The 55,650-nt window shown below is 66.5% G+C and carries 56 protein-coding genes and 2 tRNA genes (1 of these 58 only partly in view); 22 read left to right on the top strand and 36 right to left on the bottom strand.

What is annotated here, in order from left to right:
• Positions 1–787: the 5' portion of a dicarboxylate/amino acid:cation symporter gene (locus tag ACJ8FR_RS01630; RefSeq protein ID WP_407826860.1), read on the bottom strand. The gene continues 497 nt to the left of window position 1, outside the view; only the first 787 of its 1,284 coding nucleotides appear in the window; it begins with the start codon at positions 785–787; the stop codon falls past the left edge of the window.
• The gene (locus tag ACJ8FR_RS01625) at positions 784–1,548 is read right to left on the bottom strand and encodes a class I SAM-dependent methyltransferase (protein ID WP_407826859.1); all 765 of its coding nucleotides are present in this window, start codon (positions 1,546–1,548) and stop codon (positions 784–786) included. Before ACJ8FR_RS01625 ends, ACJ8FR_RS01630 begins: the two co-directional genes overlap by 4 nt.
• A gap of 230 nt (positions 1,549–1,778) precedes the next feature.
• Between ACJ8FR_RS01625 and ACJ8FR_RS01620 the strand changes: the two genes are divergently transcribed.
• Positions 1,779–2,243, top strand: coding sequence for a ferritin-like domain-containing protein (locus tag ACJ8FR_RS01620; protein ID WP_407826858.1), 465 nt, complete (start codon positions 1,779–1,781; stop codon positions 2,241–2,243).
• A gap of 82 nt (positions 2,244–2,325) precedes the next feature.
• Here ACJ8FR_RS01620 and folE read toward each other — a convergent pair whose 3' ends face one another.
• From folE to ACJ8FR_RS01580, 8 genes are all read right to left on the bottom strand, one after another.
• Positions 2,326–2,943 (bottom strand): GTP cyclohydrolase I FolE, encoded by a 618-nt coding sequence (gene folE, locus ACJ8FR_RS01615; protein ID WP_407826857.1) that lies wholly within the window; start codon positions 2,941–2,943, stop codon positions 2,326–2,328.
• Complete coding sequence (locus tag ACJ8FR_RS01610; protein ID WP_407826950.1) at positions 2,940–4,226, bottom strand: FAD/NAD(P)-binding protein; 1,287 nt, start codon at positions 4,224–4,226, stop codon at positions 2,940–2,942. The genes folE and ACJ8FR_RS01610 overlap by 4 nt, the downstream gene beginning before the upstream one ends.
• A 19-nt stretch (positions 4,227–4,245) precedes the next feature.
• A complete protein-coding gene (locus ACJ8FR_RS01605) occupies positions 4,246–4,527 on the bottom strand; it encodes a DUF6356 family protein (RefSeq protein ID WP_407826856.1) in 282 nt (93 codons plus the stop codon).
• 24 nt (positions 4,528–4,551) lie between these two features.
• A tRNA-Arg gene (locus ACJ8FR_RS01600) sits at positions 4,552–4,628 on the bottom strand.
• Positions 4,629–4,661: 33 nt separating this feature from the next.
• Complete coding sequence (locus ACJ8FR_RS01595) at positions 4,662–5,063, bottom strand: DUF1178 family protein (RefSeq protein WP_407826855.1); 402 nt, start codon at positions 5,061–5,063, stop codon at positions 4,662–4,664.
• A complete protein-coding gene (locus tag ACJ8FR_RS01590) occupies positions 5,060–5,887 on the bottom strand; it encodes a carbon-nitrogen hydrolase family protein (protein WP_407826854.1) in 828 nt (275 codons plus the stop codon). Before ACJ8FR_RS01590 ends, ACJ8FR_RS01595 begins: the two co-directional genes overlap by 4 nt.
• The gene (gene grxC, locus ACJ8FR_RS01585; RefSeq protein ID WP_407826853.1) at positions 5,884–6,138 is read right to left on the bottom strand and encodes a glutaredoxin 3; all 255 of its coding nucleotides are present in this window, start codon (positions 6,136–6,138) and stop codon (positions 5,884–5,886) included. The genes ACJ8FR_RS01590 and grxC overlap by 4 nt, the downstream gene beginning before the upstream one ends.
• Before the next feature lie 36 nt (positions 6,139–6,174).
• Complete coding sequence (locus ACJ8FR_RS01580) at positions 6,175–6,909, bottom strand: ComF family protein (RefSeq protein WP_407826852.1); 735 nt, start codon at positions 6,907–6,909, stop codon at positions 6,175–6,177.
• 42 nt (positions 6,910–6,951) lie between these two features.
• Between ACJ8FR_RS01580 and ACJ8FR_RS01575 the strand changes: the two genes are divergently transcribed.
• Positions 6,952–7,728 (top strand): SAM-dependent methyltransferase, encoded by a 777-nt coding sequence (locus tag ACJ8FR_RS01575; protein WP_407826851.1) that lies wholly within the window; start codon positions 6,952–6,954, stop codon positions 7,726–7,728.
• A gap of 87 nt (positions 7,729–7,815) precedes the next feature.
• On the top strand, positions 7,816–8,004 hold the full coding sequence (locus tag ACJ8FR_RS01570) for a Flp family type IVb pilin (protein WP_407826850.1): 189 nt from the start codon (positions 7,816–7,818) through the stop codon (positions 8,002–8,004).
• Positions 8,005–8,015: 11 nt separating this feature from the next.
• Here ACJ8FR_RS01570 and ACJ8FR_RS01565 read toward each other — a convergent pair whose 3' ends face one another.
• The 5 genes from ACJ8FR_RS01565 to ACJ8FR_RS01545 form a co-directional block, all read right to left on the bottom strand.
• Positions 8,016–9,464 (bottom strand): M48 family metalloprotease, encoded by a 1,449-nt coding sequence (locus ACJ8FR_RS01565; RefSeq protein ID WP_407826849.1) that lies wholly within the window; start codon positions 9,462–9,464, stop codon positions 8,016–8,018.
• A 91-nt stretch (positions 9,465–9,555) separates the two neighbouring features.
• Entirely contained in the window at positions 9,556–10,497 is a 942-nt protein-coding gene (locus ACJ8FR_RS01560) for an acetyl-CoA carboxylase carboxyltransferase subunit alpha (protein WP_407826848.1), read from the bottom strand.
• Positions 10,498–10,531: 34 nt separating this feature from the next.
• Complete coding sequence (locus ACJ8FR_RS01555) at positions 10,532–11,416, bottom strand: tyrosine recombinase (RefSeq protein ID WP_407826847.1); 885 nt, start codon at positions 11,414–11,416, stop codon at positions 10,532–10,534.
• Positions 11,413–13,161, bottom strand: a complete 1,749-nt coding sequence (locus ACJ8FR_RS01550; RefSeq protein ID WP_407826846.1) for a hypothetical protein — start codon at positions 13,159–13,161, stop codon at positions 11,413–11,415. Before ACJ8FR_RS01550 ends, ACJ8FR_RS01555 begins: the two co-directional genes overlap by 4 nt.
• Positions 13,151–13,288 carry a hypothetical protein gene (locus tag ACJ8FR_RS01545; protein WP_407826845.1) on the bottom strand — a complete coding sequence of 46 codons (138 nt, stop codon included), beginning with the start codon at positions 13,286–13,288 and terminating at the stop codon, positions 13,151–13,153. Before ACJ8FR_RS01545 ends, ACJ8FR_RS01550 begins: the two co-directional genes overlap by 11 nt.
• Before the next feature lie 46 nt (positions 13,289–13,334).
• Here ACJ8FR_RS01545 and ACJ8FR_RS01540 point away from each other — a divergent pair, with 46 nt between their 5' ends.
• A complete protein-coding gene (locus ACJ8FR_RS01540) occupies positions 13,335–13,883 on the top strand; it encodes a shikimate kinase (RefSeq protein WP_407826844.1) in 549 nt (182 codons plus the stop codon).
• On the opposite strand, the gene ACJ8FR_RS01535 is transcribed toward ACJ8FR_RS01540, so the two are convergent.
• Genes ACJ8FR_RS01535 through radA form a run of 5 tightly spaced genes read right to left on the bottom strand, consistent with a single transcriptional unit; the run spans position 13,880 to position 19,373 of the window.
• Positions 13,880–15,622: a monovalent cation:proton antiporter-2 (CPA2) family protein gene (locus ACJ8FR_RS01535; protein ID WP_407826949.1), complete on the bottom strand. Its 1,743-nt coding sequence runs from the start codon at positions 15,620–15,622 to the stop codon at positions 13,880–13,882. The genes ACJ8FR_RS01540 and ACJ8FR_RS01535 overlap by 4 nt on opposite strands.
• A gap of 46 nt (positions 15,623–15,668) precedes the next feature.
• Entirely contained in the window at positions 15,669–16,088 is a 420-nt protein-coding gene (locus ACJ8FR_RS01530; protein ID WP_407826843.1) for an iron-sulfur cluster assembly scaffold protein, read from the bottom strand.
• Positions 16,085–17,455 carry a cysteine--tRNA ligase gene (cysS, locus tag ACJ8FR_RS01525; RefSeq protein WP_407826842.1) on the bottom strand — a complete coding sequence of 457 codons (1,371 nt, stop codon included), beginning with the start codon at positions 17,453–17,455 and terminating at the stop codon, positions 16,085–16,087. The genes ACJ8FR_RS01530 and cysS overlap by 4 nt, the downstream gene beginning before the upstream one ends.
• Positions 17,452–17,967, bottom strand: a complete 516-nt coding sequence (locus ACJ8FR_RS01520) for a CvpA family protein (RefSeq protein WP_407826841.1) — start codon at positions 17,965–17,967, stop codon at positions 17,452–17,454. Before ACJ8FR_RS01520 ends, cysS begins: the two co-directional genes overlap by 4 nt.
• Positions 17,968–18,005: 38 nt before the next feature.
• Positions 18,006–19,373, bottom strand: a complete 1,368-nt coding sequence (gene radA, locus ACJ8FR_RS01515; protein ID WP_407826840.1) for a DNA repair protein RadA — start codon at positions 19,371–19,373, stop codon at positions 18,006–18,008.
• 59 nt (positions 19,374–19,432) lie between these two features.
• Here radA and ACJ8FR_RS01510 point away from each other — a divergent pair, with 59 nt between their 5' ends.
• The 4 genes from ACJ8FR_RS01510 (at position 19,433) to ACJ8FR_RS01495 (ending at position 25,649) form a co-directional block, all read left to right on the top strand.
• Positions 19,433–20,656, top strand: a complete 1,224-nt coding sequence (locus ACJ8FR_RS01510) for a cation:proton antiporter (RefSeq protein ID WP_407826839.1) — start codon at positions 19,433–19,435, stop codon at positions 20,654–20,656.
• A gap of 10 nt (positions 20,657–20,666) precedes the next feature.
• Complete coding sequence (locus ACJ8FR_RS01505; protein WP_407826838.1) at positions 20,667–21,941, top strand: MFS transporter; 1,275 nt, start codon at positions 20,667–20,669, stop codon at positions 21,939–21,941.
• Complete coding sequence (cysK, locus tag ACJ8FR_RS01500) at positions 21,938–22,864, top strand: cysteine synthase A (RefSeq protein WP_407826837.1); 927 nt, start codon at positions 21,938–21,940, stop codon at positions 22,862–22,864. Before ACJ8FR_RS01505 ends, cysK begins: the two co-directional genes overlap by 4 nt.
• A gap of 100 nt (positions 22,865–22,964) precedes the next feature.
• Positions 22,965–25,649, top strand: a complete 2,685-nt coding sequence (locus tag ACJ8FR_RS01495) for a putative bifunctional diguanylate cyclase/phosphodiesterase (RefSeq protein ID WP_407826836.1) — start codon at positions 22,965–22,967, stop codon at positions 25,647–25,649.
• Here ACJ8FR_RS01495 and ACJ8FR_RS01490 read toward each other — a convergent pair.
• From ACJ8FR_RS01490 to ACJ8FR_RS01475, 4 genes are all read right to left on the bottom strand, one after another.
• Positions 25,646–26,965 (bottom strand): L,D-transpeptidase family protein, encoded by a 1,320-nt coding sequence (locus ACJ8FR_RS01490; RefSeq protein WP_407826835.1) that lies wholly within the window; start codon positions 26,963–26,965, stop codon positions 25,646–25,648. The genes ACJ8FR_RS01495 and ACJ8FR_RS01490 overlap by 4 nt on opposite strands.
• Before the next feature lie 129 nt (positions 26,966–27,094).
• Positions 27,095–27,607, bottom strand: a complete 513-nt coding sequence (locus tag ACJ8FR_RS01485) for a hypothetical protein (RefSeq protein ID WP_407826834.1) — start codon at positions 27,605–27,607, stop codon at positions 27,095–27,097.
• 190 nt (positions 27,608–27,797) lie between these two features.
• A complete protein-coding gene (locus tag ACJ8FR_RS01480) occupies positions 27,798–28,268 on the bottom strand; it encodes a DUF4402 domain-containing protein (RefSeq protein WP_407826833.1) in 471 nt (156 codons plus the stop codon).
• A 200-nt stretch (positions 28,269–28,468) separates the two neighbouring features.
• Entirely contained in the window at positions 28,469–28,660 is a 192-nt protein-coding gene (locus ACJ8FR_RS01475) for a hypothetical protein (RefSeq protein WP_407826832.1), read from the bottom strand.
• A gap of 190 nt (positions 28,661–28,850) precedes the next feature.
• Between ACJ8FR_RS01475 and ACJ8FR_RS01470 the strand changes: the two genes are divergently transcribed.
• Positions 28,851–30,371 (top strand): 2OG-Fe(II) oxygenase family protein, encoded by a 1,521-nt coding sequence (locus ACJ8FR_RS01470; protein ID WP_407826831.1) that lies wholly within the window; start codon positions 28,851–28,853, stop codon positions 30,369–30,371.
• On the opposite strand, the gene ACJ8FR_RS01465 is transcribed toward ACJ8FR_RS01470, so the two are convergent.
• Positions 30,368–32,164 (bottom strand): acyl-CoA dehydrogenase C-terminal domain-containing protein, encoded by a 1,797-nt coding sequence (locus ACJ8FR_RS01465; RefSeq protein ID WP_407826830.1) that lies wholly within the window; start codon positions 32,162–32,164, stop codon positions 30,368–30,370. The genes ACJ8FR_RS01470 and ACJ8FR_RS01465 overlap by 4 nt on opposite strands.
• A gap of 106 nt (positions 32,165–32,270) precedes the next feature.
• Between ACJ8FR_RS01465 and msrA the strand changes: the two genes are divergently transcribed.
• From msrA to ACJ8FR_RS01450, 3 genes are all read left to right on the top strand, one after another.
• Positions 32,271–32,867 carry a peptide-methionine (S)-S-oxide reductase MsrA gene (gene msrA, locus ACJ8FR_RS01460; RefSeq protein WP_407826829.1) on the top strand — a complete coding sequence of 199 codons (597 nt, stop codon included), beginning with the start codon at positions 32,271–32,273 and terminating at the stop codon, positions 32,865–32,867.
• Positions 32,868–32,976: 109 nt separating this feature from the next.
• Complete coding sequence (gene purF, locus ACJ8FR_RS01455; RefSeq protein ID WP_407826828.1) at positions 32,977–34,440, top strand: amidophosphoribosyltransferase; 1,464 nt, start codon at positions 32,977–32,979, stop codon at positions 34,438–34,440.
• Between the two features lie 17 nt (positions 34,441–34,457).
• Positions 34,458–35,174, top strand: a complete 717-nt coding sequence (locus ACJ8FR_RS01450) for an SDR family NAD(P)-dependent oxidoreductase (protein WP_407826827.1) — start codon at positions 34,458–34,460, stop codon at positions 35,172–35,174.
• 265 nt (positions 35,175–35,439) lie between these two features.
• On the opposite strand, the gene ACJ8FR_RS01445 is transcribed toward ACJ8FR_RS01450, so the two are convergent.
• From ACJ8FR_RS01445 to ACJ8FR_RS01425, 5 genes are read right to left on the bottom strand one after another with little or no spacing between them, the layout of a single operon-like run.
• The gene (locus tag ACJ8FR_RS01445) at positions 35,440–36,687 is read right to left on the bottom strand and encodes a class I SAM-dependent methyltransferase (protein ID WP_407826826.1); all 1,248 of its coding nucleotides are present in this window, start codon (positions 36,685–36,687) and stop codon (positions 35,440–35,442) included.
• Positions 36,688–36,735: 48 nt separating this feature from the next.
• Positions 36,736–37,686: a metal-dependent hydrolase gene (locus ACJ8FR_RS01440; protein WP_407826825.1), complete on the bottom strand. Its 951-nt coding sequence runs from the start codon at positions 37,684–37,686 to the stop codon at positions 36,736–36,738.
• 14 nt (positions 37,687–37,700) lie between these two features.
• Positions 37,701–38,711, bottom strand: coding sequence for a 2-oxoacid:ferredoxin oxidoreductase subunit beta (locus ACJ8FR_RS01435; protein WP_407826824.1), 1,011 nt, complete (start codon positions 38,709–38,711; stop codon positions 37,701–37,703).
• Positions 38,708–38,833: a hypothetical protein gene (locus ACJ8FR_RS01430; protein ID WP_407826823.1), complete on the bottom strand. Its 126-nt coding sequence runs from the start codon at positions 38,831–38,833 to the stop codon at positions 38,708–38,710. Before ACJ8FR_RS01430 ends, ACJ8FR_RS01435 begins: the two co-directional genes overlap by 4 nt.
• Positions 38,823–40,730 (bottom strand): 2-oxoacid:acceptor oxidoreductase subunit alpha, encoded by a 1,908-nt coding sequence (locus ACJ8FR_RS01425; RefSeq protein ID WP_407826822.1) that lies wholly within the window; start codon positions 40,728–40,730, stop codon positions 38,823–38,825. Before ACJ8FR_RS01425 ends, ACJ8FR_RS01430 begins: the two co-directional genes overlap by 11 nt.
• Positions 40,731–40,854: 124 nt before the next feature.
• On the opposite strand from ACJ8FR_RS01425, the gene ACJ8FR_RS01420 reads away from it, so the two are divergent.
• Both ACJ8FR_RS01420 and ACJ8FR_RS01415 read left to right on the top strand, forming a co-directional pair.
• Positions 40,855–41,784: an alpha/beta hydrolase gene (locus ACJ8FR_RS01420; protein ID WP_407826821.1), complete on the top strand. Its 930-nt coding sequence runs from the start codon at positions 40,855–40,857 to the stop codon at positions 41,782–41,784.
• Positions 41,781–42,254 carry an RNA pyrophosphohydrolase gene (locus ACJ8FR_RS01415; protein ID WP_407826820.1) on the top strand — a complete coding sequence of 158 codons (474 nt, stop codon included), beginning with the start codon at positions 41,781–41,783 and terminating at the stop codon, positions 42,252–42,254. Before ACJ8FR_RS01420 ends, ACJ8FR_RS01415 begins: the two co-directional genes overlap by 4 nt.
• Positions 42,255–42,270: 16 nt before the next feature.
• On the opposite strand, the gene ACJ8FR_RS01410 is transcribed toward ACJ8FR_RS01415, so the two are convergent.
• Positions 42,271–42,633: a hypothetical protein gene (locus tag ACJ8FR_RS01410; protein WP_407826819.1), complete on the bottom strand. Its 363-nt coding sequence runs from the start codon at positions 42,631–42,633 to the stop codon at positions 42,271–42,273.
• A gap of 94 nt (positions 42,634–42,727) precedes the next feature.
• On the opposite strand from ACJ8FR_RS01410, the gene ACJ8FR_RS01405 reads away from it, so the two are divergent.
• From ACJ8FR_RS01405 to ACJ8FR_RS01385, 5 genes are read left to right on the top strand one after another with little or no spacing between them, the layout of a single operon-like run.
• The gene (locus ACJ8FR_RS01405; RefSeq protein WP_407826818.1) at positions 42,728–44,935 is read left to right on the top strand and encodes an RNA degradosome polyphosphate kinase; all 2,208 of its coding nucleotides are present in this window, start codon (positions 42,728–42,730) and stop codon (positions 44,933–44,935) included.
• A 50-nt stretch (positions 44,936–44,985) separates the two neighbouring features.
• Positions 44,986–46,386 carry a Ppx/GppA family phosphatase gene (locus ACJ8FR_RS01400; protein WP_407826817.1) on the top strand — a complete coding sequence of 467 codons (1,401 nt, stop codon included), beginning with the start codon at positions 44,986–44,988 and terminating at the stop codon, positions 46,384–46,386.
• A 42-nt stretch (positions 46,387–46,428) separates the two neighbouring features.
• On the top strand, positions 46,429–47,634 hold the full coding sequence (locus ACJ8FR_RS01395; RefSeq protein ID WP_407826816.1) for a hydrolase: 1,206 nt from the start codon (positions 46,429–46,431) through the stop codon (positions 47,632–47,634).
• Positions 47,631–48,647, top strand: coding sequence for an arginine N-succinyltransferase (locus ACJ8FR_RS01390; protein ID WP_407826815.1), 1,017 nt, complete (start codon positions 47,631–47,633; stop codon positions 48,645–48,647). The genes ACJ8FR_RS01395 and ACJ8FR_RS01390 overlap by 4 nt, the downstream gene beginning before the upstream one ends.
• On the top strand, positions 48,644–49,894 hold the full coding sequence (locus ACJ8FR_RS01385) for an N-succinylarginine dihydrolase (RefSeq protein ID WP_407826814.1): 1,251 nt from the start codon (positions 48,644–48,646) through the stop codon (positions 49,892–49,894). The genes ACJ8FR_RS01390 and ACJ8FR_RS01385 overlap by 4 nt, the downstream gene beginning before the upstream one ends.
• A gap of 365 nt (positions 49,895–50,259) precedes the next feature.
• Here the strand turns inward: ACJ8FR_RS01385 and ACJ8FR_RS01380 are convergent, their stop codons facing one another.
• Complete coding sequence (locus ACJ8FR_RS01380) at positions 50,260–50,601, bottom strand: hypothetical protein (RefSeq protein ID WP_407826813.1); 342 nt, start codon at positions 50,599–50,601, stop codon at positions 50,260–50,262.
• A 55-nt stretch (positions 50,602–50,656) separates the two neighbouring features.
• Entirely contained in the window at positions 50,657–50,911 is a 255-nt protein-coding gene (locus ACJ8FR_RS01375) for a hypothetical protein (protein ID WP_407826812.1), read from the bottom strand.
• A gap of 237 nt (positions 50,912–51,148) precedes the next feature.
• Between ACJ8FR_RS01375 and ACJ8FR_RS01370 the strand changes: the two genes are divergently transcribed.
• From ACJ8FR_RS01370 to ACJ8FR_RS01360, 3 genes are all read left to right on the top strand, one after another.
• A complete protein-coding gene (locus ACJ8FR_RS01370) occupies positions 51,149–51,322 on the top strand; it encodes a hypothetical protein (protein WP_407826811.1) in 174 nt (57 codons plus the stop codon).
• 91 nt (positions 51,323–51,413) lie between these two features.
• A tRNA-Arg gene (locus ACJ8FR_RS01365) sits at positions 51,414–51,490 on the top strand.
• A 23-nt stretch (positions 51,491–51,513) separates the two neighbouring features.
• Positions 51,514–52,011, top strand: a complete 498-nt coding sequence (locus tag ACJ8FR_RS01360) for a hypothetical protein (protein ID WP_407826810.1) — start codon at positions 51,514–51,516, stop codon at positions 52,009–52,011.
• Here the strand turns inward: ACJ8FR_RS01360 and hemB are convergent.
• From hemB to ACJ8FR_RS01345, 3 genes are all read right to left on the bottom strand, one after another.
• Positions 52,008–53,000 (bottom strand): porphobilinogen synthase, encoded by a 993-nt coding sequence (gene hemB / locus ACJ8FR_RS01355; RefSeq protein ID WP_407826809.1) that lies wholly within the window; start codon positions 52,998–53,000, stop codon positions 52,008–52,010. The genes ACJ8FR_RS01360 and hemB overlap by 4 nt on opposite strands.
• 9 nt (positions 53,001–53,009) lie before the next feature.
• Positions 53,010–54,482, bottom strand: a complete 1,473-nt coding sequence (locus tag ACJ8FR_RS01350) for an MATE family efflux transporter (protein ID WP_407826808.1) — start codon at positions 54,480–54,482, stop codon at positions 53,010–53,012.
• Between the two features lie 9 nt (positions 54,483–54,491).
• The coding region (locus ACJ8FR_RS01345) for a class I tRNA ligase family protein (RefSeq protein ID WP_407826807.1) at positions 54,492–55,650 on the bottom strand (1,159 nt) is incomplete at its 5' end.

The raw sequence follows: 55,650 nt of genomic DNA, 5'->3' as shown, positions 1-55,650 counted from the left end.
TCACGGCGAGCGGATAAGCGGCGAGCGTCACGAGCACGCCGATAACCGAGATGACCACGACATAATGGCCGAGCCCGGCGAACGCCGCGCCGCCGGCCGCGGCGCCGACCGTGAACGCGAGCGCGAAGACGCCGAGCGGCGCAACGACCAGCACCCAGTCGATGATGACCACGAACCCATCGCCGATCGCCTCGAACAGCCCGACGACCGAACGCCGTCCCGGCGCCGCCAGCCGCGTCAGCGCAAGCCCGAACAATAGCGCGAAGACGGTCAGCGGAAGGACGTCGCCATTGTTCGCCGCGGCGAAGATGTTCGGGGGGATGACACCCTTGAAGAACTCCGCCGGCCCGGGAAGCGTCCCCGCCGCCGTCTTGTCGACATTGCCGAGCGCGGTCTGGAGAAGTGCCGCCGTCTCTCGCGGCAGTGGGAAAGCGTCCGTGAGAACGACAGTCGCGATCGCTCCGAACACCGCGGAGGCGGTGCAGATGATGACGATCCACAACATCGCGCGGCCAGCGACGCGGCCGGTCTGCGCCGCTTCGGCGCTCTTGGCGATGCCGACTACGAGCAGCGCGACGACCAGCGGGATGACGGTCATCTTGAGCGCGTTAAGCCACAACGTGCCGACAAAGGATGCCACGCCGAGCGCGTCGTCGCGCGGCGCCTGGCCGATCCGGTTCGCCAGCATCCCCGCGACGAGCCCGGCAACGAGCGCTGCGAGCACGTAATAAGCGCGGAAGTTGCGGGCGCCTCCCGCCGCCGTCGCTTTGCCCGCCGGCTCGGTCAACTCGGCTTCTTGAACTTGAAGATCACGCGGTCGGTGTGGCCGGCAATCTTCGGATCGGACACTTCGAGGCTGTGGTCGTCGGCCGGGTTGCGCAGCAGGTCGCTGCTCCCGACCAGCACGAAGCCGGCGCGCTTGAAGTCCGCCTTGATCACGTTCGGGTCGATCCGGTGATACTTGTCGACCGTCGCGCGAGTGTCGTTGTTCGGAGCTGCGACATGATCGATGACACCGATCACCGCACCCGGCTTCATCGCGGCGTAGACCGCCTTCAGGAACGCGTTGGGGTCCATCTTCGGGATCTTGAACCGGTCCGAGACCCAGTAATTATCGTGGTAGTTGTTGTTGAGGATGACGAAGTCGGCGTAGTCTTTCGGCAGGTTCGGCGCTTCGAACGGCGAAGTGACCAGCGTGACGTTCGGGTGCTTGGCCATGAAGCCGGCGAAATAGGCCTTGCCCTTGTCGCCGAAGAACTGGGTCGGCTGCCACACGGTGTCATGACCCTTCGGACCGATCGCCGGGACCATGATCTCGGCCCAATAGCCATTGGCCCCAAACAGATCGAGCACCTTCATGCCGGGGCGGAGCCCGAGAAACTGCAGGACTTGGGCGGGCTTGCGGCCCTCGTCCAGTTTGACATTGTCGGGCCGCCGATCGGGTGAGGTCAGGGCCGCCGCCAGGCTCGAGGATTGCGGCGCCGCCGTCGCGGCAACAGGCAAGGCGGCGAGAAAGAGCGAAACTGCGGCAAGCGAGCGATAGCGCATGGAACATCCCCCGGGGCTGCGATTGGTGCCTTCTATTGTCGCTTGGCGCTTCGTACCAGCCGTCACGCGATGATCGTCGACCGGTGCGGATTTTTCGATCAATGGCGCCATCCGCGCCGGCTGACGGCAATTCACGCCCACCGGCCATAAAAAATCATGGAGCCGTCCGCATCGCCACGGCGGTTCAAGCGTTCTCCATCCGAACCAATCCCACCAAGCGGAGTAGAACCATGGCCGAAAATTCCGAGGCGATCAGCACGCTCAACACGCTCATCGCGACCACCATCGACAGCATCACGGGCTATGAGGACAGCGCCCAGAACATCGATAATGAGCGCTTCCGCGAGATCTTCCGGCAGCGCGCCAACGAGCGGCAGGAGATCGTCGAACAGCTGCGCGCCGAAGTCCGCCGGCTCGGCGGCGATCCCGAAGACGGCGGATCCTTCCTAGGCAAGGCACATCAAAGGTTCGAGGACCTGAAAGCCGCGATCACCGGTCGCGACGAGAAGTCGATCATCAACGAGGTCGAGCGCGGCGAGGATTATCTGAAGGGCAAATGGCAGGCCGCGCTGCAAAGCGGCGATGTCCACGGCGAGACCCAAGACCTCCTCCAGCGGCTTTATCAGTCGGTGAAGTCCGGCCACGACCAGATGAGCCAGTTGAAGCACGGCATGGAGACGCCGTCGAACGCCTGAGCCCGAACGGGACCTACCACCTCGCTGATCGGGGTGGGGCGCGGGGCGGCTCTCAGGCCAGCGGAGCTGCCCCGCCTGCTACTCAATAACCCATCAGCGCGAGCACTTCGCGGCGGCTGCGCTCGTCCTCGCGGAACGTCCCCATCATCCGGCTGGTGGTCATCATCACGCCCGGCGTCGAGACGCCGCGCGCGGTCATGCACGCATGAGTCGCTTCGATGATCACCGCCACGCCCTTGGGCTGGAGGTGCTTCCAGATCGCGTCGGCGACCTGCGCGGTCAGCCGCTCCTGCACCTGCAGCCGACGCGAATAGCCGTGGAGCACGCGCGCGAGCTTGCTGATGCCGACCACCTTGTCCTTGGGAAGATAGGCGATGGACGCCTTGCCGATGATTGGCGCCAGGTGATGCTCGCAATGCGACTGGAACGGAATGTCCTTCAGGAGCACGATTTCGTCATAGCCGCCGACCTCCTCGAAGGTGCGGCTCAGGTGGACGGCGGGGTCTTCCCGATAGCCCTTGGCATATTCGCGCCACGCGCGAGCAACGCGGCGCGGCGTATCGAGCAGGCCTTCGCGGTCGGGATCGTCGCCCGCCCAGCGGATCAGCGTCCGGACGGCGTCGGCCACGTCGGCAGGAACGTCGCAGGCCGGCGCCGGTTCGACCAGGTCGCCGTCTTCGGGATCTCCGTGATCAGTCATTCGCCAAGCTCCCGCGCGATATCGTCGGCAACAGCCGCCGCCTGCTCGCGGATATCAGGCACGGCGATGATCTCCCAATAGCGCCCTTTGGTCAGCGGTCCCAAAGCCCAGAGCCGCTTTCCGGCGCGGCAATCGTCGCTCACGTCGAGGCCGATGCCGAGATGGTCCGGCTGTACCTGGCCTGCGTCGAGCAGGCTCCGGAGCAGCGGGTCCTTCGAGCGCGCAATCGAATGGAGCGGGCCGGTGCAATTGAACGCATAAGCGAAGGTCTCGCTCCGGCTTCGGTCGGTGCCGCGACGGCGATATTCGACCTCGATGCCGCCGGACGTGTCGCGCGCGGCCTGGACGCGGCCGGCGACGATCTCCAGCTGTCCGTCAGCGATCATCCGCGCGACGATCGCCGCAACCTCCGGGGCAATGCGGTGGCGATGGACGTCCCACCACGGTCGAGCGTGGCGGAGAAAGCGCCGCTGCTCCCCGGCATCGAGACTCTGCCACAACGGATGGCTGTGCGGCCGCAAGCTGTCGACCGCGGCGCGCCAGCCGACGGCCGCGCTTCGCCGCCTTAGCCAGCGGAACATTCCGCGAAGCCCGCGCGGAAGCTCGCCGGCCTCGACCGGCGCCGGGTCGAATTCGGCGTGAGCGCGCGGGATGAGCCCGCGGCGCGATAGAGCCACGATCCTGCCTTGATGGCCGGCAGCATCGAGCGAGAGCACGAGATCGACCATGGTCAAACCGGTTCCAACCAGCAGCGCCGCGCCGCCGCTTCGGGCGAGATCGTCGACCGCCTCGCGCGCTTCTCCGCCCCATGGATTGCGGACAAAGCGCCGGCCCACATCCGCAAAGGCGCCAAGTCCCTCGGGCTCCTGGTTGCCGATGGCGAGGACGAGCGCCTTCGCCTCCCCCGAAATGCCGTCGTCGAAAGTGATTCGCCAGCCGTCTCCGTCGCGATTTGCGCCGATGGCGGTCGCTTCGGCCACCGCCACATTACCGCTGTTCACGGCCTGATCGAGGATTTCGCCAAGGTACCGGCCGAACAGCCGGCGTTGGGCAAAGCCGCGCGAGTCGCCGCCCTCGGCCTCGAAACGCTTCGCAAAATGGCCGGGCTCGCCGGCCCACGCGCTCATCCCTTCGGCGCGGACGTTAAGCAGGTGAGCCGGTTCGGTGGTCGAATAAGCCACGCCTCGGCCCATCCTGCCGCTGCCGTCGATCAGGAGGGAGCGGATGCCATGTCGGGCGAGTTGCGCCGCAAGGATGGTTCCCGACGCACCGCCGCCGACAATCGCGACCGCGACGTGGCGGTCAGATTTCGTAGTCAGGCCAGTTCTCCGGATTGGCCGCGCCCGCCTTGCGCCGCATCATGTGCTCGTACATGCCGGTGATGGTCTTGCCCGCGGTCTGCGTGAATACGGCCGGCACCACGGCGTGAACGAGGCACGCGAAGCCCGCGCCGACCAGCCGGGCGCCGATCTTGACGGCGCCGAGGCCATGCCCGCCCCAGCTCATCCCGAGCGAGCGCGGATGCTCAAGGAACAGCCGGTCGGCCATCCCGCCGCGCTGCTCTGGCCCTTCCTGCATCATCATTGCCGTTCAGCCCCCTCGCCGATGTGGTGACCCCGACAGGATTCGAACCTGTGGCCCTCAGATTAGGAATCTGATGCTCTATCCTGCTGAGCTACGGGGTCCTGCGGCTGGAATAGGGGCTCTCGCCCGACCGATCAATTGAGCTGGTTCGGCGGTGTCACTGGCAACGGTAGCGGCGCGATCGGGACGCCGTCCTCGGCCAGCGACTTCGCCTGCTCGGCTGTCGCGTTGCCATGGACCTGCGCCGGCTCGATGTCGCCGCTGTGCATCGCCCTTGCCGTGTCGGTGAATTCGTCTCCGACCCAGTGCGAATTCTTGAGGAGTTCGGCCTGCATCGCGGCAAGCCTGGCCAACGGATTGTCCGAGCCCTTCCGCGGCACGCGCGGCGCCATCGGCGCCTTGCCGATGTTGGCCGATCCGCACGCCGGGCATTGCACGAGGCCGGCCTCGCTCTGCTCGTCATAATCCGCGCTCGAGCGGAACCAGGCTTCGAACGTCTCCCCGCCGTCGCGGCACTGAAGGTCGAAGACGATCATAATGTCACCGCCTGCGGGATGGGGCGGCGGTGGTTAAGCGCCGGTATGCGCGCCCGCACGTCGGAAATGCGCTTGAGGTCGATATCGGCGAACCCGAGGCCCTGCTCCTCGCCCATGTCGAGCAGGACTTCGCCCCACGGGTCGATCACAAGACTATGGCCGAAGGTATTGCGCCCATCCTCATGGTGCCCGACCTGCGCGGCGGCGACCACGAACAGGCCCGCCTCGATCGCCCGGGCACGCAGGAGCACATGCCAATGCGCCTTGCCAGTGGGCACGGTGAACGCGGCCGGGACGGCGATCACGTCCGCGGCGGCCTCCGCGAGCTGGGCGAACAGTCCCGGGAAGCGCAGATCGTAGCAGATCGTGAGGCCGAGCTTGCCGACGGGGGTGCCGTTGACGAGGACGACCCCCGCGCCAGGCGAATAGACATTGGACTCGCGCCAGCTCTCGCCGGTCGGCAAGTCGACGTCGAACAGGTGAAGCTTGTCGTAGGTCGCGCGCACTCGCCCTTCGCGGTCGATGACGAACGATCGGTTGGCGACCTTGCCATTGTCGACGAGCACGGCGAGCGACCCGATATGGAGCCAGATCCGATGTCGCGCCGCGGCCTCGCGGCAGGCTGCAAGAACTTGGTCCTCGTCCTCGGCGCGGAGGACCTTGGCGGCCCGGGCCGGATCGCGGTCGAGCAACCCCGACATTTCCGGCGTGAAGAGCATTTCCGCGCTGCCCGCCGAAGCGTCCTCGATCGCTTTCGTCAGCGCCCGGCCATTGGCCTCGGGGTCGATCCCGGTCGTCGCCTGGAAGAGCGCGACCCGGGTCATCGGCCGAACAATTCGTCGAGTCTCCCCGACCGATCGAGCGCCACGAGGTCGTCGCACCCACCGACGTGATGCTCGCGGATGAAGATTTGCGGCACGGTCGTGCGCCCCTTGGCGCGCTCGACCATCAGGTCGCGCGCCTCTCCGCCATAATCGACCGGAATCTCGCGATACTCGACGCCTTTGGCCTCGAGCAGCTGCTTGGCCCGCCAGCAATAAGGGCAGAACGCCTTGGTGTAGATCTCGATGGTCACGGCCGGTCCTTTACCCCGGATACTTAGGCATCGGTATCAACGCATCAACTGCGAAGGTTTCACCACCCGCGCCCAGCTGACCAGCTCGACCCGCGCCGCGCCGGCCCGTTTGAGCGTCCGGGCGCAGGCCTCGGCGGTGCTTCCCGTGGTCAGCACGTCGTCGACGAGGATCACGGTTTTTCCAGCCACGGCGCCCCTGTCGCGGACGCGAAACGCGCCGGCGACGGTCTTTCGCCGCTGGAGCGGGCTCATTCCCTTGAGCGGCGGAGTTCGCCGTGTCCGCTTCAAGGCCATCGGCTCGGCCGCAATTCCGAGCCGCCGCGACAGCTCGCGGGCCACCAGCGCCGACTGGTTGAAGCCCCGGCCCCAAAGCCGCGTGCGGTGCAGCGGCACCGGCACCAGCAGCCGGTCGCTTCCCTCGCCAACGAGCGGTGCCATGTACCGGGCCATCGTTCGGGCGATCGCGACCTTGCGGCCGTATTTGAGCCGGATCGCGAGGCTCCGCGCGAGCTCGCCATAAGCGACCGCGGCACGGGTCCGGGCAATGCGCGGCGTACGGGCAAGGCAGGCGCCGCAAGTCTTCTGCTCGGTCGCCTGCAGCGGCATCCCGCAGGTCGTGCAGCCGCCCTCGCCTAGAAACTCGACCCCTTTCCAGCACTCCGGGCAGAAGCTGTGGACCTCGCCGACGATGGTGCCGCAGCCGGCGCAGCGCGGCGGCAGCGCAAAGTCGAGCGCCCAGCGCGCGCACTTGGCGAGGAAAGCGCCAACCATCGCGTCTTGTCGCTTAGTGCCGCTCAGCGCACAAGCGCCCCGGTGCCAGCTTTGTTCGACATGCATGCCCGCGCGTTGCGCCGCGACCGCGCCGCGCGCACCGGCGTCGAACTGTTCCTTTACGAGCGCGCGTTCGCCGACTGCCTTGAGCGCATCGCGCTGATGGGGCGGAGGTTCGAGCGGGCGCTGCTCATCGGCTGTCCGGATCCGGCCTGGCCCGAACGGCTGCGGAGTTTCGCGACCGAGGTCGACGTCCGCGATCCCGGCCGGCGCTTTGCCGAAGCGGGTGCCGGCACAACGCTGATCGAGGATTCTTGGGAGCCCCCTCACGACGCCTATGATCTGGCGCTCGCCTTGGGCACGCTCGACAGCGTCAACGGTCTTCCGGTTGCTCTTCGCCTGATCCGTCACGCGATGCGCCTCGATGGACTGTTCATCGGGGCGCTCTCCGGCGGCGACACCTTGCCGCAGCTGCGCCGCGCGATGCGGGCGGCGGATATCGTCGCGGGCGCGGCCGCTCCGCACGTTCACCCTCGCGTCGAGGCGTCGGCCCTCGCACCGCTGCTCGCCGACAGCGGCTTCGTCCGCCCGGTCATCGATGTCGACCGCGTGAGCGTCTCCTATCCATCGCTCGATCGGCTGGTGTCCGACCTTAGGCAAATGGGTGCAACCAACGTCCTCGCTGCCCGTCCGCGTTTCGTTGGCAAGGCGGCGCACGCCGCGGCCATTCGGGTTTTCGCTGAGGCCGGCGACGGGTTGCCGACACCCGAGATGTTCGAAATCCTGCACTTCGCAACCTGGACGCCCGGCATGGGCTGAGCCCCCTGTTAACTGTACAACAGGCAAGAGTTGTTAACTGTGCATCCGTTAGACCCGCCGTGTGGATGTGGACCAGAGGAGGGTGGCGTGCTCGCTATCCGGACAATCTTGCGCACGCTCCGTGCCGACCAGCATGGGGCAACCGCGATCGAATATGGACTGATTGCCGCCCTCATCGTCATTGCGATGATGGCTGGGCTGGAATCGCTCGGCGGCGGCGTCGGGGGCATGTGGGGTACGCTCGGAAACAGCGCCAACACCTATATGCCTTCTTAATCGCGGGACGCTCAGCCGCGGCGCGTGCCGTACACCACCAGCTTGACCTTCTGGCCCGGAGCCAGCGGGCCGTTCGCGGCGAGCCCGTTCAATGACAGAAACCGCTCCAGCTTAAAGTCGCGGTAGGCCATTCGGCTGGCGAGCGACTGGACCGTGTCTCCCGGCCGCACCGTCTCGACATGGATGACACGCGGACGGATTGCCGCTGCCTCGGAGGGTGTGATCCGCCGCAGGGAGTTGATCATCGGGACGAACGGAGCCACCCCGTACCCGCCGGGCGTGAGCATCACGAAATAAAAAACGCGCTGGGCATCCCACTGATAGGCGGCAACGCTGGCGTCGATCAGCCCGGAGTCGGTGTTGACCCGCGCCGTCGTGATAGCCGCGGGCATGCCATTGATCGTCACGTGCTGCGGCGGCGGAACCGGGAAGTTGGCTTCGCCGCCGGTCAGCTGGCGGAAGGCGAGCAGGATCGCGTTGTCGAGGCTGCCGTTGAACTGGCCGCCACGGAATTGCGCCTTGCCCGCTGAGCCGGAGATTGTGACCGCGGTCGCGCCGTTGGACATGAGATATCCCTGAGGCACGCGGAACTGGATGCGCAGGTCGGGGTGAGTGAAGGTCGGGCCCTCGATCACCCCTTGGGCGGGATCATCGTCGACGAAAACCCCCTCAAGCTCCCGCAGGAACTGGTCGCGGTTGCGAACGCCGGTGCCGATACGGCCGGTCGCGCGGCCTTCGGCAAGGGCGCGCTGCATGCGGTTTTCACTCAACGGGTGGGTGCTTGCCCATTCCGGCGTCTGGCGGTTGGTTCGGCCCTGGACGCGTGCTTCGAGCGCGCTTTGCCGGCTTAACGCAGCGAGAACCCCGACGGCGCCGGCCGGGTCATAGCCGGCGCGGACCATATAGCCGAGGCCCAGCGTGTCGGCCTGATACTCCTGGTCGCGCGAGAAGCTCAGCATGTCGAGCCTCGAGCGCGCGGTGACGATGTTCGAAATGCCCGAGCCGAAGATCGCGCCGATGATCTGGCCGAAGACGCCCATCGGATTGCGCGACGCATATTGCTCGCGGATGTGGGCGTGATTGGCGGCGATGTGACCAACCTCGTGGCCGAGCGCGAATGCGAGCTCGGACTCGTCATCCATCAACCCCATCAATTGCCGCGTGATATAAACATAGCCGCCGGGTAGCGAGAATGCGTTCTCGACCGCGGAATTCAGCGTCGTGAAGTGCAGCGACTGGCCGGCATTGGCGATGCCCGCCTGGCTGCCGACGCGCCGGCCGACGCTTTCGACATAGGCTGCGCGAGGGCCGGTCTCGGCGCCCCCAAGCTCCTGGACGAGCTGCACGTGATCGCGCTGAGCTTCGGCGACATCGCGCGGGTCCAGGGCGCGCAGCCGTTGCGCCGCCGCGGGCGCGACCGCCAGCGCGGCGACAGTCAGCAACAGGATTGTTCTACGCATCTCTCGCGGCCGTCTCCCGATTCGAAGGCGAATTAAGCGTCAAAATTTTGAACGGAGAATGACTGGGCCGGTTCCTCGGGCCGCGCCGGTGTCAGCCGATGGCGAGGAACTTTGCCCGGCGCTGGGCGCGCAACTCGTCAGGGCCGAGGCTGGCGCAACCATCGATCTCCTCGATCAGCGCGCCCTTCAATGCCCCGATGGCCGCCTCGGGGTCGCGGTGCGCGCCGCCCAACGGCTCGGTGACGACCCGGTCGACGACCCCGAGTGCCTGCTGGTCCTGCGCGGTGATCTTCATCGCCTCCGCCGCTTCCGCTGCCTTGTCGGCAGTCCGCCACAGAATCGACGCGCAGCCCTCGGGCGAGATCACCGAATAAATCGCGTGCTCGAACATGAGGACGCGGTTGGCGCTGGCGATCGCCACCGCTCCGCCGGAACCGCCCTCGCCGACGATCACCGCCACCAGCGGGACGCCGAGGGCCAGGCACTCCTCGGTCGAACGCGCGATGGCTTCGGCCTGGCCGCGCTCTTCCGCCTCGACGCCGGGAAAGGCGCCAGGCGTATCGACCAAAGTGACAACGGGAAGTCCGAAGCGGTCGGCGAGGCGCATCAGCCGGATCGCCTTGCGATAGCCCTCGGGCTTGGCCATCCCGAAATTGTGCCTGAGGCGCGACGCGGTGTCGTCGCCCTTCTCATGGCCGATCAACATCACCCGCCGCCCGTCGATCCGCGCGAAGCCGCCGATGATTGCGGGATCGTCGGCGAAGGCGCGGTCGCCGGCGAGCGGCAGAAAATCGTCCGCGAGGCCGGCGACATAATCCTTGAAGTGCGGCCGGTCGGGATGACGAGCGACCTGCGTCTTCTGCCAGGGCGTCAGCTTGGCGTAAGCGTCGCGAAGCAGTTTGTTGGCCTTGGTCTCAAGCCGGCCGATTTCGGCGTCGATGTCGATCGACCCCGTGTTCGCGGTCTCGCGCAACTCCGCGGCGCGCGTTTCGAGCTCGGCAATTGGTTTCTCGAAGTCGAGGTAGTTCAGCATTGGCAGCGGCGGGTAGGCTGGGCTGGCGGGAGCGTCAACGACGGCGGGTGGCGAGCGGGTGGCGCGAATTGACCAGCTCGACCAGCCTGGAGCTGTCGACGTGCGTATAAATCTGCGTGGTCGCGATGTCGGCGTGACCGAGGAGCGATTGCAGCACTCGCAGATCGGCTCCGCCGGACAGGAGATGGGTCGCAAAGGCGTGGCGAAGCACGTGCGGGCTGACCCGCTCGGGCGCGATACCCGCATCGGCCGCCACGGCGCGCACGATCTGGAACAGCCGGACACGGCTGAGATGTGCCTTGCCGCTGGGAAACAGCCACTGCGTCTCACCGGGGGCCAGGTCGAGCCATTTTGCGACCACCTCTGCGGCCCGCGACGAGACCGGCACCAGCCGCTCCTTCGCCCCCTTCCCCGTGACCATAAGGAACGGCTGGCCGGCGCGGACGGCCCGGCGCGGGAGACTCACCAGCTCGCTTGCCCGCAGCCCCGAGCCGTAGAGCAGTTCGAGCAAGGCGAGGTTGCGCACGGCGGCCGGCTCGTTGCTCGCCGCGCGGTCCTCGGCCACTTCGAACATGCGGCGGACCTCATCGGCATCGAGGATTCGCGGAAGCGGCCGCTCGAGACGGGGACGTGGCAGTGCCGCCGACGGATCGTCATTTCTCAACCCATCGTCGAGCAGAAAGCCGAAGAAACGACGCAGCGCGGCTGCCCGCCGAGCCACGGTGGACGGCGCAAGCCCGGCCCACTGCGCGCCTAGCCGCGATACCGCCTCGGCCGAAGCGCCGCCGAGCGAGCCGAGGCTTTCCGCCGCGCGCTCGAGGTCGTTGCGATAGGCCGCGAGCGTATGCCGGGAGGCGCCGGATTCGGCGGCCATCATGTCGAGGAACCGGTCGACCAATGCGCGGTCGTGTCCGGTCACGTCCGCGAAAGGGCCTCGGCGGCGATCATTCGGGCACTGAAGTCCTGGCCGGTGCGGTTCAATGCCGCGACTGCATGATAGAGGTGCGCCGCTGGAACCCGCTCGAACAGAGGCGTCTGGAAGCCGGTGCCGGTAAGCACCAGGACCGTGCCAGGCTGATCCCGCGCGGCCGCGGCGTCGATCATGGTCGTCCAGCTGGTGACGTGGCCGAGGCCGAGGTCATAGCGCCGATTGAGCGAGTTCGCGGTATCGGTGCTGATCCGGCCGAGGCCCGACAAGCCCGCGACGAGCAATGCGCTGCGCATCCGGTCGCGGCTCTTGTCGCGGCGGATGAAGGCGGTGATCCGCCCGGTCCCGACATCGGCGACGTTCGGCGCCGCCAGTGCGAGCATCGCCCAGCAACGATCATTCGCCTCAGCGTTCATGCCATTGACAGCCGGGATCCAGCGCGCAGCCGCCTGGTCGTAGCCGCCCGCGAGCATCGCCGAGATGAGTTCTGGGGCATCGCCGCCAAGCTTTGCGCTCGGCTCGACCAGGCTCGCCGCTCGCGCGACCAGGGCACGCGCTGCTTCCTTCTGAAGTCCATCCTTGCCGGTACCGAGCAGCTTCCGGATCGCGGCCAGCCGCGTCTCGGCGTCTTTGCCGGCATAGGCCTGGCGAAGCTGCCAGGCGTCGCTGTCGCCAAGGTCGGTCGGGTCGGTCGAATCGTAGATCTGCGAATAAAGGTCGACCATGCTCTGCGACGAGAAAACACCCATGCCGGCGGCGACCAGGGCCGAGGGCAGACGCTGCTGTGCAGTCAGCAAGGGCGCACGCGCCGCATACGCCCGTAGCTGGAGGGGCGCTGCATTCATCAGCCGATCCGGCGGCACCATGCCGGTGCCCGTCGCCAGCCCGAAGCGCCAGGCGGTCAGCGAATCCACCGGGTCCCACTCGATAGTCGACGCGCGCCCGTTGGCGCCCGCGCCGACGACCTTCTCGGCGAGTGCGAGGTCCACTCCGCCGATCCGGCCATAGCGCCGCGCCTGGTCGATCATCGCCGAGGCGCTATCGGGTTGCCCGGCGAGCGAGGCGCACATCGCTTCGACCAGCGCCCGGATCGCCGGATCGTATTTGCGAATGCCGTCCTCGAGCGGGCACAGGGCTGCGGGGTCGCTATTCGCGAGTCCACTCTGGACCGCGACCTGGACCATCTTCGGCGTGAACCGGTCGGCGTCGACACCGGCGACCAGCAGCCGCGCGGCGTCGGCCTCGCCCAGCCGCAGCAGCAGCCAGGCGCGTTCCGCGATCCAATCCACCGGGTGAACGTTGACCGGCGCATGAACGCGCGCGAGCAGCGCGTTGCGCAAAGCGATATGCGCCCAACGAGAGGCGATCGGAGTCGCCATCCGCCGCATCAGCATCGACAGGAACGGCCCGTTCGCCCGGCCCCACGGGTCATCGCCGAGCCCGGCGCCGCGCGGATCGAGGGCGCCGACGGTCCACGGGTCGCGCCGCGCCCAGCCGGGATATTCGACCGGCGGCGTCGGCGGTCCGAGCGAAGCCGCCGGATTCGCGTTGGAGACTTCCTCGACCGCGGTCTCGTCGGCGGCTCCCTCGGGCGAGGTTGAGATGGACGACGAACCCGCGGCGCTATTCTGCGTCACGGGCGCAGGAGCGACCGGCTGGGGCACGATCTGCTGGGCAAGCGCCGGCAGGGCCAGGATGACCGCTGCCGATGCCATCAGGACAAGCTTAGTGCGCATTGCCTCCGGGGGCGGGCACTGCGACCTCAATGGTGTGAGTCGGCTGCTGCTTGGGCAGCCTTGAAAGGAAGAACAGCGCGCCGATGAGGAGCACGATGACGATGATGAGCACAAACAATCGCGACATGCGACGGCTTTTGCCGAGGGCGCGCGCCACTGTATAGCCCTTTCTGGTGAGTGATTTCGGCAAGCGTCTCGACCGCCCGGTGGTGCTCGTCGGGTTGATGGGGGTTGGAAAGTCGACGGTCGGGCGGCGTCTGGCGAGGCGCCTCGGCTTGTCGTTCGTCGACAGCGACGCCGAGATCGAGGGCGCGGCCGGCTATCCTGCCGCCGAGGTATTCGAGCGCTTCGGCGAGCGTGACTTCCGCGATGGCGAGCGCAGGCTCGTGGCGCGGCTGGTCGAAGGCGACGTGCGGGTCATCGCCACCGGCGGCGGCGCCTATGTCGATCCCTCGACGCGCAAGCTCCTCAACGAGCGTGCCATCACGGTCTGGCTCGATGCCCCGGTCGAGATCCTCGCCGAGCGCACGTCGCGCCGCGACACCCGCGCCCAGCTGCGCATTGGCGACCCCAAGGCGGTGCTCGAGAAGCTGTCGCACGAACGGCGGCCGTCCTACGCCGAGGCCCATATCCATGTGAAAAGCGGCGATGGCGCGCACAAGGACGTGGTCGACGCAATCGTCGCCGCGCTGGAGGAATATCTGGAGCAGCCCGGCGCCTAGGCCGTGCTGCCCGCCTCCTCTTCGTCGGGAAGTGCGCGTTCGGGCGTAAAGGCGCGGTCCCAGCCGGCCTTAAGATCGCCGGTCTCCGTCTGCCGCTCGAGCCGCTCGCAATCGCGTGAGCGATATTCGCGCTCGACGCGCTCGATCTCGGCCCGCTCGATCCCGCTCGCCTTGAGCGCCTCTCGGCCCATCGCCACGGCGCCTTCGAACATTTCGCGCTCGGCAAAGGCGAGATCGAGCGCGTCCAGCTCGATGAGGTGGCGACGGTCGAATGCCCGGACCATCACCGCGGCCTGGGGGAACGCCTTGAGGACTTGGCCGAGCGCTTCCGAATTCAGTTCGCCGCCCTCATTGTCGTTGCAAAAGGCAATGACCCTAGCCGTTTCCGCCCCGGCGGCGCGCAACAGGTCGATGCGCAATCCGTCGCCATAATAGACCTTCGTCCCGAACTCGCCGGACACCTCGATCTGCTTGGGCTTTTTGTCGATCAGCGTGACCCCAATCCCCTTGGCCATCATCATCTGGGCGACGGTCTGGCCGAACCGGCCGTAGCCGACGACGATCGCGCTGGTCTCGGGCGACATCTCGGGTCCGTCGAGATCGTCGCGCCGGACTTCCCTTTTCTCGAGCCAGTCGATGAACCGCATCAGGAAGGGCGTGGTCGCCATCGACAAGGTGACGACGGCGCCGAACAGGGAAGCGGCTTCCGGCGTGATCAGCTGCGCGGCTGTCGCCTGCGCGAACAGGACGAAGCCGAACTCGCCCGCCTGGCTGAGAAGCAGCCCAAGCCGGATGCTGACTGGCCAGCGGTCGCCAAACGCGCGGTCGATCAGCGTAATGATGACGATCTTGGTCGCGATCACGCCCGCGGCGATGCCCATCACAAACAGCGGCCGGTCGGCGATCAGCTGGAGGTTGAGCAGCATGCCGACCGACAAGAAGAACAGGCCGAGCAGGATCGAGCGGAACGGTTCGAGATCGCTATCCAGTTCGTGCCGGTACGGCGATTCGGCGAGCACCACTCCGGCGACAAAGGCGCCGAGCGCGGTCGACAAGCCGAATTCGTGCATCACCGCGGCGGACCCGATAACGGTGAAGAGGCCCACGACAGTGAACAACTCGCGTTCGCCCAGACGACCGATGAGCCTCAGAACAGGCACCAGGATGAAGCGGCCGAACGCGACAAGTCCGAGTACTGCCAGGACCGTGTACAGCGCCAGCGTCCAGCCTGTCGGCACGGTTGGATCGGGCGGCGTGCGCGCCAGCGCCGCGATGATCGTGATCAGCGGGACGATCGACAGGTCCTGGAACAACAGGATCGAAAACGCCCGCTCACCCTGCGGCGTGTTGAGCTCGTTCTCCGCCTGGAGCATCGGCAACACCTGAGCGGTCGACGACAGCCCAAGCGGCAGGCCGATCGCGATCGCCGCCTCGAGCGAAATGCCGAGAGCGATATACAGCAGGGCGCTGATGGCGAGGCCGCACAGGGTGACCTGCAGCAGGCCGAGCCCGAAAATGTCCTTGCGCAGCCGCCACAGGCGGCTCGGCTGAAGCTCGAGGCCGACAATGAACAGCAACAGCGCAATGCCGATCTCGGACACGCGCTGGACCGATTCCGGGTCGCGGAACAAGCCCAGCGCCGAAGGGCCGATCAGCGCGCCCGCGACGATGTAACCCAGCGTGGCGCCGAGCCCCAGGCGGCGGAACAGCATGACGAAGACGAGCGCGACGCCGAGCATCAGCGCCGCGTCGCCCAATAGCCCACCGGCTAACGTGGGATGAACGTCAGCCAACGGCTTCCATTGCCGCCAGCAATGCGCGGAACGGGAGCAGGATCGCTCCGTGGCGCGCGGTGCGTGGGCGCGCGGGCGCGAGCGCTGAAATGCCGGGCCAGCCACTTTGGTCGTGCTCTCCGGCAAGCCAGCGGCTCAGCGTGAGCATCGCCTCCGACACTTCATCGTGGGTACGGCCGCGGCTATGCCGCTGGACCAGCGCGGCCGAAGCTTGGCCGAACGCACAGGCATGGACCTGCATCGACAGTCGCTCCACGCGCCGGTCACCGTCGAGCTGGACGACCAAACGAACGCGGCTACCGCAAGCGGGAGAGCGAACCTCGGCGGAACCATCCTCGCGCTCCAATTCGCCCGGCGCGCTGAGCGACGCCGCCAGCCGCAGGATTTCCGTCGTGTAGAGCGGCTCGGTCATTCCCGCCGCCATGTCGTGCCGCCGGGCCCGTCTTCAAGGACGATGCCCTCGGCCTTGAGCTGCTCGCGGATTCGGTCGGCGGTGGCGAAGTCGCCGTTCTTCTTGGCCTCGGCGCGTTCCGCGATCTTTGACGCAACGAATTCGGGAAGAGGAACGTGGGACAGCGTCCCAGCTGCCGTAAACTTGAGGGAAGCTGTTCCACTCATTGACGCAACACGTCCAAACCATCCGCTTTCGGTGTCGCCAAGAAGGCCCAACAACTTCGCGCTGGCCTTGAGAGTGGCTGGTTCGTTCAATTGATTCAGGCGGGCCATGGCCAGTGGCGTGTTGAGATCATCGCTTAATGCTTCCAGCACTCCGCCATCGACTTCGCCGGGCTCCGCATCCCCCGCTCGTCTGTATAATCCGTTCAGCGTGGCCTTCGCCTGCGCCACAAGAGTCTCCGTCCACGGCAGCGGTTGGCGGTAATGCGCGCTCAGCAACGCCAGCCGTAGCGTCTCCCCGCGATGCCCCTGCGCCAGCAGCTCGGCCGGCGTGACGATATTGCCGAGGCTCTTCGACATCTTCTCGGCGCCCATGTCGACGAAACCGTTGTGCACCCAATAGCGCGCGAGCGGCGCGCCGCCATGTGCGCAACGGCTCTGCGCGATCTCATTCTCGTGGTGCGGGAAGATGAGGTCGAGCCCGCCGCCGTGGATGTCGATCGTCTGGCCCAGATGCGCCTGGATCATCGCCGAGCATTCAATGTGCCATCCAGGGCGCCCCCTGCCCCACGGCGAATCCCAGCCGATCACGCCTTCGCTGCTCGGCTTCCACAGCACGAAGTCGGCGGGATCGCGCTTGTACGGCGCGACCTCGACGCGCGCGCCGGCGATCATCGAGTCCCGGTCGCGCTTGCTGAGCACTCCATAATCGGGGTCGCTCGGCACCGAGAACAGCACGTGCCCCTCGGCCCCGTAAGCATTGCCGCGCTCGATCAGCCGCTCGATCATCGCGATCATCGGCCCGATTTCCTGCGTCGCGTGCGGCGCGATGTCCGGCGGCGCAACGCCAAGGGCGCCCATGTCCTCAAGGTAGAAGCGCTCGTAGCGCTCGGTGACCACCGAGGGCTCGACGCCCTCCGCCTCAGCCGAGGCGATGATCTTGTCGTCGACGTCGGTGACGTTGCGCGCGTAAACCAGGCTGTCCTGCCCGAACTCATGCCGGATCAGCCGCGCCAGCGTGTCGAACACCACCGCGGGCCTGGCATTGCCGATATGGGCGCGGCCGTAGACCGTGGGCCCGCATACATACATGGTGATCCGCTCCTGGTCGGCCGGAACGAACTCCCGCTTCTCGCGCGCCAGCGTGTCGTGAAGGCGGATCATCGCTGCGGGAGCCTGTGCCGCCGCGCCTCGACCCAGTCGACGATCGCGCGGCCGCTTGCGTTGAGCAAAGGATAGGTGCGCGAGGTCGTCATCCACTGCGGCCGGTCGGCTTGCGGCCCATAGACCATGTCGGTCGCAAGATTGGCGAGCAGGAAGAACAGGGTCGCGCCGAGCAGCCCCTTGATCGCTCCGAAACCGCCGCCGAGCGCGCGGTCGACCGGCCCCAGCACCGCGTGGCGCCGCGTCTTCCCGCCGATCGACCGTGCGAGCAGCTTCACCGCGAGGAAGCTCGGCACGAACAGGATCGCGAAGGCAAGGACCGCCGCCGCGGCAGAAGCCGCGTGGAAGCTGTTCTCGATCCCGCTCCACAACTGGCTGTGGAACAGCTTGAGCATGGCGATGGCGACGATCCAAGCGAACAGCGAGATAACCTCGTGGACGAAGCCGCGCACGAAGCCGACAGCGGCACCGCCGATCAGCAGCAGGAAGACGAAGACGTCGAGCGCGGTCACCGCTGTCGGCTAGCGGCCTCGTTCGTGCTTCGCCAGCCCTAACGGCCGAGGATTTGATCGACCAAACCGCGCAGATTGCCGAACTCGGCGAGGCGCAGGCCCTCGCCGCCCTTGATGCCCTTCGGCACCCACCCGGCCTCGAACCCGAGCTTGGCGGATTCCTTAAGCCGCAGCCCGGCATGCGCGACCGGGCGGATTTCCCCCGACAATGCGATCTCGCCGAGGACCACGCATTCGCTCGGCACCGGCCGCTCGGACATCGCCGACACCAAGGCGGCGGCGACCGCCAGGTCCGCGCCGGGATCGCTCAGCCGGTATCCGCCGGCGACGTTGAGATAAACCTCGGCGGTCGCGAAGCTCATGCCGCAGCGCGCCTCGAGCACCGCGAGGATCATCGCCAGCCGCCCGCTGTCCCAGCCGACCGCCGCGCGACGCGGCGTGGCGCCACTCGCCAGCCGCACGGTCAGCGCCTGGATCTCGACCAGCACCGGCCGCGAGCCCTCAATCGCGGGGAACACGCTGGTGCCGCTGACCGGCTCGCCGCGGTGGGTGAGGAACAGCGCCGAGGGGTTGGGCACCTCGCTCAGCCCGGCGCCTTCCATGGCGAAGACGCCGATCTCGTCAGTGCCGCCGAAGCGGTTCTTCATCGCGCGAAGGATGCGGTACTGGTGGCTGCGCTCGCCCTCGAAGCTCAGCACCGTGTCGACCATATGCTCGAGCACGCGCGGGCCGGCGATCGAGCCGTCCTTGGTCACATGGCCGACGAGCACCACCGCCGTGCCATGCTCCTTGGCGAAGCGCACCAGCTCCTGCGCCGAGGCGCGGACCTGGCTAACCGTCCCCGGGGCGCCTTCGATCAGATCGCTGTGCATGGTCTGGATCGAATCGATCACCAGCAGCGCCGGCGGTTCGCCGTCTTGCATCGTCGTCAGGATATCGCGGACCGAGGTCGCCGCCGCGAGCCGCACGGGCGCCCTGCCCAGTCCCAGCCGCACCGCGCGCAGCCGCACCTGCTCGGCCGATTCCTCGCCCGAGACATAGATGACCTTTTTCCCCTCGCCCGCCAGCCGCGCCGCGACCTGGAGCAGCAGGGTCGACTTGCCGATTCCCGGGTCGCCGCCGACCAGCATCGCCGATCCCGCGACGATCCCGCCGCCGATCGCCCGGTCGAACTCCGCGAGCCCGCTCGGCAGCCGCTCCGGCAGCGCGGCCGGCGTTTCGAGGCCAATCAGCGCGATCACCCGCCCGCCGCCCTGAAGATTGTGCTTGGCGGCGAAGATGCTCGACACCTCGGCGCTCTCCTGAACGAGCGTGTTCCACTCGGCGCAGTCGGGGCACTGCCCCTGCCAGCGGTGCTGAACCGACCCGCAGGCCTGGCACGTGTATCGGGATTTGGGTTTGGCCATGCGCGGAACAATACACGAACATCGTTTGCGGAAAAGCCCGCTTCCACTATGCGATTGCCATGACCGGCGTTTCGCTTGCCCCGATCGGAGTGCTGCTCCTCGCCGCGTGCCTGATCGCGATGCTCTCGCGGCGGCTGGGACTGCCGTACATCGTCGGGCTGGTTGTCGCCGGATTCCTGATCGCGCTCCTGCCCAACAGCCCCAAAGTGCCGCTGTCCCGCGACTTGATCTTCAACGTCCTGCTCCCGCCGTTGGTGTTCGAGGCCGCCCTGCAGCTCGAATGGAAGCGATTCCGCGCCGAGTTGCCGCTGACGATGACGCTGGCCTTCTTCGGCGTCGCGATCGCCGCGGCGGTCGTGGCCGCCGGTATGCACGCGATCGTCGGCTGGAGCTGGATCGGCGCAGCCTTGTTCGGCGTGCTCATCGCCGCAACCGATCCTGTTTCGGTCATCGCCTCGTTCCGCGAGATGGGCGCCCAGCCCCGCGTCTCGATGGTGGTCGAGTCCGAAAGCCTGCTCAACGACGGCGTCGCCGCCGTCGGCTTCGCCCTTCTGTCCGCAATTGCTGCCGGGGCGCCGGCGGAGGCCGGAAGCATCATCCCGGCGTTCCTGTGGACGCTCGGCGGCGGGATCGTCATCGGTCTTGCGATCAGTGCCGCCATCCTGCTCATCGTCGGGCGCACCGACGACCCTTTGGTCGAGATCACGCTGACGACCATCGCCGCCTATGGCTCCTTCCTGGTCGCCGAGCATTTCCATGCCTCGGGCATCATCAGCGCCCTCACCGCCGGCCTGGTGATCGGCAGCGGCGGCACGCGGTTCCTGTCGCGCTCCGGGCGCGACCGTGTTCACTGGGCCTGGGAATATTTCGCGTTCCTCGCCAACAGCTTCGTGTTCATCCTCATCGGCCTCAACGAGGCGGGACAGCCGCTGCACCGGCTCGGCGCGGCAGCGGCGGCGGTCGCGATCCTGCTGGTGATCGCCGGCCGCGGCCTGTCGATCTATCCGCTTGCGGCGCTGTTCCGCGGGTCGCGCTGGCGCCTCACGGCCGCCTACCAGCACACCCTGTTCTGGGGCGGATTGCGCGGCGCGCTTGCCCTCGCGCTCGCCTTGGCGGTGCCGCCGGCCGTGCCCGAGCGCAATGCGATCATCCTCGCCGCCTTCGCGGTCGTCGCCTTCTCGATCCTGGTGCAGGGCCTGACCATGCCGTCGCTGATCAGGAAGCTTGAGCTCGGGCGGAAACGGCCCGCGCCGGAGGTTGCCCGATCCGCGCCCGCCCCCTAGCAAGCGCCGCGTGAGCTTCCTCCCAGAACCGCTTCGCATCCCCGCTTTTCGCTATTTCTGGGTCGCCCGGCTGAGCTCAACCATCGCGCAGATGGCGATGGTGATCGTCATCGGCTGGCAGGTCTACGACATCGCCCGCCACACGATGGGCGTGAAGGAAGCCGCGCTCAGGCTCGGCATCATCGGCCTCGTCCAGTTCCTGCCTTTGTTCCTCCTGACTCTCGTCACCGGATGGGCCGCCGACCGGGTCGATCGGCGCTGGATCGCGCGCGCTTCCGTCGCTCTGGAGCTTGGCTGCGCCGGCGCGCTCGCCTGGTTCGCGTGGCGCCACACGACGACGCTGCCGGTCCTCTATTCGGTTGCCGCACTGCTCGGCGTCGCCCGCGCCTTCGCCGGCCCGGCACTCGGAGCGCTCGCGCCGAATCTCGTCCCGCGCGACATCCTGCCGCGCGCCATCGCCTTGTCGTCGATTGCCTGGCAGAGCGGCGCGATCGCCGGCCCCGCGCTCGGCGGCTATCTTTACGCCTGGGCCCCGTTCGCGCCCTATGCGGCGAGCACCATCCTGTTCGCGGTCGGGCTCGCCGGCTTGTTCGCGATCGGCCCGGTTGCGCGGCCCGAGGTCAACCGCGGCCCGAACCCCTGGGCGCAAATGGTCGAGGGCCTCAAATATGTCCGTCGCAACCGGCTCGTCCTCGGCGCGATCAGCCTCGACCTGTTCGCGGTGCTATTGGGCGGCGCGACGGCGATGCTTCCTGCCTTCGCCCGCGACGTGCTCCATGCCGGGCCCGAGGGCCTAGGCCATTTGCGCGCCGCGCCGGCGCTCGGCGCGACGCTGACCGCGGCATTTTTCTCGTTCCGGCCGCTGAAGCACAACGTCGGCCTCAAGATGCTCGCGGCGGTCGGCGTGTTCGGCACGGCCACGATCATTTTCGGCCTCTCGCGATCGATGCCGCTGTCGCTCGTCTGCCTCGCCCTGCTCGGCGCCGCCGACATGTTCTCGGTCTACGTTCGCCAGTCGCTGATCCAGCTTTACACGCCCGATTCGATGCGCGGCCGCGTCGGCGCGGTCTCGTCGCTGTTCATCTCCGCCTCGAACGAGCTGGGCGAAGCCGAATCCGGATTCCTCGGCGCGCTGATCGGCCCGGTCCCGGCCGTGATCGCCGGCGGCGTCGGTGCGATATTGGTGGTCGTGCTCTGGTCATGGTGGTTCCCCGAGCTGCGGCTTGCAAAAAGCTTCGAACAACCCGATTTGCGCAGCGCACAAGAAAGAGGAGAACCAGGGTGAAGGCCGGCAATATCCTCGAGACGATCGGCAACACGCCGCACGTGCGTATCAACCGCCTGTTCGGCCCCAAAGCCGAGGCGTGGATCAAGCAGGAGCGGGCCAACCCGGGCGCGTCGATCAAGGACCGCATCGCGCTGGCGATGATCGAAGACGCCGAACGCTCCGGGAAGCTCAAGCCCGGCGGAACGATCGTCGAGCCGACGTCCGGCAACACCGGGATCGGCCTCGCGATGGTCGCGGCGGTCAAAGGCTATCGGCTGATCCTCGTCATGCCGGAGAGCATGAGCATTGAGCGGCGCCGCCTGATGCTCGCTTATGGGGCGAGCTTCGACCTCACGCCCCGGGAAAAGGGCATGAAGGGCGCGATCGCTCGCGCCGAGGAGATCATTGCCTCGACTCCCGGCTCATGGATGCCGCAGCAGTTCGAGAATCCGGCCAACGTCGAAGTCCACCGCCGCACCACGGCCCAAGAGATTCTTCGCGATTTCTCCGACAATCCGCCGGATGCGATCATCACCGGCGTCGGCACCGGCGGCCACATCACCGCCTGCGCCGAGGTGCTGAAGCCGGAATGGCCCAACCTCAAGGTCTTCGCGGTCGAGCCGACCCTTTCGCCGGTGCTCTCAGGCGGGCAGCCCGGTCCCCACCCGATTCAGGGAATTGGCGCCGGGTTCATCCCCGCGATCATGGACACGAGCGTCCTGGATGGAGTGATCCAGGTTGCGCCTGACGACGCCAAGGAGATGGCGCGGCGCGCCGCTCGCGAGGAAGGCATGCTGGTCGGCATCTCGTCGGGTGCGACGCTCGCAGCGATCGCCCAGAAGCTGCCGGAGCTTGGCGAAACCGCGCGCGTCCTCGGCTTCAACTACGACACAGGCGAGCGCTATCTGTCGGTCGCCGATTTCCTGCCCGAAGAAGCCTAAGGAAGCGCTAACCCTGTTTCTTCGCGTGGCGGTTAACTCCGCAGGTTAAGGTGCATCTTGGCCGTGATGGGTCGTGCCCAGTGGCGTGCAGGGAGCCTTGATGCGTCGGACCTTGTTCCGCAAATCGGATGAAATTCACCCGCCCGCGCGCTCGTCCGTGCAGGAAGTGCTGCTGTTCGACGTCCGCGACCACTCGGACAGTGCTGATCAAACGCTTGCCGAGCGTCGGCTCGGCGCCTGGATCTTCGCCCCGTGGCTACTCCTCGCCGGGCACGTCGCCGTCATCCTGAGCGTGTTCTTTGACGGCACTCCGCACGTGACCTGGAAGGCGTTCGTCGGCGCCTGCTTGCCGTTTGCAGGCTCGGTCACCCTTGACGCCGTCGCCGGCGTCATCCTGCTGTATTGGCGCAAGCTGCAAATGTCGCCGCACACGGTCGTCCGGCTGATGTGCGGCTATCTCGCCGCGACCGGAATGCTGTGGGCAATCGCAAGCGCTGGCGCCGGCTCGTTCAGCCTGGCCGGCGCGTCGTTCGTCACGGTCGCGATGGCCTCCGGGTTCTTTCTGCGCTCGGTCATCGCGGTCCCCTCACCCCCGCTTGCAGTGGTCAATGCCCTGGTGGCGTTTGTCTCGACGATTTTGTTCTCGCGCAACCTCGAAGTGACCTTCGCCATCGACGTGCTGGCGTTGCTGATGGTGGTCTACAGCGTCCTCATCACGCAGAAGACGATGTTCGGCGGGCGAAACCGTCTCGCCCTCGAATGGCAGGCGAAGAAGGCGCTCAACTTCGTCGACGAATTTGAAAATAGCGGGCGCGGCTGGTTTTGGGAGACCGACTCCCTCGGCACCCTATCTTACGTCTCGCGCCAACTCGCCGATGATTTCCAGTGCCAGCCTGAGGCGCTGCTTGGCCGCCAGTTCACCGACCTGGTGTCGGTCGACCACGGATCGGAATCGACCGAAGAAAGCAAGACCCTCGGCTTCCATCTGTCGGCGCGGTTCCCGTTTTCCGATGTCGTCGTCCGCCCCGCGAGCGAGCAGGACGTCCATTGGTCGCTGTCGGGCAACCCGATCTTCGACGAACGCGGGCGGTTCCTCGGATTCCGCGGGATCGGCACCGACCTCACCGAGCAGCGCAAGTCGGAGCGCGAGATCACCCGGCTCGCGCGCTTTGATTCGCTGACCGCGCTGCCTAACCGCGCAATGATGCGCCAGACGCTCGAGGAAGCCCTCCGCAACGCGGCCCACCGCAAGAAGGGCTGTGCGCTGTTCATGATCGATCTTGACCGGTTCAAGAACGTCAACGATACGCTCGGCCATCCGGTCGGCGATGCTCTCCTTCGCCAGGTCGCCGAGCGGTTGAAATCGGTCATCGGAAACCACGGCCAGGTCGGCCGCCTCGGCGGCGACGAGTTCCAAGCGGTGCTGCCGGGCGGCGCCGACATCGGGCTTCTCGAATCGCTCGCGCGGACGCTGATCGAGCAGGTCTCGAGGCCCTACACGATCGAAGGCAACAAGGTCATGATCGGGGCGTCGCTCGGGATTGCGATCGGCGATCCCGGCCGCGCCAGCGCGGATGCTTTGGTTCGCAATGCCGACCTCGCGCTTTATGCGGCAAAAGGCGCCGGGCGCGGCAAGCACTGTGTCTACGAACCCTCGATGCACAGCGAAGCCGCCGAGCGACAGCTGCTCGAAAACGACCTCCGCCAGGCGATCGAGCGCGGTGAGCTTTCGGTCAACTACCAGCCCATCGTTCGCGCGGCCTGCGAAGAGATTTCCGGATTCGAGGCGCTGGTCCGCTGGCAGCACCCGACGCGCGGTGCGGTCTCACCGGAAAAGTTCGTGCCCCTGGCCGAAGAAACGGGCCTGATCGGCAAGATCGGCGAGTGGGTGCTGCGGACCGCGCTCGAGGAGGCCGCGCGCTGGCCCGACCAGGTCCGCGTCGCCGTCAACCTGTCGCCACTGCAGTTCAACGATCCGCAAGTGGCGGCCATGGTCGGCAAGCACCTCGCCGCGACCGGTGTTCGGGCGGAGCGGCTCGAGCTTGAGATTACCGAGAGCGTATTCCTCGCCGAGGGCGATTCCACGGACGAGACGTTCGCCGCGCTGAAGGCGCTCGGCGTCCGCCTCGCCCTCGACGATTTCGGCACCGGCTACAGTTCACTCGGCTATTTGAAGAAGGCGCCGTTCGACAAGATCAAGATCGACCAGAGCTTCGTCCGCGGCGCCGCGTCGACAACCAACCGCAATGCGGCGATCATCCGCGCCATTGTCACCCTTGCCGATACGCTCGGCATGGACACCTGCGCCGAGGGTGTCGAAACCCATGACGATCTGCAACTGATCCGAGAGCTCGGAGTGAGCATGGTGCAGGGCTATATTTTCGGCCGCCCAAGCCCGGCCGAGACCGCTCGCGAGCTCGCCAACGCGGTTACCGTCGCGGCCGAGGGCTTCGCCGTCATCCGCGAGGCGCGGCACCTGCTGATGCGACGCGCCATGACGTGCATCGGCGGCGAGAGCGTCGAGCTCAAGCTGCGCAACATCTCGTCGATGGGCGCCCTGGTCGAATGTCCATTGTCGGTCGCGCCCGGCACCGAGCTTGCGATCGACATCGTCGGCGTCGGCCCGGTCAGAGGCCTCGTACGCTGGGCCCAGGCAGGCAAGTTCGGGGTCCAGTTCGAAGGCCATTTCGACCTCGCACGGCTCGCGGCGAAGAAAGAAAAGCCGAATCCGGCCACGAGCATGCGGCCGTGGCACGTCGACCAGCCGGCGCGCAACGCCAGCTAGAGCGCGGCGAACCGCCGCGCCTGGGCGCGATCCTTGCCGTAGAAATCGTCGAAATAGACGATCGAGGTGCCACTCGGCACAGCGGTCAGATAGGTGATGTAAATCGGCACCGGCTGCGGCAGGTCGACCTTCTGCTCCGGCCGGGCACCTTTGGGGCTCGGAGCCCGGCCGTTGAATAGCCAGCGCTCGAAGCGCGCCGCATCCTCGAGCCGGACGCAACCGTTGCTCTCGAGTCTTGCCGCATCCTCAATCTTTTCCTTCTCGGGCGTGTCGTGCAGCCAGATCCCGGCCGCGTTGGGGAACATGAACTTCATTTTGCCCATCGAGTTCGCGGGGCCAGGCCTTTGGCGCAGATTGACCTTGACGCGGCCAGCCGCGACCGCCCTCCAATCGACCGCCATCGGATCAAGGACATGCGCATTTGCACCGAACTGATCGACGACGTCGTAACCCCGCTTTGTAAAATAGGCGCGCCCCTCTTTGAGGATGGTCGGCGCAAGCTTCCGCGAAGTGATGTCAGGCGGCGAGTTCCAATAGGGATTGAGCGCGATGTAGCGGATGAAGGCATTCATCATCGGCGTCTGGGCGATCGGGTCGGGGCGGCCCGCAACGACCCGCATCGAGTCCACCACCTGCCCGTTCTCGTACATGTAAAGCCGGGCCGCCGGCGGGTTGACGATGACGTAGCGCCCCCCGCCTGCGGGCAGCGCGCGGGCCCGCTCGAGATTGAGCTGCAGCAGCCGGGACTCGGCCGGGCTGTGATAAATGCGGCTCGCGAGCGCCTGCCGTAGCTTGGCGTAAATCGGGTTCATCCAGCCGATCTGCTGGACATAGTCGCCGAGCGACGGCGCCCGCGACGCGGCAATCAGCAGCTCGCGCGCCGACGGCGGAGCCGGCTTGAGCTCCTGGTCGACATAGACGATGCCGACGCCTGGGTCGTGCCGCAAGTCGCGGGCATAGGCCACGAACGCGCTGCTGAGCATGACCTCGGCGCGCTGGAGCGCCCCAGGGTCGCCGGAGCGCGCACCATCGACCGCCCGCGCCAGGCCGCGCACGTCGTAACGCCGGGGATTGAGGTTGTCGGCCTGGGCGCTGGCAAGGAGCTGAAGCAGTTGCTGCGCCGCGGGACCGGCATTCGGTGCGAACCACAACGGCGCGCCACCACGGCCTCGGTAGAAGTCGGCGATATCACCGCCAAATGGCGCGACCGCTGGAGCCCTTGCCTGCACCGGCGCGACGGCCGGAGCGCCCGCCAAAATGCACAAGGCACTTGCTGCCACGATCACTTGCAGTCTCGTCGAGATGAACTTGGTCATTGCGGTCCTTCAAACGCACGAATCCCGTGCTGGGTAGCAAACCCGGCACTGACCCTTCGCTGAACGCCGCGCACAAGGAAAGAGCGCCGGCGTGAACCGGCGCTCTTCCCTTGACTGACTGCCGCGAGCTTAGCGGCGATTGATGCTAACGCTGTAGACTTCGCCGTTCATACCGACGTCGCAGCGGAACGAAAGGTCGGCCTGGTTGGCGTAGCCGTAGCCGGCCGCGCCATAGGCACCGACGCCATAAGCGCCGTAACCGTTCGAGGCATAGCGGCCGCTGCTGGCAAGGCCGCGCACGCGGACCAAGCCGTTGCTGCGCGGGCTAACCTGAGTCACCGCGACGACGCGACCGCGGCTGGTGTTGGCACCCAGCACCGCGCCTAGGATTCCGCCGATGCTGCTGCGGTTGTACAGCCGGCTCTGCACCGCGGACGAGCATTGCTGCGCCGCGGCGGTCGTGTTCACGGCATAAGCGGACTGGCCATAGCCGTAAGGCTGGGCATAACCGTAGGTTTGGGCGTAGCTATACGGCTGGGCGTAACCGCTGCTGCTATAAGGGTTCGAATAATATTGGGCCGCTGCGGGCGCCGTAGCCGCAAGGGCCGCGCTTGCCGTCAGCAGCTTAGTGAAAATACGCATGACTCACTCCTCCGTGAAATGAACAGTCTTACCTGCCGGATCAACGCGCCGATCGGTCTTGCAGGGCCGGCATTCATCGCCGCGGGGGGTCGAGTCGTCGTGCCAAGCTGAACGGTTGTTAAACACACGAAGGGCGGCAGCGCAGCGTCAGCCGCGCGACCGCCCCTCGAAACTACCGCCCGTGCGGCGGTTATTGATATTCCGCGGTCAGGTCGAACGTATTGCTGTAAACGCCGGGTGTCTGACCGCCGGCAATCTGGAACGTGCCTCCGACATAAACGGTGAACCCGCCTGCGCCGTCCGCATTGCGTGTCGCACCAGCCGCGTCGAGGACGAGTGCGACCGGAATGCTGTTCCCGCCGCCGTCCTGCACCGACGCAGTTGCCGGTCCACTCATCGTCAACACCACCTGTTCGTTCGGGGCCGCGCTACCGTCGAACTCGGCCGCCGAATAGGTGCTCGTCAGACTGGTGACGCCGCCACCCACAGTGCGGTTTCCGGCCGCGCTCGCAGCGATTGAGACGGTACCCGAATTCACTGGATCAACGGCGACAACACCGAAATCGAGGTCCTTGGACTTCTTCAAGCTGTGTGCGCCGAGAACGACCCCGCGAGCGAGTGCAGTGTCGCTGTCGGTGACCGGAGGAGCTAGCTGGGCCACGGCGGGCGTGGCAACAGCGACGGAAGCGGCAAGCGCCGCGAGGCAGACATGAAAGCGCATCTTGGTTCCCCACTAATAAACTAATCGAGGACGCCCCAATGCACCGCCGTGCCTTCACGCCGATTGAAGGCTTTTGGTTTGCGTGAAATTTACCTTGTTTGGAAGCCAAACTCGGCGCGATGCGCGGTATGCCGCTGGTATCAGGCCGCGCTGACGAGGTGCAGGGGAGCGGCGTCCGTCTGTGCCTCGAGCAAGGCGACCCGGTCGCCGTAAAGGCGTGCAAGCTCGCGATGCGCCGCGCGCGCCGCACTGTTCGGAGCAGCCTCCGCCGCAACTCTCTCCTCGGCCGAACGGCGTCGGTAGTAGGCGAGGTCCGCTTCCATACTCGCCACCCCCCGATGGCCTGCGCCGCGAACCACCCGATGCGACTCGACGGCGCGAGTTGTCCACATAGCAGTAGATCACAGATTAACCCTCTAACTTAGGTCAAGTGGCCGAACGTAAAGGCGCCGATAAGGCTAAAGATTCTTGTCACTTCGACCGTCAGTGCAGTAGCTCATCGGCGAATTGAACGTCCTCCGCATGCTTCCACACGCCAAATCCGACGCCCTGCGGCTGTTGCAGAAAGCCTCCGCCGCCGGGGATCCCGACGCAATGCTCAAGGCGGGCGCCGCCGCGCTCCAGGCGGGAGCACAGGCGGAAGCGCTCGAACCGGTGCGGCAGACAGTGGAACGGAATCCGACCAACCCGCGCCTGTGGCAGTTGCTTGGATTAATCAACCGTGACCTGCAAGACAGCGCCGCGTCGCTCGAAGCCTTCCGCAAGGCGGCCGCGCTTCTGCCGAACGATGCGATGATCGCGGACGGACTCGCCACGGTGACGTTCGAGGCGGGCCTCCCCGCCGCCGAGCTGTTCGAACGGGCGATCGAATTCAATCCAACGGACCGAAGTCTGTGGCTCCGCCTTTGCGCCGCATGGGTTCAAGAAGGCCAGTCGGCAGCGGTCATCGGCGCTTTGGAGGAGGAGCTTGGTGCCGACCCAGGCTGGATCGAGGGGCACAAAACCCTGGCCAAAATTCGCTGGGAGACCGGCGATCGCAAAGGCTTCGCCCGGAGCTTCGATCACGCGGTTGCCTCCAGTCCCCAGAACAAGGCGCTATGGATCGCCTACGTCCATACCCTCGCACACGACAACGCTCACGAGCGCGGTCTACACATCATCGAGAGAGCAAAGGCCGCTCTCGGTCAGCAGCCCGAATTCGTGGCGTCCGAAGCAGTCGCGCGCGCCGAGCTGGGCCAGCTCGAGGCTGCAGGGCCCTTGTTCGAGCGCGTAAAACATCTTCCCGATCTTGGCCTATTGGTCGGCTACGTTCATTTTCTGATCCGGTCGGGGCGCATCGAGGAAGCGGCCGCGGTCGCTGAAAGCAATATCGCGCAGTCAGGCAATTGGATGTGGCCTTACCTCTCGATTTGCTGGCGGCTGCTGGTCGATGAGCGATGGCAATGGCTGGAGGGCGATCCGAGCCTGATTGGCGTCTATGACATTGCCGGGAGCCTGCCCAACCTCGACCGCCTTGCCGACCGGCTACGCTCGCTCCACTGGGCGCGCGTCGAACCAGTAGACCAGAGCCTGAGGGGCGGGACGCAAACGCAAGGCGACCTGTTCAGCCGTATCGATCCGGCGATACGCGAGCTTCGGCAGGCGGTCGTCGCGGCGGTCGAAAACCATGTCGCGCAGCTTGCCGCGCCCCGCATTCATCACCCGACGTTCATCGAACAACGGTCGCCGATATTGTTCAACGGCTCCTGGTCGGTCCGGCTTGCCGGCGGTGGACGGCACGTCGACCATCTGCATCCGGCCGGCTGGATCAGCTCAGCCCTCTATATAGCTTTGCCCGACAAACAGCAGCGCGGCGAAGGCGAATCGGGATGGCTGTCGCTAGGGCAAGCCGGCGACCTAGTCCCCGACCTTCCGCCGATCCGCGTCGTCGAGCCCAAGCCCGGGCGACTGGTGCTGTTTCCGTCTACCATGTGGCATGGGACGCGGCCGTTCGGCGCCGGCGAGCGTCTGACCGTTGCCTTCGACGTTAAGCGGCCCGGTTAGAAGGCCTCCGCCGGGATCTTCATCAGCGTCTCGGCGCCGGCTTCGATCTTGCGCCGCAATGCTTGCGACAGTGGCAGCTCCCGCTCGGCATAGAAGCGCGCGGTGATCAGCTTGGCGTCGTGGAACGGCCGATCCTCTGCCCCGCCGTCGAGCGCGCGTTTCGCGGCCGACGCCATCTTCAGCCACATCCAGCCGAGGCTGACAAGGCCCATCAGCTCCATGTAAGCGTAAGCGCCGGCGCCGGCATTGTCGGGGTCGGCCGTGCCGTTTTGCGCAAGCCACATCGTCGCGGCCTGAAGATCCTTGAGCGCGGGTTCGAGCGCAGCGGCGACACCCGCCGGATCGCCCGCGGCCCCGGCATCGGCGATCTCCCGGCCGACCAGCTCGAAAAACGCGCGAACCGCCCGGCCGCCGTCCTTGGGCAGCTTGCGGCCGACCAGGTCCATCGCCTGGATGCCGTTGGTGCCTTCGTAGATCTGCGTAATGCGCGCGTCGCGGACGAACTGCTCCATCCCATGTTCACGAATATAGCCGTGGCCGCCAAGCACCTGCTGGCCGTGGACCGCGGCCTGGAAGCCCTTGTCGGTCAGATAGCCTTTGATCACCGGGGTGATCAGGCCAAGGAGGTCGTCGGCGGTCTGGCGTTCTACTTCGTCCTGCGAGCGGCGCGTCAGGTCGACCTGGAGGGCGCCCCACAACACGAGCGCGCGGCCGGCCTCGTTCCACGCGCGCGATTCCATCAGCATCCGCCGGACGTCGGGATGGACGATGATCGGGTCGGCCTTGGCGTCGGGGTCGCGGTCCTCCGGATTGAGCGCGCGGCTCTGCCGGCGGTCGCGCGCGTAGGCGGCGGCGTTCTGGTAGGCGACCTCGCCCTGAGCGGTCCCCTGCAGGCCGACGCCAAGCCGCGCCGCGTTCATCATGATGAACATCGCCTGGAGGCCCTTTTCCGGCTCACCGACCAGCCAGCCCTTGGCGCCGTCATAATTGAGGACGCAGGTCGAATTGCCGTGGATGCCCATTTTCTTTTCAAGCGCGCCGCACGTGACTGGATTGCGCGCACCAAGCGAGCCGTCCTCGTTCACCAGGAATTTGGGCACGACGAACAGCGAGATGCCTTTGACGTTGTCCGGCGCGCCGGCGCGCTTGGCGAGCACCAGGTGAATGATGTTCTCGGCGAGGTCGTGCTCGCCGCTGGAGATGAAGATCTTGGTGCCGGTGATCGAGTAGCTGGCGTCCGGATTTTCCTCGGCGCGGGTCTTGAGCAGCCCCAAATCCGTCCCGCAATGCGGCTCGGTGAGGTTCATGGTGCCGGTCCACTTTCCCGTCGCCATGTTGGGGACGTAGCGCCGCTTGAGCTCGTCCGACCCCTTGACCAGCAGCGAGGCGATCGCGCCGGAGGTCAGTCCCTGGTACATTTCGAAACTGTGGTTGGCGGAGAGGATATATTCGCTGACTGCCGTACCGACGACCTGCGGGAGCCCCTGCCCGCCATATTCCTCCGGCACCGTCAGCGTCGGCCAGCCCGCCTCGCAGAACTGCGCCCACGCCGCCTTGAAGCCCGGCGGAGTGGTGACCGAGCCGTCGTCGGCACGCTTGCAGCCGACCTCGTCGCCGATCCGGTTCAACGGCTGGAGCACTTCGGCGCAGAAGCGGCCGGCTTCCTCGAGGATCGCCTCGACGAGGTCCGGGCTGGCATTCGCGAAGCCGGGCAGGTTCGAATAGCGGCCAATGTCGAGCACATCGTTGAGGACGAACAGGCTGTCGCGCACCGGCGCGGTGTAGGTGGGCATTGCTTACCTCCGTGTCAGCAACGCTCTTGCCTTGCCAGTGCGCGCCCGTCCAGCATCTGTAAATGTCGGCTCGGCCACATTACGTCGAATCCCCGAAGGAAGACGCATGAAGCTGCCCAATTTTCTGATTGCCGGCGCGCTGATGGCCAGCCCTGCGGCGGCCGCGCCCCGGACGGAAACCGCCGTGCTCGCCGGTGGCTGCTTCTGGGGCATGGAAAGCGTGTTCGAGCACGTCAAAGGCGTGACGGATGTCGTCTCCGGGTACGCCGGCGGCAGCGCCAAAGACGCCGATTACAGCGCGGTGAGCTCCGAAAGCACCGGTCACGCCGAAGCCGTGAAGATCACCTATGACCCGGCGCAAATCAGCTACGCCCAGCTCCTGCAAGTCTATTTCACGGTCGCCCACGACCCGACCCAGATGAACCGCCAGAACCCCGACGTCGGGCGGAGCTACCGGTCGGCGATCTTCCCCCAATCGGCGGAGCAGGCGCGCTTCGCCACGGCATTCATCGCGCGGCTGGGCGCGTCCCACATCTACAAGGCGCCGATCGCCACCCGCATTGAAAGCGGCGGCTTCTTCCCCGCCGAATCCTACCACCAGGGCTTCGCGCGCAAACATCCTTACTATCCGTACATCGTCGTCAACGACCGCCCGAAGGTCGCCGCGCTGCACAAGAGATTCCCGGCCCTTTACAAGGCGTAACCAGCGCTAAGCAGTTAATATTTCACGCCTTATTTAGCTTTGGGGGCGACAAAGGCGCGGGCTCGTCCTATATGGCGGCTCCACGACAGCACTGGCGCGCGGGGACTCGATGCTGACGACCAATCCGTTCGACCCAAATGGACTCGATGGAGACAAGCTGCGCGAAGAGTGCGGCGTGTTCGGAATCTGGGGCGTGGACAATGCCGCGGGTTTCGTGACCCTCGGGCTGCACGCCCTCCAGCACCGCGGGCAGGAAGCGGCCGGCATCACGAGCTACGACGCCGGCCAGTTCCACTCGCACCGCGCGATGGGTCATGTCGCGGGCAATTTCGACCGCGACGACGTGATCCGGATGCTCGCCGGCAGGGCCGCGATCGGGCATGTCCGTTATTCGACCGCGGGCGGGCCCGGCATCCGCAACGCCCAGCCTTTGTTTGCGGAACTTGCCGAGGGTGGCTTCGCGATCGGCCAGAACGGCAACCTTTCCAACGCGATGAAGCTCAGGCGGACGCTCAACCGGCAGGGCTCGATCTTCCAGTCGACCAGCGACACCGAGGTCATCATCCATCTCGTTGCGACGTCCGAGCGAAGCAACATGCTCGACCGGCTTACCGACGCGCTGAAGCAGGTCGAGGGCGCCTACTCGCTCGTCGTTCTGACCCCGGAGGGTCTGATCGCATGCCGTGACCCGCTCGGCTTCCGTCCGCTGGTCATGGGCAAGCTCGGCGAAGCGACGATCTTCGCTTCGGAAACCGTCGCGCTCGACGTGGTCGGGGCACGCTATCTCCGCGACGTCGAGCCCGGCGAGCTGGTGCTCGTCAACGACGACGGTATCCGTTCCTTCAGTCCGTTCGAGAAGGTCGCGCCGCGTCCCTGCATCTTCGAGCACATCTATTTCTCGCGCCCCGATTCGATTGCCGACGGAATGTCGGTTTACGAGGTCCGCAAGAGTATCGGCGCGGAGCTGGCGCGCGAGTCGCCGGTCGACGTCGATTATGTGGTTCCCGTGCCCGACAGCGGTGTCCCCGCCGCGATCGGTTATGCCCAGGCGAGCGGTATCCCGTTCGAGCTCGGGATCATCCGCTCGCACTATGTCGGGCGGACGTTCATCCAGCCGAGCCATGACGGCCGCCTGCAAGGAGTCAAGCTGAAGCACAACGCGAATTCCGCGCTGATCGACGGCAAGAGCATCGTCCTCATTGACGATTCGATCGTTCGCGGCACGACCTCGGTCAAGCTGGTCCAGATGATGCGTGATGCGGGCGCTCGCGAGGTCCACATGCGCATCGCCTCGCCGCCGACGCGGCACTGCTGCTTCTACGGCGTCGACACGCCCGAACGGGCGAAGCTCCTCGCGGCGCAGATGAACGTCGACCAGATGCGCGATTACATCAACGCGGACAGCCTCGCGTTCATCTCGATCGAGGGCCTGTACCGGGCGCTCGGCGAGGAGCGCGATCCCGCTCAGCCGCAGCGATGCGACGCCTGCTTCACCGGCGCTTATCCGACCGTCCTCACCGATCTCAATGAGAAGGATGGCGGCTCGTCGCTCTCGTTGGTCGCCAGCCGCTAAGCCGCTAGAGGCGGCGAATGACCGATTCGAAAAGCCTTTCGGGGCGCATTGCGCTGGTCACCGGCGCGAGCCGCGGGATCGGCGCCGCGACTGCCGAAGCGCTCGCCGCGGCCGGCGCACATGTGATCCTTGTCGCGCGCACGGCGTCGGCGTTGGAGGAGGTCGAGGAACGCATCCACGCCGTCGGCGGCACCGCGACGATCGCCCCGCTCGACCTGACCGAGGGGGAGAGCATCGGCAAGCTTGCCGGGGCCGTCGCCGAGCGGTGGCAGAAGCTCGACATCCTGGTTCTCAACGCCGCGATGCTCGGCTCGCTGACGCCGGTGCAGGATATCGACCCCAAGGAATTTTCGCGGCTGCTGAGTCTCAACCTGCTCGCCAATCAGGCGCTGATCGCCGCGTTCGACCCGCTGCTGAAGCGCGCCGAGCGGGCCGACATCGTCGCCCTCACTTCCTCCGTCGGCAGCGAGCCGCGCGCCTTCTGGGGCGCGTACGGATCGTCCAAGGCGGCGCTTGAGGTATTGCTGGGCGCCTATGCGGACGAAACCGAATACACCGGGCGGGTGCGGGTCCACATCGTTGACCCGGGTGCGACCCGCACACGGATGCGCGCGCTCGCCTTTCCCGGAGAAGAACCGAACAGTGTCAAGCCGCCGGAAGTCGTGGCACGCAACATCGTGGACCGGCTCGCTGCCGACGCTCCCACGGGCGTGAAAGTGCGGATCGAAGCCTGACCGTAATGGCGGCGGATCGAGTGCAACATTTCTGTCAAACAGTCGTTGCCGGAATTACGGTTAATGTTTATTGAACACACCCGCGGCACTGACGAGGCCGCAAGCGGCAGCGGCGCCGTGCTCGAGTCGGGTTCGCATGCCCAACGCATTTCAGGTCGAAAGGCCTCCGCGATGTTCGGATTGCCCGGCGCAACGTTGCCCCTGTGCCGAGCACGGGTGAGCCCTGCCAAGCTTTCTAAGCCGGTAGAGCTCACCCGACTTTCCCTCAGCCTCTGACCATCGTCACCTGGGCGACGTCGATCAGGCGTCCGCGAAAGCCGCCCTCGCAGTACATGAGATAATAGCGCCAAAGGTCGTGGAACGGCTCCTCGAAGCCGTGCAGCGCGCCGCGCGCGACCGCCTGGTCGTAGCGATGGCGCCAGCGCTCCAGAGTTTCCGCATAATCCTCGCCGAAACCCTCGCGCTTCTCCCAGCTGAGGCCGCGCTCGTGCGCTAGCGCTTCGAACTGAGGCTCGTCGAGGAGCAGCCCTCCAGGGAAGATGTAGGTTTGGATGAAGTCGGCGTTCTGGGCGTAGCGGTCGAATATGCGGTCGTCGATCGAGATGAACTGCAGCGCCGCGCGGCCGTCGGTCTTCAGGTTGCGCGCCATTGCGTCGAGATAGGCGCCCCACCAGCGGTGCCCGACCGCCTCGACCATCTCGACCGAGGCGATCAGGTCAAATTGCTCGGCGGTATCGCGGTAATCCTGAAGGCGGATCTCGATACGATCCGAAAGGCCTGCCTCGGCGATCTTCGCCTCCGCCCAGGCCTTCTGCTCGGTCGACAAGGTCAGGCCGACGACGGCCGCCCCGCGCTTCGCGGCTTCGATCGCCAGCGTTCCCCAGCCGCAGCCGATGTCGAGAAGGCGCTTGCCGGGCGCGACTTCGAGGCGGTCGAGGAGCGTGCGCACCTTGCGTAGCTGCGCCTCCTCGAGCGTGTCGCCGGGCGAAGCGAACCGCGCGCAGCTGTAGGTCATCGTCGCATCGAGCCAGGCCGAATAGAAATCATTGCCGAGATCGTAGTGGGCGGCGATGTTGCGCCGCGCCTTGGCAGGCGCATTGTCGCGCAGCCGGTGCGCCAGCGCGTTCAGCCAGCGGAACGGGCCCTTGGCGCGTCCAACATTGCCGAGCGGAACGGCATTGACCGCAAACAGCTCGAATACCGCAACCGGGTCCGGGCTCGACCATTCGCCCAGCGTCCACGCCTTGTACCAACCGACCGAGCCGGAGGTCGCGAGCCGGACCAGTGCCAGCCAGCTCGACAGGTGGACGACCGCCTTGGGACCCTTGGCGTGGAAGCCGAGCAGCCGCTGTTCACCCCGCGGCAGCGTCGCCTCGACGCCGCCGCAAGCGAGGCGCCGGTCGATTTGGTCGACCACTTTCGAGAATGCCGGCGCCGTCAGCCGCGCCAGCAACCCGCCGCCGGTCGCAAAACCGCGGTCAGCGTGCACCAGATGCTCGCCGCGCGTGCTCATGACGCGCGAGTTATGAATTCGAGCGCGGCTTGTCGAGCCAGCTCCGAATTAACAGCCCGGACCGGGCGCCGGCATGACGCTTTCGCGGGCAAGGCGTGAACGCCGTCCCTCGCCGTAGCGCGCATCGCCGATCGAGACGCGAACCACGCAGCGGCCGCGGCTGACTTCCGCCTGCGGCAGAACCGACCATTTGAGGAATTTCTGGAGGCGCGCATCGCGGCGGACTGCCTCGCGGACTAGAGGATCCTGCATGTTCGATGGGGCGCAGGAACCGCCCGCGCGGAAGCCGCCGCCGAATGGGTCATACGCCGCGCGGCAGTAATTGCCGCCATCGCGCCACACGAGGTCGCGGCGCCAGGAGAGGACCGGCGGCGGCGAGGCAAAGATCGACTGCGCCTGCGGGTCCGCGGATCGCACCGCCGCGTAAGCTGCCTGGCTGATCGCGAGGTTGGCGCTGATATAGACGAGCACGATCGCGATCGCCGTCTGCGGGATTCGGCGCCACTCGCGCCCCTCCCGCTCGCGCCGTTTCGAGATGCCGATAGCGATGGCGAGCACGAGCCAAATCCAGACGTCGATGATGAACAACGTGTCCGAATGGTACCAGGCGCTGGACAAGGGAGAGAAGAGCTGGACCGAGTAAGTGGTTAGCAGGTCGAGGAATGGGTGCGTGAGCGTTCCGAGATAGGACAGGAACACCAGCCACCCGACCCGCATCGGCAAGCCACTGCGGAACTCGGCGCCGCGTCGGACCTGCCAGCGGTCCAGCAACCACAGTAGGCCAGCGAGGATCGGCGGCATCACGAGCACGCCGCCGAGGAGACTGTGAGTGAAGCCGCGGTGGATCGCCAGCGGGTCCCACGGCGCGTGACCGAAGAAGACGTCGATGTCGGGCATGTTCGCGCCTAGGATCAGCCCGGCAAGGCCCTTGCGAGTCTTGGTCTTCAACCCGGCCTGGCCCAGCGACCAGCCGACCAGCGAGTGCGTGAGATTGTCCAATCAGGCGCCGCGGATCAAAGCTTGTGCGGCTCCTTTTCGACCATCCAGGTCTGACCCTTGCTGACCAATTTCTGAAGGTCCGGCGCCTTGCCCGAGGCTGCCGCCTTGTTCTGCTCGACCACCGCGCTTTCGAAGGTCGGCGCGGGGTCTTCGTAGATAACGCCAAGCGCGACCGGAAAGCTGTCCGGCATTTCGATCAGCATCGCGGCAATGCCCTTGTTCCTGGGGTCGTGGACGATGACCGCGGGGTCGTCGCCCGGCACGACCTTGAGGCACAACCGGTCGACATCGAGGGCGACGCCCTTGGTTCCGCCCGCGAACAGCATCTTCTCCCCGGCCTTGAGCCACAGCTGCTTGTCGGCCGCGACGTCGCGCTCGGTGAATCCGGCGAAGACGTCGTCGTTATAGACTATACAATTCTGGTAGATTTCGACGAAGCTCGCGCCGCGATGGCCGTGTGCCGCCTTCAGCACATCGGGCAGATTCTTGTGAACGTCGATGCCGCGCGCGATGAACCGCGCGCCCGAGCCAAGCGCGAACATACACGGCGTCACCGGCCGGTCGACCGAGCCGAAGGGTGTCGAGGGCGAGCGCGTGCCGACGCGGCTGGTCGGCGAATATTGGCCCTTGGTCAGGCCGTAGATCTCATTGTTGAACAGCAGGATCTGGCAGTCGAGGTTGCGGCGCAGCACGTGCATGGTGTGATTGCCGCCGATGCTGAGCGCATCGCCGTCGCCGGTGATGATCCACACGTCGAGCTGGGGGTTGGCGAGCTTGACTCCGGTCGCCACCGCCGGCGCCCGGCCGTGGATCGTGTGGAAACCGTACGTCGCCATGTAATAAGGGAAGCGGCTCGAGCAGCCGATGCCGCTGATGAACACCGTCTTCTCGCGCGCGACGCCGAGGTCAGGCATCGTGCGCTGCACGGCTTTCAGGACCGCATAATCGCCGCAGCCGGGACACCAGCGGACCTCCTGGTCGCTCGCCCAGTCCTTGGCCGTGGTGACGGTCGTCATTTCGTTCATCGGCCGAGACCTCCAAGCCACACGACCAGCAGCACGACCACAATCAGCAGCATCAGCATCGGCCAGACATTGATCTGTTTCATCGATGGCGCCCGCGAAAGTTCACTAAGTTCACCCCTCAACGCGCGCGCGCGAGTCCGCGGCCAATTGCGCGTCGATCGCCGCCTCGATCTCGGCGATGCGGAAGGGGTGGCCGCTGACCTTCGTCAGCGATTGTGCATCGACCAGGAACTGGTCGCGAAGCAGAGTCTTGAGCTGGCCCATGTTCATCTCGGGCACGAGGATATGCTCGAAGCCCTTCAATAGGACAGACATATTCTTGGGCATCGGCCAGATGTGGCGGATGTGGACGTGAGCGACGTCCTGGCCCTTGGCCAGCGCGCGCCGCACCGCCTGGTGAATCGGGCCGAAGGTCGAGCCCCAGCCGACCACTGCCAGCCTGGCGCCTTCGCGGCCGAGGCACACGTCCTGGTCGGGAATCGAATTGGCGATGCCGAGCACCTTGGCGTGGCGGGTGTCGGTCATCTCCTGGTGCGCAGCGGGGCTGTAGTCGATGTTGCCGGTGCCGGGTTGCTTCTCGATCCCGCCGATGCGGTGCTCGAGGCCGGGCGTACCCGGCCTGATCCACGGCCGCGCCAAGCCGTCGCCGCGCGAGTAAGGCATCACCCCCTGCCCTTCGGCCGGCGGCGTCTCGAAGAAGCTCACGGGGAACGGATTGTATCCGCTCATGTCGGGGACGCGCCACGGCTCGGCGGCGTTGGCGATATAGCCGTCGGTGAGCAGGATGACCGGCGTCATATAATGGGTCGCTATGCGGCACGCCTCGATCGCGCAGTCGAACGCATCGGCCGGCGAGCGGGCGGCGATCACCGGCATCGGCGAGTCCGCATTGCGGCCATAGACCGCCTGGTAGAGGTCCGATTGCTCGGTCTTGGTCGGAAGCCCGGTCGACGGTCCGCCGCGCTGCGAATTGACGATGACCAGCGGCAGTTCGGTCATCACCGCCAGACCCATCGCCTCTGTCTTGAGCGCGATGCCGGGGCCGGACGACGAGGTTATCCCGAGCTGGCCGGCGTAACTGGCCCCGATCGCCGAGCAGATTGCCGCGATCTCGTCCTCAGCCTGGAAGGTGGTGATCCCAAATTCCTTGAGGCGCGAGAGATGGTGAAGCAGCGCCGAGGCCGGCGTGATGGGATAACCGCCGAAAAACATCCTTACGCCGGCAAGCTGGCACCCCGCGACCAGGCCCAACGCCAGCGCCTCGGCGCCGGTGACGGTTCGATAGAGGCCCGGCTCGGCGGGCGCGGCGGCGATATGGTGCTGCTTGAAGGGCGCGCCCATCTCGACCGTCTCGCCATACGCGTGGCCGGCGTTCAACGCGGCGATATTTGCTTCGGCAAGCTCGGGCGCCTTGGCGAACTTGGCGTTGAGCCAGTCAACGATCGGCTGGCGGTCGCGGTCGAACATCCACAGCGCGAGGCCGAGCGTCCACATGTTCTTGCAGCGCAGCGCTTCCTTGTTGCCGAGGCCGAACGGCTTCACGGCATCGAGCGTCAGCTGCGAGATGTTAAAGTGGACGACCTGCCATTTCGACAGGCTGCCGTCCTCGAGCGGGCTTTGCTCGTAACCAGCCTTGGCGAGGTTGCGCGCGGTGAACTCGCCTTCGTCGGCGATGATCAGCCCGCCTTCGCGCAGCGCGTCGGCGTTCACCTTCAGCGCCGCCGGGTTCATCGCGATCAAAACGTCGGGCTCGTCGCCAGCAGTCTCGATCGCGGTCGAGCCGAAGTTGATCTGGAAAGCGGAGACGCCGAAGGTCGTGCCCTGCGGCGCGCGGATTTCCGCCGGAAAGTCAGGGAAGGTGGCGAGGTCGTTGCCCGCGAGAGCGGTCGAGAGCGTGAACTGGCCGCCCGTCAGCTGCATGCCGTCGCCGCTGTCGCCGGCGAAGCGGACGACCACGGCTTCGCCGGGCGAATGCGCCATCGCTTCCTTTTCGGTGAGGAGATGGGTGGCTGTCGCCACGAGCGGGTCCTTCACAAACGCGAAATCGGGTTGGCGCTCTCTTTAGGACTCCAGTTGCGCTTTCGCTACCTTTCTCGTCGCGTGCGGATTGCTTCGCCGCATCGCTGCCCGCAATGACAGCCTCATGGTTGATCCTTTCGTCCGTCCCGACGTCGGTGCGTTCCTCGAAATGCTCGAGCGCCTCGAGGGCCCAAAAGGCCATGAAGTCGGCCCCGAAGGCGCGCGGCAGATGATGGTGGCTTCACGCCACGCCTTCGACGTGCCGGCGCGCGACATCGCGGTCATCCGCGATGTGGATGCGCCCGTTCCCATGCGCCTTTATGACGTCAGAGCCGAGCGCGAACCCGGTCCGCTGCTGCTGTTCATCCACGGCGGCGGCTGGGTGATCGGCGACCTCGAGACGCACGAGCCGTTCTGCGTCCATGTTGCGATCGAGCTCGACCTGCCCGTCGTCGCGGTCGACTATCGCCTCGCGCCCGAGCACCCGTTCCCGACACCGTTCGACGATTCGCTCACCGCCGCGCGCTGGGTCGCGTCCAATGGTGACGAGCTCGGCCGGCGCGCCACGAGCCTGTTTCTTGCCGGCGACAGCGCGGGCGGGAACCTCGCCGCAGCGATCGCCGCGGCGCTGCGCGACGAGCCGGCGGTCGTGCCCGTCGCGGGCCAGTGGCTGATCTATCCTGCCGCCGACCCATGTGTCCGCTATCCGAGCTACGACCAGTTCAACGAGGGTTTCCTGCTGACCAAGGCGAGCATGGACTGGTTCGAGGAGAGCTATGCTGGGCCGCGCGGCGACTGGCGCTACAGCCCGCTGCTGGCCGGCGTCGAGGGCCTCCCGCCGACCTTCGTCCTGACCCCCGGCCTCGACCCGATCCGCGACCAGGGCCGCGCTTATGCGGCGCGCTGCGCCGAGGCCGGGATCGAGACCATCTACTGGGAAGCACCGGGCACGATCCACGGCTTCATCAACTTGAGGAAGGCACTGCCGTCGGCGAATGACGATCTTGAGCGTTGCATCGACTATCTCAAACCCTGGGTGGAGCGCGCGCGATGAGCCGCGAGGGAAAATACCGCCGCGGAGTCGGCGTCATGCTGCTCAACCACGAGGGCAAGGTGTTCGTCGGCGCGCGCATCGATAACACCGATGAGGCGTGGCAGATGCCGCAGGGCGGGATTGACGAGGGCGAGGACGATCCCTGGCTGACGGCGCTGCGCGAGCTGGAGGAAGAGACCGGCATTGCGCCGCGCCTCGTCGAGCGCGTCGCCGAGTGTCCCGAGCGGCTGAAGTACGACCTTCCCGAAGATCTGCGCGGCAAGCTGTGGGGCGGCAAGTGGAAGGGCCAGGACCAGGATTGGTACCTCGCCCGCTTCCTCGGCCGCGATAGCGACATCAACATCGCGACGAGACATCCCGAATTTCGCGAGTGGAAATGGATCGAGCCCGACCAGCTCCCCGAGCTGATCGTCCCGTTCAAGCGCGACCTCTACCGACGCCTGCTGCGCGAGTTCGCCGACTATCTGTAAGGTCGCGTAACGCCGATCAGCGCGACTTGCCGCGCTTTCCGGACCGTGCTTCATCGGCGAGCGCGCCGAGCGTGTCGCGGCCTATCTTGAGCGCGAGGTCCCACATCGCGCCGCCCTGCTTGGCGCTGCTCTTGCCCATCTTGCCCAATTCCTCGCTGGCATTGCCCGCGAGCTTCCGCGCCTTGTCCGAGTCCTTGAGCGCACTCGCCATCCCAACCAGCGCTGCGGCGACGATGTCGGCGACAAGCGGGTTGTCGGCGAGCCCCTGAAGCTTCCTGGCTACCTTCCTCGGTGCCTTGGCGGCCGCGCCGGCCTTGCCGGTCTTCTTGGGCTTCTTGCCCTTGTCGGCGGGCTTGCTCTTCTTCTTGTCTTTCGGCACGGATTCCCCCTCTGGCAGGCGGTGGCGGCGGCGCGTCATACCATTTCCCGTCACATCTTTGTAATGAGGCTCTGTTTCAATTTAGCGACACGCAATGGATCAGAAGAGCCGCATCCTTTCCCGTCGTGACGAACTGATGGAGCCGCTTGCGGACATCACCTCGCCGAAGGCTGCCGCGGCCGCTGCGCCCGACCTGCCACAGGCCGAGGGACGATTCTTCAACCGCGAGCTGAGCTGGCTCGCCTTCAATCGCCGGGTTCTGGAAGAAGCGTCCAATCCCCACCATCCGCTGCTCGAGCGCGTCCGCTTCCTGTCGATCTCGGCGAGCAACCTCGACGAATTCTTCATGGTCCGCGTCGCCGGCCTGAAGGCGCACCAGTCGCTCGGCGTCGAAGAGCAATCGATGGACGGCCTGACCGTCGCGCAGCAGCTCGCGGCGATCACCGCCGAAGCCGACCGGCTCGTGACCAGCCAGCATGAGGTCTGGGCATCGCTCCAGGCGCTGCTCGACAAGTCCGCGATGCACGTCGTCGGCGACGAGCCGCTCGACTCGGAGGCCGAGGCATGGCTCGACACTCATTTCCGCGAGCAGATCTTCCCGGTGCTGACGCCGCAGGCGATCGACCCCGCGCACCCCTTCCCGTTCATTCCCAACCGCGGGCTCAGCCTGATTTTCGAGCTGAAGAAGGGCAAGGCGAGCGTCCGGGAATTGATCATGGCCCCGGCGAGCGTGCCGCGCTTCGTGCGCATCCCCGGCGAGAACGGCCGCTATATCGCGCTCGAGACCCTGATCCGCCGCAAGGCCGAATATCTGTTCCCGCGATATGAGTTGCTGCGCGGCGGCGCGTTCCGCGTCATCCGCGACAGCGATATCGAGGTCGAGGAGGAGGCCGAGGACCTCGTCCGCTACTTCCGCACGGCGATCAAGCGACGGCGGCGCGGCCGGGTGGTCCGCCTGGAGATCGAGCCGGGCATGCCCGAGGGTCTGGTCCGCGAGGTCAAGGAAGCGCTCGACGCGTCCATCGCGATCACCTCGGAAAGCCGCGGCTTCCTGGGCATGGCGGACCTGTCGCAGCTGGTCGACGAGGATCGCCCAGACCTGAAGTTCACGCCCTTCAACCCGCGCTTCCCCGAGCGCATCCGCGAGCATGGCGGCGACTGCTTCGCCGCGATCCGCGAGAAGGACATTCTGGTCCACCACCCGTACGAGAGCTTCGAGGTGGTGGTCGAGTTCATCGAGCAGGCCGCCGCCGACCCGGACGTGGTCGCGATCAAGCAGACGCTGTACCGCGCCGGCAAGCAGTCGGCGATCATCCGCGCGCTGATCGATGCGGCCGAATCGGGCAAATCGGTCACCGCAGTGATCGAGTTAAAGGCGCGCTTCGACGAGGAGCAGAACCTGATGTGGGCGAGCGCGCTAGAGCGCGCGGGAGTCCAGGTCGTCTATGGCTTCATCGACTGGAAGACCCACGCCAAAGTGTCGGTGGTGGTGCGCCGCGAGGAGCGGGGCTTTCGCACCTATTGTCACTTCGGCACCGGCAATTACCACCCGCTGACCGCGCGCATCTACACCGACCTCAGCTATTTCACCGCCAACCCGCAGCTCGGACGCGATGCGGCGAAGCTGTTCAATTACATCACCGGCTATCTGGAACCGCGCAACCTCAAGCAGCTGGTGATCTCGCCGACGCAGCTCAGAACCGAACTGATCCGCTTGATCGACGCCGAGATCGCCAACGCCAAGGCGGGGAAGCCGTGCGGCATCTGGGCTAAAATGAATTCGCTCGTCGATGCGCCGATCATTCAGAAACTCTACGACGCCAGCGCGGCCGGCGTTCCGATCGACCTCGTCGTCCGCGGCATCTGCTGCCTGAGGCCGGGCGTGCCGGGCCTCAGCGACAACATCTACGTCAAATCGATCGTCGGGCGCTTCCTCGAACATGCGCGGCTATGGTGCTTTGCCAACGGGCACGAGCTGCCCCATGCGGAGGCCAAGGTGTACATCAGCTCGGCCGACTGGATGCCGCGCAATTTCGACCGCCGGATCGAATATATGCTCCCGATCGAGAACCCGACGGTGCACGCGCAGCTCATCGACCAGGTGATGGTCGCCAATTTGATCGACAATCAGCAGAGCTGGCGCCTGAACGCCGACGGCAGCTACTCGCGGCTGGCGGCGAAGCCCGAGCAGGAGTTCAACCTGCATAATTATTTCATGTCCAACCCGAGCCTTTCCGGCCGCGGCCAGGCCCTGAAGAAGGGCCGCAAGGTGCCCAAGCTGCGCTTCAACCGGGGGCGCTGATCCTGACCAGCGCCGAGCCTGTCGGGATCATCGACATCGGATCCAACTCGGTGCGGCTGGTCGTCTATGCCGGCCCGCCGCGCATCCCGACGCCGATCTTCAACGAAAAAGTTCTGGCGGGACTCGGGGCGGGCCTCGATCATTCGAGCCGATTGGCGGAGGGCGCTCGAAACAAGGCCCTGGCGGCGCTCAGGCGATTCAGGCTGCTGCTCGACCATATGGGCGTTCGCCGGACGCAGGTGGTGGCGACCGCCGCCATCCGCGACGCCGAGGATGGCGCCGAGTTCGTCCGCGAAGTGGACCGGATCGGCTTCAGCTGCGCCGTCCTGACGGCCGAGGAGGAGGCGCGGCTCGCCGGCGAGGGCGTGCTGTCGGGGATTCCGGAAGCGGACGGCATCGTCGGCGATCTCGGCGGCGGCAGCCTCGAGCTGGTAAATGTCGCCGACGGAAGGGCCAGCGACGGCATTTCCTTACCCTTGGGCGTGCTGCGGCTCGACCCGGACGCAAGCGGCGAGCGCGACGCGCGCAAGCTGCTCAAGGCCGCGCTCAAGAAATCGCCTTTGCTCGAACAGGCCCGCGGCCGCACCTTCTACACGGTCGGCGGGTCGTGGCGCGCGCTGGCCCGGATCGACATGCTGGCGACCGACTTCCCGCTGCCGATCACCCACCAATACCGGATGAAGCCGGCGCGCGCCAAGGAGCTGCGCAAGCTGGTGCGTGCGCTCGACCCGCGGCTCGCGGGCGCCGCGGCGCCGCCGCGCATGGCGACCTCGCCGGTCGCGGCGATGATGCTCGAACTGCTGGTCGACGAACTCGAACCTTCGCAACTCGTGGTCTCGACCTACGGCATTCGCGAAGGACTGCTCTATTCGCGCCTGAAGCCCGACTTGCGCCGTGTCGACCCGTTGATCGAGGAAGCGCGTGACGCCGGTGGCGGCGAGCACCGCTTCGGCCAGCATGGCGACCTGCTCGACGCGTGGATCGCGCCTTTGTTCGACGACCCGCCGGCGATGCGCCGTCTGCGCCTCGCTTCATGCCTGCTCGCCGATGTCGCCTGGCAGGCGAACCCCGGCTTCCGCGCCGACCGCGGCATCGAGATGGCGCTGCACGGCAATTGGGTGGCCGTCAGCCCGGGCGGCCGCGTAATCATGGCGCAAGCCTTGTCCGCGAGCTTCGGCCGCGATCGGCTGCCGGATGCGCGCGTCATCCCGCTGTGCAAGGAAGACCAGCTGAAGCGCGCCCACTGCTGGGGGTCGGCGATGCGCCTCGGCCAGCGGCTCTCAGGCGGGGTCGGCTCGGTGCTGAAACGCACCAGCCTGACCGTCGCCGACGGCGTGGTTCAGCTGGCCGTCCGGCGCGGCGAGGAAGCGCTAGTCGGCGATCAAGTCGAACGGCGGCTCACCCGGCTCGCCGAGTTGCTCGGATGCAAACCGGCCATCGCGGCGATCTAGCCGGGGTGGCGCGGGTGAGGCGGCGCGGCTAGAGCCGTTTCCATGGCGTTACTATCGTCGAGTGAGCGCGCGGTCGTCGAACGCGCGGGCGCTGAGCATATGCTCGATCAGGTCCTGGCCTGGGCTGCGATCAACAGCGGCTCGCGCAATCTCGCCGGCCTCGAGCGCATGGCCGATTTGCTGGTCGATGCCTTCGCGGCGCTGCCCGGAATCCTGCGCCTGGATAACCCGGCGCCGGTCGAAGCGGTGGACGCGGCTGGTCGAACCGTGACGATCGAGCATGGCCGGCATCTGCACCTCACCGTGCGGCCGACGGCGCCCATCCAGCTCCTCTTCACCGGACACATGGACACGGTGTTCGCGGCCGACCATCCGTTCCAGCAGACGCGGTGGCTCGAGGACGAAGTGCTCAACGGTCCCGGAGTGGCGGACATGAAGGGCGGCCTCGCGGTGATGCTCGCTGCCCTCGGCGCGGTCGAGCGCATCCCAGCCGCCGACCGCTTCGGCTATGAGGTCGTGATCAACAGCGACGAGGAGGTGGGCTCGCCCGCGTCCGCCGCGCTGCTCGCCCGCGCCGCGCAAGGCAAGCGCGCTGCGCTGACCTACGAGCCCGCCGCGCTGCCCGACGGGACGCTTGCGGGCGCGCGGCCGGGCAGCGGGAATTTCGCATTCGTGGTGCGTGGGCGAAGCGCGCACGCCGGGCGCAATCCCGAAGACGGCCGCAACGCCCTGCTCGCGGCCGCCGACCTCGCACTCAGGCTCGACACGCTGCGCCGCGAGGGGCTGAGCGTGAACCCGTCGAGGATCGAAGGCGGCAGCCCAAGCAATGTCGTCCCCGACCTCGCGATCCTGCGCGTCAATCTGCGCCCGCGTGACCCCGCGGTCGAAGCCGCGGCGAAACAGGCGGTGGCCAGCGCGGTGGATGCGGTTGCCGCCGAGCGGGATGTTCACGTCGAGATCAGCGGCGGCTTCGGCCGTCCGCCCAAGCCGCTGACCGCGGCAGCCGAAAAGCTGTTCGGCCTGGTCAAACAGGCGGGGACCGACCTTGGTCAGGAGATCGCCTGGCAGCCGTCGGGGGGCGTTTGCGACGGCAACAACATCGCCGCGTGCGGCGTGCCGGTCGTCGACACGATGGGCGTTCGTGGCGGCAAGATCCACAGCCCGGAGGAGTTCCTGATCGTCGACAGCCTCGCCGAGCGTGCGGCGCTGAGCGCGCTCACCATTCTCCGGCTCGCGGAGGGCGCATGAGCTTCCGCATCCGCCCCGCATCCGGCGAGGATTTCCGCGCCATCTACCAGATGGCCAAGCTGACCGGCGGCGGCTTTACCAACCTGCCCGCCGACCGTGGCACGCTGGTCGCTAAGCTCGATCGTTCGCACAAGTCGTTCGGGCGCGAAGAAGACCGGCAGGAAGGCGACCTCTATGTCTTCGTGCTCGAGGACCCCAAGGCCGGCGTGATTCGCGGCACCTGCCAGGTGTTCGGCCAGGTCGGTGTCGTCCAGCCTTTCTATAGCTATCATTTGAGCACGCTGACGCAATCGAGCCCGGAGCTCGGCAAGACCTTCCGCAACCAGATGCTGACCCTGACCACCGATCTTGAGGGCTCGTCCGAAGTCGGCGGCCTGTTCCTCCATCCGCATCTGCGCGCCGGCGGGTGGGGCGCACTGCTTGCGCGCAGCCGCTATCTGTTCATGAAGCTCCACCGCCTTCGCTTCGGAGACCGCACGCTGGCCGAGCTCCGCGGAGTGATGGACGAAGCGGGCAATGCGCCCTTCTGGGATGGCCTCGCCGGCCGATTCTTTGGGATGACATTTCCGGAAGCCGACGAGTTCAACGCCGTCCACGGCACGCGTTTCATCGCTGACCTGATGCCGAAGACACCGATCTACGTCGATCTGCTCGCGGACAGCGCCAAGGCGGTCATCGGTCAGCCGCATCCGAGCGGCCGGGCTGCGCTGCGCATGCTGGAACAGGAAGGCTTCACCTTCGACCGCTACGTCGACATTTTCGACGGCGGGCCGACGGTCACCGCGCTGACCGATCAGATCCGCACTCTTCGCGAGGCGCGAACTGAAACAATCGCCGAGATCGGCGAAGCCGGAGCGGCGAAAATGGTTGTCGCCGCGGGGCAGCTCACGGGCTTCCGTGCCTGCTGCGCTTCGGTCAGGAAAGTGCCGAAGAAAGGCATTTGCATCGACCGCGAGGCGGCGGAGCTGCTCGAGGTCGACGTCGGCGACGCCGTGGTGATGGCCGCGAAGTGAGCCTGCGCGAGATCAATTTCGACGGCGTCGTCGGCCCCAGCCACAATTATGCCGGCCTCAGCCTCGGCAATCTCGCATCGGCCCGCAACGCGGGGGCGGCGTCGCAGCCGCGCGCGGCGGCGATCGAGGGGCTCAACAAGATGCGAGCCAACCTCGCGCTCGGCCTCGCCCAGGGAATCATCGTGCCGCACCCGCGTCCCGATCGGGCGTGGCTGGCGGAACTCGGCACCAACATCGAGGACGCCGACGCGGCCCTCGCCGCCAATGCCATGTCCGCCTCGGCGATGTGGGCGGCCAATGCCGCGACCGTGTCGCCAGCGCCCGATACCGCTGACGGCAAGTGCCACCTGACGGTCGCCAACCTGCGGACCATGCCGCACCGCAGCCACGAGTGGCCGGCGACGCTTGCCCAGCTTCGCCTTGCCTTCGCGGCGCGCGCCTTCGCCGTCCACCCGCCCGTGCCGGCGGCGTTCGGCGACGAGGGTGCGGCCAACCACATGCGGCTCGCCCCGGCGCACGGCGAGCCCGGCGTCGAGATCTTCGTCTATGGCGTATCAGGCGGGGCCTTCCCCGCGCGTCAGCATGTCGAGGCCTCGCGCGCCGTTGCCCGTCGCCACCAGCTCGAACCTGAGCGGGTGATCTTCGCCGAGCAATCGGAAGCGGCGATCGCCGCGGGCGCCTTCCATAACGACGTGGTCGCGGTCGCAAATGAGCGTGTGCTGTTCGCTCACGAGCAGGCATTCGCCGACAGGGACGCGCTGATCGAGGCGTGTGAGCGGCTCGTGCCAGGGTTCGATTATGTTGAGGTCCCCGCAGCCGAGGTTCCGCTCGCCGACGCGATCCGATCCTACCTGTTCAACGCGCAGCTGGTGACGCCGCCCGACGGCCAGCCGACCCTGATCCTGCCAACGGAGGCGCGCGAGACGCCGACCGTGTGGCGGTGGATCGAGCAGCACGTCGCCGGCAACGGCCCGATCCGCCGCGCGGAGGTGGTCGACGTTCGTCAGTCGATGGCCAACGGCGGCGGCCCGGCCTGCCTGCGCCTCCGCGTCGTCGCCGATCCAGCGGACGTCGACCCGAGGTTCATCGTCGACAATGGCAAGCTGGACGCGATGACCGATGTCATCCGCGGGCACTGGCCCGAACAGATCGATCACGCGGAGCTGCAGCGGCCGGCGCTGATCGCGCAGATCGAACAGGCCCGCGCCGCATTGCTCGACAGACTCGGGCTCGCTGAGCTGATCTGAGGCCTGTCCCGAAACGGGAATCCGCGCCGTTTCATTTTAACCTTGTTGCTTAGGGAATTTCCGGCTCAAAACCGCACTTGGTCCGTTGATGCGTTAACGAATGGCGATGCTGAGCAAAATCAGTCGGCTTTTCCAAATCAAGACGCGCCTTGAGGCGTGGCTGGTGATCTATGCCATTGCGCTCGGCGCGGTTGAACGCGGCCGCCACTACCTCGACGCATATCCCGGCTGGGGCGGATGGCTGCTGGCGATCGCCTGCACGGCGGTGGTGTTCGTCGCCGGCGGCAAGCTGCTCGATTCGGTGCGCTCGCCGGCACCCGCGCTAGCGGCAGGCCCTTACCGTGCGGGGGTGCAGCGCCGCGTGACTAGCGGTCGTAGTCGACCCACGCGCCTGCCGAGCCGTCGCGGTTCAGAGTCACGGATTTCACGGCGCAGAGATTGACGTCGGCCCAAGTTATCGGACCAGCGCCTGCGACTTTGGCGCGGATATCGAACGCGCAATCGGGATCGCTGAAACTGATCGCGCTTCGCGCTCCGGCCGAAGGCGCGGTCCCAAGCGTCTTCCATTCCTGAGTCCCGGCACGGCGGATCGACAGCTCGGCGAGGCCAGCGCTGGTGCCGTTGACCAGCGTGAAGTTCGACGCCCCGGCGCCGAACGCGGGGGTCGCAACGGCGGTGAGCAGGGCCAGGCAGGCGAATCTCTTCATGCGCCCAAGCATAAGCTCAGGCGCATGAAGCGAAAACAGCAAAAATGACGAGCCGTTAGGCGGCGAGATCCGCGTAGTTGGGACGGCTTCCGCTCCAGAACACCGGCGTCGGGGCGGGCCCGTGGGTCAGCGCATCCTTCAGCGGCAGCGCCGTCGAGCAGAACGCGCACTCGGCCGACAACCGGCCGATGATCCAATGGGTGCGGCCGCAGCCCGGGCAGTGATTGACTTCGCCATCGTGATACACGGCGTGATAGCCCCTCGCGTTCGGGTTGAACGCGCTACGCCGGGACTCAATCGAACTCAGCATGGTGCTTTCCTTCGAAACCATCTTCGACCCGTCAACGAGCGGCGAATCGTTATGTTTCATCGACAGTCGGTGATTGCCCCATCGGTGTCACTCTGGCGACACTGCCCTGTTCCAGCGTGGGACAAAGCGCGGGGAGTCGTTTCGCCCCTGCGACAATCCGCACGCGGCCTCGTGAATCTTTACGATTGATTAGCCCTCGCCGGGTGATGGTCGATTCGTCTCGAGTGGAGCGGACAAGTGGAATCGAACCTGCGTTACTACAACCGGCGCGCAATCGAGGAGCGGATGGCCGCCCAGCGCGCGGTGACCGAAACGGCGCGTGCGTGGCATCGCAAATTGGCCGAGGATTTTGCCGAGCGCGCGAGCGCCTGCACCGCCTCGATCTGCGGCGCCGCAATCCTCAACGGCTGACGAAGCCGAGCCGTTCTCCAGGCCGCGCGACCAGGGTTGCGCCGGCCAACTCCTCCCCTTATGTCGCGCCCCTGCCGTCACTCGGCATCACGCGCCCGTAGCTCAGCTGGATAGAGCACCAGACTACGAATCTGGGGGCCGGAGGTTCGAATCCTTCCGGGCGCGCCATTTTCCTTTTAGAGCGGGCATCGATGCGGCGCGTGGCTCTCCTCTCGATCGCTGCCCTTAGCGCGTGCTCAGCGCCGGGCGGCCCCTACCCCTCGCTCCAGCCGCGCGCGGCCGAGGCGATCGACCCGCGCGTGCCGGTCAACCGGCCAGTGAACAATCGGCCGGTGACGCCGGCGCTGGCGAGCCGACTGTCCGCCCTGGTCGAGCAGGCGCGAGCGGGAGCCGGCCCATTCGATTCCGCTGCTTCGGAGGCCGAGCGCCTCGCCGCCGCGGCCGGCGCCCCGCAAAGCGAGGGCTGGATCGTTGCCGAGCAGGCGCTGACCGCGGCCATCGCCGCGCGCCGGCCGGTCGCGACTGCGCTGGGCGATATCGACGCGCTCGCCGCGAGCGCGCTGCAGGCCCAGCAGGGGCTCGCCCCCAACGACCTCGCCGCGGTCATGGACGCGCAGGCGGAGGTCGGCACGCTCGATGCCCGCCAGTCGGCGCGGGTCGACGCCGTCCAGAAGCGGCTCGGGATTTAATCCGAGATCAGCCGCGCAGCATCCAGCGCGTGATAGGTGAGGACACCGGTCGCGCCGGCCCGCTTGAACGCCACCAAGGTCTCGAGGATCAGCGCGTCGCGATCGCCCGCCCCGGCCGCCGCGGCATGTTCGATCATCGCATATTCGCCGCTCACCTGGTAGACGAAGGTCGGGACCCCGAACGCGTCCTTCACCCGCGCAACCACGTCGAGATAGGGCAGGCCGGGCTTGACCATCACGAAGTCCGCGCCCTCGGCGAGATCGAGCTCGACCTCGCGCAACGCCTCCTCGATGTTGGCCGGGTCCATCTGGTAGTCGCGCTTGTCCCCTTTGAGGCGTCCCTGGCTGCCGACCGCCTCGCGGAACGGGCCGTAGAACGCCGACGCATATTTGGCCGCATAGGCCATGATCGCGACATTCTGGTGGCCGGCCGATTCGAGCGCCCCCCGAATTGCCGCGACGCGGCCATCCATCATGTCCGAAGGCGCGACGATGTCCGCGCCCGCGGCGGCCTGGACCAATGCCTGCTCAACCAGGACGCTGACGGTATCGTCGTTGATCACATTGCCGAGTTCGTCGGTCAGCCCGTCATGGCCATGCGCGGTATAAGGATCGAGCGCGACGTCGGTCAGCACGCCGATCCCGGGCACCGAATCCTTGATCGCGCGGATCGCGCGGCAGATGAGATTGTCCTGGTTCAGCGCTTCCTCGGCACGCTCGGTGCGCAGCGCTTCGGGCGTGTTGGGGAACAGGGCGACGCAGGGGATGCCGAGCGCGGCCGCCTCTTTCGCTTTGGCGCCAATGCGGTCGACGCTCCACCGGCTGACGCCCGGGAGAGAGCCGATCGGCTCCGCACAATCGCGGCCTTCGCAGATGAACAAGGGCCAGATGAAGTCGCTCGGGTGAAGCCGGTTCTCGGCCAGCATCGCACGCATCCACGGGCTAGAGCGGCCGCGGCGCATGCGCAGGTAAGGGAAGGAAGCGGACATGGCGCCGCTTTACCCCGCTGGATTGAGAGCACCACCCGGTTCGCGCGTTGCGAGCGCTTCCTCGGTGCATTCGTCGGTGTCGGGGCGCTCGGTGACCGTCATCCGCGCCTTCTTCCAGCTCCCGTTGAGATAATAAGCACCGGCGAGCGTGAGGTTGATCAGCGAGGTCACCGGGAAGCTCGTCCAGATCGCGTCGGCGCCGAGCCAACCGTAGGTCGCGAGGATGTAGCCGAAGCGGACCGGCACCAGGCCGACGGCGAGGATGATCAGCGGCGCCCACACGGCGCCATTGGCGCGGACGGTCGCGAACAGCACCATCATCACGCCGAACAGGAGGAAGTTCCAGCTCGCGAGCAGATGGATGTGCCGAGCGATCGGCAGCGCCGGGCTGTCTGGGCCCATGAACAGGCTGAGCACCGTCCGGTCGGCGAGCGTCAGGAGCACGAGCAGCCCGCCAGTGATCAGCAGCGATTGGACGATCCCGACCCGCGTCACCTGGCCGACGCGTTCCCATTTGCCGGCACCGATGTTCTGCGAGACCATCGCGCTAACGGCGGCACCGAGCGCCATCGCCGGCATCTGGACGTAGGTCCAGAGCTGCATCGCGACGCCGAATGCGGCCGCGGTCTCGACACCTTCGCGGTTGACCATCCCGACCAGCGCCAAGGCGGACATCGAGATGACGATCATCTGGATGCCCATCGGCAGCCCCTTGACCACCAGCGTTTTGAGGATTGCGGGATCGGGCAGCAAATAGCCAAGCTCGCGGCCGCGCAGCCGCAGCGGCAGATCCTTCGCGTAGATGTAGATGAACAGGCCGATCAGGCTGACGTAATTGCCGACCAGCGTCGACATCGCCGACCCCGCGATCCCCATGCGAGGAATCGGGCCGATGCCGCGGATGAAGAAGGGGTTGAGGCCGCTGTCGAGGACGACAGCGATGATCATGAACCACAAAGGCGTCAGGCTGTCGCCCGATCCGCGCAAGGCCATCATCAGCAGGGTGAGGAGCAGCAGTGCCGGAAGCGCGAGGAAGATGACGCGCAGATACGCAAGCGCGAGCGGCGCGGCATCGCCCGGCGTCCCCAACAGGTGCAGGATCGCCGGCGCGAGGTAATAGCCGGCAATCGCGATGATCACGGTGACCACCGCAAAGGCGCCGCTTGCGGTGCCGAACACGCGCCGCGCACCGTCCACGTCGCCCCGGCCCCAGGCCTGGCCGATGAGGATGGTCGAGGCCATGCCGAAGCCGAACACGAAGGCGGTCAGCAGGAACATCACCATGTTGGCGTTCGATGTCGCGGCGAGTGCCCCCTCGCCGAGGAGGCGGCCGACCCAGATGGCGTTGACCGTGCCGTTCAGCGACTGGAGGATCGAGGAGGCGAGCGTCGGCAGGGCGAAGGCGAGCAGGGTCTTGGCGATGGGGCCTTCAGTCAGGTTGCCGCGGCCTCGCGGTTGCCTGGATGCTGCTGCGTCTGCCACTTCTTCGCCTTATCCGAGCCGCTCTAACGCCGCGCGGAGCCGTTCGGCCTCAGCGGCCTTCGCCTCATGGTCCGCCCGCGCCTTTTCCACCGCCTCGGGCTTGGCGCGCTCGGTGAAATTCGGGTTGGCAAGCCGCTGGGCGAGGCTGTCGCACTCCTTTTGGGCGGCGGCCGTCGCTTTTGCCAGGCGCGAACGTTCTGCTTCGACGTCGATCACGCCTTCTAGCGGGAAGGCGACGCTGGTGCCTTTGACGACGATCTGCGCCGAATTTGGATCGAGCGTTTGCACGAATTTCGCTGGTCCGAGCTTCGCGAGCCGATTGATCGCTTCATTTTCATCGAGACGCAAAGACAGGCCGTAGTCATCGTCGTCCTGCAAGAACGTCGGTATGAGACTCGCCGACCAGGGAATATTGAGTTCGGTGCGAAGCGCCCGGACCTGAGCAATGAGGTCAATGTCTCGCTCGACAACCATCTTGCATGCTGCGTAGATGTCGTAGGGCTGCGCGCCTCCGTCGGCAGACGGCATTTCTATGAAACGATCGACGTCCGGTTTGGGCCACCTGGCGACGATCAACTCATACGGCCGCTTGTCCCCTCCCGCTGGCATCGCCTGCCACAGCTCCTCGGTGATGAACGGCATCAGCGGATGGAGCATCACCAGGATCTGGTCGAACGCCCAGGCGGCGATCTTGCGCGTTTCTTCTGTCCGCTGAGCCACATATCCTTGCTCGATCGCGAGACCCTTCTCACGGTCTTCGGCGGCGAGTTGATCCAGGATTCGAGCATCGACAGACCGCGGCGAAAACTCGGTCTTGATCAGCTCCACATACCAGTCGCAGAAGGTGCCCCAGACGAAGTGATAGATGGCGTCGGCCATCTCGTCGTAGCGCAGCTCGTCGAACGCGCGGTCGAGCTTGGCCAGCGTTTCGACCACCTCGCCGATGATCCAGCGGTTGACCGGAAGCTCGGCCTCGGGCGCATAAATCGAGTCTGACGCTCCCACCCCGTTCATCTGCAGGAATCGCGCGGCATTCCACAGCTTGGTCGCGAAATTGCGGTAGCCCTCGACGCGCTTCTCATCGAGCTTGATGTCGCGGCCCTGGCTTTCCATCGCGGCAAGCGTGAAGCGCAGCGCGTCGGCGCCATATTTGTCGATCAGGCCGAGC

Source organism: Sphingomonas sp., from assembly GCF_045810705.1.
Classification (GTDB): Bacteria; Pseudomonadota; Alphaproteobacteria; order Sphingomonadales; family Sphingomonadaceae; genus Sphingomicrobium.
Note: the sequence above shows the minus strand (reverse complement) of the source record. Positions and strands in the feature narration are given on the sequence as shown.

Coding starts and splice junctions, on each gene's coding strand:
- ACJ8FR_RS01625 (WP_407826859.1), bottom strand. CDS start 1,548: ATGCGCTATCGCTCGCTTGCCGCAGTTTCGCTCTTTCTCGCCGCCTTG.
- ACJ8FR_RS01620 (WP_407826858.1), top strand. CDS start 1,779: ATGGCCGAAAATTCCGAGGCGATCAGCACGCTCAACACGCTCATCGCG.
- folE (WP_407826857.1), bottom strand. CDS start 2,943: ATGACTGATCACGGAGATCCCGAAGACGGCGACCTGGTCGAACCGGCG.
- ACJ8FR_RS01605 (WP_407826856.1), bottom strand. CDS start 4,527: ATGATGATGCAGGAAGGGCCAGAGCAGCGCGGCGGGATGGCCGACCGG.
- ACJ8FR_RS01595 (WP_407826855.1), bottom strand. CDS start 5,063: ATGATCGTCTTCGACCTTCAGTGCCGCGACGGCGGGGAGACGTTCGAA.
- ACJ8FR_RS01590 (WP_407826854.1), bottom strand. CDS start 5,887: ATGACCCGGGTCGCGCTCTTCCAGGCGACGACCGGGATCGACCCCGAG.
- ACJ8FR_RS01580 (WP_407826852.1), bottom strand. CDS start 6,909: ATGGTTGGCGCTTTCCTCGCCAAGTGCGCGCGCTGGGCGCTCGACTTT.
- ACJ8FR_RS01565 (WP_407826849.1), bottom strand. CDS start 9,464: ATGCGTAGAACAATCCTGTTGCTGACTGTCGCCGCGCTGGCGGTCGCG.
- ACJ8FR_RS01560 (WP_407826848.1), bottom strand. CDS start 10,497: ATGCTGAACTACCTCGACTTCGAGAAACCAATTGCCGAGCTCGAAACG.
- ACJ8FR_RS01550 (WP_407826846.1), bottom strand. CDS start 13,161: ATGCGCACTAAGCTTGTCCTGATGGCATCGGCAGCGGTCATCCTGGCC.
- ACJ8FR_RS01545 (WP_407826845.1), bottom strand. CDS start 13,288: ATGTCGCGATTGTTTGTGCTCATCATCGTCATCGTGCTCCTCATCGGC.
- ACJ8FR_RS01535 (WP_407826949.1), bottom strand. CDS start 15,622: ATGCTCGGCGTCGCGCTCGTCTTCGTCATGCTGTTCCGCCGCCTGGGG.
- ACJ8FR_RS01530 (WP_407826843.1), bottom strand. CDS start 16,088: ATGACCGAGCCGCTCTACACGACGGAAATCCTGCGGCTGGCGGCGTCG.
- cysS (WP_407826842.1), bottom strand. CDS start 17,455: ATGATCCGCCTTCACGACACGCTGGCGCGCGAGAAGCGGGAGTTCGTT.
- radA (WP_407826840.1), bottom strand. CDS start 19,373: ATGGCCAAACCCAAATCCCGATACACGTGCCAGGCCTGCGGGTCGGTT.
- ACJ8FR_RS01510 (WP_407826839.1), top strand. CDS start 19,433: ATGACCGGCGTTTCGCTTGCCCCGATCGGAGTGCTGCTCCTCGCCGCG.
- ACJ8FR_RS01495 (WP_407826836.1), top strand. CDS start 22,965: ATGCGTCGGACCTTGTTCCGCAAATCGGATGAAATTCACCCGCCCGCG.
- ACJ8FR_RS01490 (WP_407826835.1), bottom strand. CDS start 26,965: ATGACCAAGTTCATCTCGACGAGACTGCAAGTGATCGTGGCAGCAAGT.
- ACJ8FR_RS01485 (WP_407826834.1), bottom strand. CDS start 27,607: ATGCGTATTTTCACTAAGCTGCTGACGGCAAGCGCGGCCCTTGCGGCT.
- ACJ8FR_RS01470 (WP_407826831.1), top strand. CDS start 28,851: ATGCTTCCACACGCCAAATCCGACGCCCTGCGGCTGTTGCAGAAAGCC.
- ACJ8FR_RS01465 (WP_407826830.1), bottom strand. CDS start 32,164: ATGCCCACCTACACCGCGCCGGTGCGCGACAGCCTGTTCGTCCTCAAC.
- msrA (WP_407826829.1), top strand. CDS start 32,271: ATGAAGCTGCCCAATTTTCTGATTGCCGGCGCGCTGATGGCCAGCCCT.
- purF (WP_407826828.1), top strand. CDS start 32,977: ATGCTGACGACCAATCCGTTCGACCCAAATGGACTCGATGGAGACAAG.
- ACJ8FR_RS01450 (WP_407826827.1), top strand. CDS start 34,458: ATGACCGATTCGAAAAGCCTTTCGGGGCGCATTGCGCTGGTCACCGGC.
- ACJ8FR_RS01445 (WP_407826826.1), bottom strand. CDS start 36,687: ATGAGCACGCGCGGCGAGCATCTGGTGCACGCTGACCGCGGTTTTGCG.
- ACJ8FR_RS01435 (WP_407826824.1), bottom strand. CDS start 38,711: ATGAACGAAATGACGACCGTCACCACGGCCAAGGACTGGGCGAGCGAC.
- ACJ8FR_RS01420 (WP_407826821.1), top strand. CDS start 40,855: ATGGTTGATCCTTTCGTCCGTCCCGACGTCGGTGCGTTCCTCGAAATG.
- ACJ8FR_RS01415 (WP_407826820.1), top strand. CDS start 41,781: ATGAGCCGCGAGGGAAAATACCGCCGCGGAGTCGGCGTCATGCTGCTC.
- ACJ8FR_RS01405 (WP_407826818.1), top strand. CDS start 42,728: ATGGATCAGAAGAGCCGCATCCTTTCCCGTCGTGACGAACTGATGGAG.
- ACJ8FR_RS01395 (WP_407826816.1), top strand. CDS start 46,429: ATGGCGTTACTATCGTCGAGTGAGCGCGCGGTCGTCGAACGCGCGGGC.
- ACJ8FR_RS01390 (WP_407826815.1), top strand. CDS start 47,631: ATGAGCTTCCGCATCCGCCCCGCATCCGGCGAGGATTTCCGCGCCATC.
- ACJ8FR_RS01380 (WP_407826813.1), bottom strand. CDS start 50,601: ATGAAGAGATTCGCCTGCCTGGCCCTGCTCACCGCCGTTGCGACCCCC.
- ACJ8FR_RS01375 (WP_407826812.1), bottom strand. CDS start 50,911: ATGCTGAGTTCGATTGAGTCCCGGCGTAGCGCGTTCAACCCGAACGCG.
- ACJ8FR_RS01360 (WP_407826810.1), top strand. CDS start 51,514: ATGCGGCGCGTGGCTCTCCTCTCGATCGCTGCCCTTAGCGCGTGCTCA.
- hemB (WP_407826809.1), bottom strand. CDS start 53,000: ATGTCCGCTTCCTTCCCTTACCTGCGCATGCGCCGCGGCCGCTCTAGC.